The organism is Selenomonas sp. oral taxon 920, from assembly GCF_001717585.1.
GTDB lineage: Bacteria > Bacillota > Negativicutes > Selenomonadales > Selenomonadaceae > Centipeda.
Genome location: NZ_CP017042.1, coordinates 2,219,083 through 2,265,000, shown reverse-complemented (window position 1 = coordinate 2,265,000; position 45,918 = coordinate 2,219,083). Strand labels below are relative to the sequence as shown.

The window sequence follows — 45,918 nt, the reverse complement described above, 5'->3', positions numbered from 1 at the left end:
CTGAGCGCGCGAATGGAAGAGCGCGTCGAAGGCGGTAGGCTTGTATGGAGGCAAATCCCCATACTACAAGGCCGAGAACCGATAGATAGGAAAGACTACGGTCAATCTGAATTCAGCTGCACTACACTGCCAAGAAAAGCTTCTAACGAGAAGACGTCCGCCCGTACCAAAACCGACACAGGTAGGCGGGGAGAGAATCCTAAGGTGCGCGGGAAAACCCTCGTTAAGGAACTCGGCAAAATGCATCCGTAACTTCGGGAAAAGGATGGCCGTTGATGGTGAAGGTGTTTACCACCGGAGCTGTTGACGGCGGCAGAAAAGAGGCCCAAGCGACTGTTTACCACAAACACAGGTGCCTGCGAAAGCGCAAGCTGAAGTATAGGTGCTGACGCCTGCCCGGTGCAGGAAGGTTAAGGAGAGTTGTTAGCCCTTGAGGTGAAGCAGCGAACTGAAGCCCCTGTAAACGGCGGCCGTAACTATAACGGTCCTAAGGTAGCGAAATTCCTTGTCGGGTAAGTTCCGACCCGCACGAAAGGCGTAACGATTTGGGCACTGTCTCAACGAGGGACCCGGTGAAATTGAAATACCTGTGAAGATGCAGGTTACCCGCGACTGGACAGAAAGACCCCATGGAGCTTTACTGCAGCTTGGCATTGGTCTTTGGCATATGACGTACAGGATAGCCGGGAGACTGGGAGACCTACTCGCTAGAGTAGGAGGAGTCACCGTTGGGATACCGGCCTTCATATGCTAAGGATCTAACCGGAACATTAACAGTGTTCGGGACAGTACCAGGCGGGCAGTTTGACTGGGGCGGTCGCCTCCGAAAGAGCAACGGAGGCGTCCAAAGGTTCCCTCAGCGCGGACAGAAATCGCGCGAAGAGCATAAAGGCAGAAGGGAGCTTGACTGCGAGACTGACGGGTCGAGCAGGTACGAAAGTAGGGCTTAGTGATCCGGTGGAAAGAGAGTGGAATTGCCATCGCTCAACGGATAAAAGCTACCCTGGGGATAACAGGCTAATCTCTCCCAAGAGTCCATATCGACGGGGAGGTTTGGCACCTCGATGTCGGCTCATCACATCCTGGGGCTGAAGCAGGTCCCAAGGGTTGGGCTGTTCGCCCATTAAAGTGGTACGTGAGCTGGGTTCAGAACGTCGTGAGACAGTTCGGTCCATATCCATCGCGGGCGTAAGATACATGAGGGAGGCTGCTCCTAGTACGAGAGGACCGGAGTGGACGGACCAACGGTGTACCGGTTGTCCTGCCAAGGGCACGGCCGGGTAGCTGCGTCCGGAAGGGATAAACGCTGAAAGCATCTAAGCGTGAAGCCCGTCCCGAGATGAAGTATCTCATTCCTATAAGGAAGTAAGACCCCTTGAAGAAGACAAGGTAGATAGGCTGGATGTGGAAGCACAGCAATGTGTGCAGCTGACCAGCACTAATCGGTCGAGGGCTTGACTTAAGTAGAGAGCCAAGATTGTCGGAGCATAGCGACAGACAATCTTGTGCGAATCACTTAGTCGACGTTTGCGAAGCAAATGTCGACAGTATCAAGTGAGCAAGTATTTCGCTTTAATTTGCAAGGAAGTTTCTTCTGTGAAGTTTTGAGTGAACGACAGTTTACTCTATAGAGCGCAGGTAGTGTCAGCCAATCGTCTGTGTCCTTACGGACTTGACTCTTGGGACACTTATGCGTACGACTTGTTGAGCCAATCGCATACGCCCTGATGGGCTTTGCTCTTGGAACAAGTCAGTAATGCGGTGATGATGCCTGAACGGTTCCACCTGTTCCCATTCCGAACACAGTAGTTAAGCGTTCAAAGGCCGAGGGTACTTCGTTGGAGACGACGTGGGAGAGTAGGTAGTTGCCGCAATCACTCCTCGATAGCTCAGTCGGTAGAGCGTCTGACTGTTAATCAGAATGTCACTGGTTCGAGTCCAGTTCGAGGAGCCATTTTGTATTATAGGAAGCACTGATAAATTCAGCCGCGCCATCTTGACGCATCTTTTTTGCCCGAACTGTGTCGGCAAATCCTCTACATAGCTTTGGCTATGCGTCCGGTTTGCCTCCTTGTTCGGACGAAAAAATCTACGCCAATCTGACGGACTTCATTTTATCAGCGATTCCTTTGGCGGCCTTGCCGCTTTGGATAGTTGGGGTATCGCCAAGTCGGTTAAGGCACGGGACTTTGACTCCCGCATCCGTTGGTTCGAATCCAACTACCCCAGCCAAAATATACCCTTTTTTAGCGGGTAACGTGGCGCTGATAAAGGTTCACTAGCTCAGTTGGTAGAGCATCTGACTTTTAATCAGAGGGTCCCGGGTTCGAGTCCCGGGTGAGCCACCACTTATTTCCTTTGTTATCATGACTCACTAGCTCAACTGGCAGAGCAACTGACTCTTAATCAGTAGGTTCACGGTTCGATTCCGTGGTGGGTCACCATTTTATGGGCGATTAGCTCAGCTGGGAGAGCGCTTGCCTTACAAGCAAGATGTCGGCAGTTCGATCCTGTCATCGCCCACCATAGGTACTTATCCTAATATACGGCCCGGTAGTTTAGTTGGTTAGAATGCCGCCCTGTCACGGCGGAGGTCAGGGGTTCAAGTCCCCTTCGGGTCGCCATTTTTATGCCTCGGTAGCTCAGTTGGTAGAGCAGGGGACTGAAAATCCCCGTGTCAGTGGTTCGATTCCGCTCTGAGGCACCACTTCGTATACTACAGCGTCTGCGGCGCATGCCGCTTGTGCAATGCTGCTGGCGTAGCTCAATCGGTAGAGCAGCTGACTTGTAATCAGCAGGTTGGGGGTTCAAGTCCTCTCGCCAGCTCCATGCGGGTGTAGCTCAATGGTAGAGCCCCAGCCTTCCAAGCTGGTCACGTGGGTTCGATTCCCATCACCCGCTCCATTTTGCATTTCGCCGGGGTGGCGGAACAGGCAGACGCAGGGGACTTAAAATCCCCCGATCGAAAGATCGTACCGGTTCGATTCCGGTCCTCGGCACCATAAGTAGCGAAACAAGAATGTCGGAGCGTGAGCGAACGGCAGTCTTGATTGAGTCACTTAGTCAATGATGGCGCAGCCATTGTTGACATCCACCTAATTTTATATGTCACGCGGTCGTGGCGGAATTGGCAGACGCGCTACTTTGAGGGGGTAGTGTTCACAAGACGTGTGGGTTCAAGTCCCACCGACCGCACCATCTGTTATCTCGGGCTTTGCCCACATCCTATATAGTGTCACGCGGTCGTGGCGGAATGGCAGACGCGCTAGCTTCAGGCGCTAGTGATGGCAACATCGTGGAGGTTCAAGTCCTCTCGACCGCACCATTTAACTTCATATCATGCGGTTGTGGCGGAATTGGCAGACGCGCTACTTTGAGGGGGTAGTGTTCACAAGACGTATGGGTTCAAGTCCCATCAACCGCACCATTTGAAACACTGTCGCTGCAGGAAACTACAGCGATTTTTTTGTGTTCGCTTTATGGATTTCATAGGGAAATATAGCTATAATAGGGAAGGATATTTTTGTGAAGGAGGAGTGATGATGACGCTGCTGCGGCTGCTCGTGTTTCTTGTATTGCTCTTGCTGCCTGTGCGCACGTTTGCCGCACCGCGTGATCTGCCGTCGCTCTACTTCGTGTGTGCGGCGGCATCGGAGGCAGCGTATGCGGGAGAGCTGCCGGAGCTGCTCCGTGCACGGCTCGTCGCTGCGGGCTGGCAGATCGAGTCGTATGAGACAGAGGGACATCGAGGAACGGTCGGCCGTTTCTTTCATATGGTGCGGACGGATGAGGATGGAGCTGAGACGCATCTTGTTGCGTTCCCTGGGACGGAGCGCGGGAGCGATGTGTGGACAGATCTGAGGCTTGGGCGCGTGCCGTTCGGCGGCAGTTCGCCCGCAGAGTTTTTAGCGCTGCGCGATGCGCCGGTGACGGAGCGCAGCGAGACGCCGCTCGTGCATCGCGGCTTCCTTGACTACACGCAGGCGGCTCTCTTTACGGATGTGCTGCCCGCGTACGGGAACCGTACGGCGGGCGAGGTGCTGGCGGCGGAGCTGCGTGCACATCCCTCGATGCGGGTCTATCTGACGGGGCACAGTCTCGGCGGGGCAGCGGCGGTACTTACGGCGGCGCGGCTTGCGGATATGGGCGTTTCGCCCACACAGCTTGTGGTGACGACGTTCGGCGCCCCTGCAGTTGGGAATGCGGCGTTTGCGCGCCGCTATGAGGGGCGGTTTAATCTGCACCGTGTGGTGATGCGCGGCGATCCGATGAAGGATGTGCTTGCCGCGCCGCTCGGCTTTCGGCACTTCGGGGAGCGGGTGGCATGGTCGCCCGCGTGGTCTGCGGCGAAGTTTCCGCACGCGATGATTGTCTACGTGGATGCGGCGATTCGTCAGCTCTACGATGCGTACGGCGGGGACAATGCTTTTCTCTTTTTGATGGGTCAGCCGAAGCGTACGGAGGGGCGGACGCTCTACGTCACGCCGATTGAGACGGAGCTTGACGATACGCTCACGGAGGATGCGCCCTATATGATGGCGGTGCTGCGTGATGCGCTCCATGTGCAGAATGCGGCTGCGGTGTTTGCGGCAGGGGAAGGAGGGCTCTCGGCTGAGGGGCTTCTCAGCGGTCTGGACGGTCATCTCTCGGCAGCGCGTGAGGTCGGTGCAGAGGAGATGGTTGCCTATCGGATTACGGGGGTACGGGAGCGCACGGCGCGTGAGACGTACCGCCTGACATTGGAGCGTGCGATCTATGATATGGACGGGAATCTGATTGCGGCAACATCCCGTTCGGCACGTACAGGCACGCTGACGCCGATTGAGACGGTGTTGTATCTGTTCGCGCAGGACTAAGGGAAGGACGAAACTATGATCGCAGAGGATCTGTGGCGGCTGTTCGATATCATCGGGACGCTCGCCTTTGCCGTATCGGGAGCGCTTGTGGGTCTGTCGCGGCGCATGGATATCTTCGGCATTTCGGTGCTTGCGCTCGCGACGGCGGTGGGCGGCGGTATGGTGCGTGACCTCCTCGTGGGACTGACGCCGCCGATGGCACTGCGCGATACGACCAATTTCCTGCTCTCGGTGGGCGTGGCGCTCGCGACCTCCTTCCTCTATCAGTGGACGGCGCTCCATCGGATGCGGCGGCAGCGTCTGCTCACGATGTTCAACATCTCGGATACGATCGGGCTTGCCGCCTTTACGATCACAGGCGCGCTCACGGGGGTGCGGTTTGGCGGGGAGGACAGCTACGTCCTGCCGATCCTGCTCGCGGCGACGACGGCAGTCGGGGGGGGTATGATCCGTGATGTGCTCGCGCAGCGGATGCCTGTCGTGCTCTATGCCGAGGTCTATGCGGCGGCATCGCTCGTCGGTGCGTTCGTGTTCTGTACGCTGCGCTTTACACTCGGTGTGGAGGCGGACTCATGGCTCGCGTTCGCGCTCGTGCTCGTGATCCGCTTCGCCGCGATTCACTGGAACTGGAGCCTCTATCACCCACGGCCGCCGCGGCGGTATCGGGATGGGAGGACGGAGGAATAACAGGGCGCCTTTGCGGCGCTCTTTTTGCTCTGCTGAATTTTCCTACTTTTGTCCTGATTGTATTTTTTTAGTCTGACTAGTATACTACATACAACTGGAGGATGGCAAACGTGCTGAAAAAAGTATCCTACAAGGATCAGGTGTATCAGTATCTGAAGGCTGCACTCATCAAAGGCGAGCTGCGGACGGGGGAGATCTACTCTGAGCAGCAGCTCGCAGACCAGCTGAATGTGTCGCGTACCCCCGTGCGTGAGGCGGTGATGCAGCTGATGCACGAAGGGATGCTTGAGGTGCGTGCAAACCGCGGCTGGACGGTGCGCCCCGTGTCCGAGGATGATCTGCGTGAGATTGTTGCGGCGCGCATCGCTGTTGAGGGCTATAGTATCCGCTGGCTGACGGCAGAGGCACCCGAGTCCGTGCGGCAGCGAACACTCGCGCTGCTGGGCGCAGTGCAGGAGAGAAGCCGTACATACATTGCGGACGATCATATGCATTACGAGTTCATGCGGCTGGATACGGAGTTTCACACGCTGCTGGTCTCGGCGACGGAGAACAGCTACCTCATCCGCATTCATGAACAGATGCGGACAAAGCTGGAGCAGGCGGTGTTTACGTCGCTGCACCACACACGTCGGCACGCACAGGCGTGGGAGGAGCACGCGGCGATTCTCTCCGCGGTCGGGCGGCGCGATGAGGCGGATGCAATGCGTACGTTCATGGTACATATGCGGGCAACGGCGCGCGTGTTTGGAGTAACACAGTAAGGTATGCCGATACGATGCACCCGCAAACGCCTCGTTACGCAAGCGGTCGTGTGCGGTTCAATCAGGAGTTCGGGCAGTGCCCGATTCTTTTATAAATTAAGTAGTATGCTACATACTGCTGGGTGGGTTCGTTATTGAACGGGAGGAATCAGCCATGAAAAATGTCGGATTTATCGGACTCGGTATTATGGGGAAACCCATGGTGCGCAATTTGCTGAAGGCGGGCTTTGCGGTCACTGCCTTTGACGTGGCGACGGACGCGGTGCAGGCGATGGCGGCGGAGGGCGCGAAGGCGGCATCGTCGGCAAAGGAGGCGGCGACGGGCGCGGACATGGTGATCACGATGGTGCCGAGCGGCCCGATCGTGCGCACGATCCTCAGCGGCGCGGACGGTGTGTTTGCGGGCGCGGCGAAGGGCACGATCATCGCGGACATGAGTTCGGTGACGCCGGTCGAATCGAAGGAGTTTGCGGCGATGGCGGCGGAACACGGCTGTTCGTTCCTCGATGCGCCGGTCAGCGGCGGTGAGCCGGGCGCCGTGGACGGCTCGCTCGCGATCATGGTCGGCGGCGACGCGGCGGTGCTCCAAGAGGCGCGTCCCGTCTTTGCGGCGATGGGCAAGACGATCACGCTCGTCGGCCCCAGCGGCAGCGGCTCGGTGACGAAGCTGGCGAATCAGGTCATCGTGAATCTCAACATCGCGGCGGTGTCGGAGGCGCTGATCCTCGCGACGAAGGCGGGCGCCGACCCGAAGAAGGTCTACGAGGCGATCCGCGGCGGCCTCGCGGGCAGCACGGTGCTCGATGCAAAGGCGCCGATGATGTACTCCCGCAACTTTAAGCCGGGCGGCCCGATCGCGATCAACCTCAAGGACATCACGAACGTCATGGATACGGCGAAGGGCATGGAGCTGCCGCTCATCCTCACAGGTGTCCTGCAGCAGATCATGCACAGCCTGAAGGCGACGGGACATCTGATGGATGATCACAGCGGCATCGTTCAGTTCTATGAGAATATCTCCGGCGTCGTCGTCAAATCCAACGAGGTGTGAGGAGAGCAGCTATGAAGGTATCGAAGGACGAACTGTTTGCAAAAATTCCCGCAGTTGACGAGGCGAAGGTCGACGCCGCGCTCAACGAGGAACGCAGGGGCTTTGACCGCAAGATCATCGTGCTCGACGATGATCCGACGGGCGTGCAGACAGTGAACGGCATCCATGTCTACACGGACTGGTCGCCTGAGAGTATCGCAGAGGGCTTTGCCGAGGGAAACGCGATGTTCTTCATCCTCACGAACTCACGCGCGTTCCAGGCGGCCGAGACGGAGGCGGAGCACCGCACGATCGCGGCGCGCGTGGCGGCGGAGTCAAAGCGGACGGGCAAGCAGTTCATGCTCATCAGCCGCAGCGACTCGACGCTGCGCGGGCACTATCCGCTTGAGACGGAGACGCTTGCTCACGCCCTTGAGGAGTCGGGCGAGCGCATCGACGGCGAGGTGCTCATGCCGTTCTTCAAGGAGGGCGGGCGGTTTACGATCGGCGACGTGCACTATGTGCAGGAGGGCGCCGATCTGACACCGGCGGGTGAGACGGAGTTCGCACGGGACAAGACGTTCGGCTACACGGCGTCGAACATGAAGGCGTACATCGAGGAGAAGACGAAGGGCGCGTTCCGTGCGGCGGATGTGGTCAGCATCTCGCTCGACGACCTGCGTGCCGTGCGCGTAGACGAGATCACGGCGCAGCTGACGGCGGTGCGGGATTTCCGCAAGGTCGTTGTGAACGCCGTGGATTATGTGGATGTGAAGGTGTTTGCGATCGCGATGATGCGCGCGATGAAGGCGGGCAAGAATTTCCTGTTCCGCACGGCAGCGGCGTGGACAAAGGTCATCGGCGGCGTTGCGGATAAACCGCTCCTCGGGCGCGATGAGCTCGTTGTAAAGGGCAACACGAACGGCGGGCTCATCATCATCGGCTCGCATGTGAAGAAGACGACGGAGCAGTTCGAGAAGCTGCGGGAACTGAGCGCGGTGAAGTTCATCGAGTTCAACCACATGTTCGTGCTCGACCCGCCAAAGCTCGCCGAGGAGCTGCGGCGCGTCATTGCGGAGGCGGAGAATGCCATCCGCAGCGGCGTGACGGTCGCGGTCTATACGGGCCGCAAGCGCTTCGATGCGGGCTCCGAGGAGGAGTCACTGCGTGTCTCCGTGCAGATCTCGGACGCGATCACGAGCATTGTGCGTCGTCTCAGCGTTCAGCCCGCGTTCCTCATCGCCAAGGGCGGCATCACCTCGAGCGATGTCGGTACGAAGGGGCTCTCCGTCCGCCGCGCACTCGTCCTCGGACAGGTCGCGCCCGGCATCCCCGTGTGGCAGACAGGCGCAGAGAGCAAATTCCCGGGCATGAGCTACATCATCTTCCCGGGCAACGTCGGCGCGGCAACGACGCTGCGCGATGTGACCGCAATGCTAGGGAACCACTGATAAATTCAGCACCATCATCTTGGCGCATCTTTTTTGCCCGCTTTTCGTTGGCAAATCCTCCACAGAGCACCACTCTGCGTCCGGTTTGCCTCCTCAATCGGACGAAAAAATCTACGCCAATCTGACAGACTTCATTTTATCAGTGGTTCCCTAGGCAAAAGCTCTGTATGTTAAGCTTGTATAAGGAGGGCTTACTGTGGAACACTTTCAGCAGTATCTTGGCGAGTTTGTAGGAACCGCCTTTTTCATGATATTGGGACTTGGAACGATTGCCAATATTTCGCTGAAGAAGTCGGGGATGTATGGCGCGGGCGGACTGATGGCGGCGTGCGGCTGGGGGCTCGGGATGGTCGCGGTAGCGGCAATCTTTGCTCCGCTCACGGGTGCGCATGTCAATCCTGCGGTGACGATCGGCTTCCTGATCGGCGGGGATTTCCCGCTCGAGATGGTGCCCGGCTACTTCATCGCGCAATTCCTAGGCGCCTATGTGGGCGCGGTCATTGTCTGGTTCGTCTGGAAGGATCACCTCGATGAGGAACCCGAGGCGGGGGCGAAGCTCGGCGTGTTTGCCACGGCACCATCGATTCGGAATCCGCTGCGCAACTGTCTCGCCGAGGCGACTGCGACGTTCAGTCTGATGTTCATCATCCTGTCGCTCTCGCATCTGCAGCCCGCGGGAGGCGTGGCGCTGTTCTTCGTGTTTGCCGGCGTGGCGGGCGGCGTCATGGCGTTCGCCGGGCTCACGGGATACGCGATCAATCCCGCGCGCGACCTTGCCCCCCGCATTGTGCACGCGATGCTGCCCATTCGCGGAAAGGGTAATTCGGATTGGAGTTATGCGTGGGTTCTGCACTAGTCAACAAAAACTGGACACAAAAACCTAAAAATTAGTCATTAGAATTGAGATACTGTACATATTCATCGAAGATGTGATACACAGAATATCCATGACCTCCATTCAAAGGACACGTATCAAGGAGCCGCACCTTCGTGCTTTGGCGCGAACTGCTCCCGATACTGCTTCGGCGTAAGGTATCCAAGGGCATATGCAGGGCGCTCCGCGTTGAAGAAGCGAATGTAGTCGGATACCTGAGCGGGGACATTCTCCGGCGAAGTAATATGGAAATCTGTAAAGAGTTCGGCCTTGATCCAACCATTAATCGCCTCCATCGCGGCATTGTCTGTCGGTGTGCCGGCTCTGGACATTGACCTGACAATGTTGTACATGGGCAGGAGTTCGTTGTAGCTCTTGGATGCGTAAACAGAGCCTTGATCGCTGTGCAGGATGAGCTTCTGATTCGGATACTGCTTCTTGAACGCAAGCACGTCCTGCAAGCCGTCGAGGTAGGTCATGCGATCGCCGCGCTTGGATGAGAGCGCGTGGGCAATGAGCTCGTCATTCCACAAATCCATATATAGTGTGAGCTCGTAGTATGTGCGCTCCACATAAAAAGCGGTCATATCACTCACCACACATTCCATGGGGCCGGTGATGTTGATTCCTGCAAGCAACAAGTTCGGATAGGTTCTGGACGGATCGCCCTCCTTCTTGTAGCTGTAATGTTTGCAAAGGCTCTTGATCCCTGCGATCTTACAGCATTTATGGGCATAGGGATCGGAAAATACGATTCCTTTGTCCAATCGGATCTTGGCATTCAGCCAGCGGTAGCCATGGGAGGGAAAGCGCCCATGGTATTCCTGAAACAATCCGATGCTCTGCACAAGCCGTTTCTTCTGTTCGGGTGGATGTTCCACGCTCTTCTTCCAGTTGTAGAAGCTGCTGCGTGGGATTCCGGTCTTTGTACAGAGCAGCCGGATGGGGAACTGTCCGGAAAGCTCCATGACTACTTGGTATTCTTCCTGCCGATAGGAATGAACGTCTTTTCCGCACCAACTCCTTCCACCAGATAACCTTTTTTTAAGCGTGCCTCTGTGATCCTTGCCATAACGAGGGCGTCGATGAGTTCTTCTTTCGTCATGGACTGGAGATCTTCCAGGCCGGTGGGAACTGGTATGGATTTGGTCTTGGCAAGACCCAAGCAGCTGCGCACACCCCTTTTCGGCGGGAGCTGGTTGGCATCCCGGTAGTGGCGCATGTAATCCCGTGCGGTCTGCTCGCTGATCCCATATTCTTCTGCTGCTTCATATCTCGTAAGCTCGCCGTCGTAGATCCGACGGCCTATGTCCAAACGTTGCTCCTTGGTGTACTTCACGTGGCAACCTCCTGTCTGCATCGGGAGATAGGCTGTCCGCTGCCTGTCATCCTGTGTACAGGATACTGCAAACAGTGTCCATTTTCTACCCCCTCTGTGTCCAGTTTTAGTTTACCACTTCAGTTCCCGTCGTCGGCCCCATGCTCGGCGGCGCAGCTGCCGGGATTCTCTATAATGTGCTGTTTCGATGGCAGATGTAAGGACGATACGTTTCTTTGGTCAGATATGAAAAGGAGGCACCCCTATGTTTATGTTTCTCTCTCATCCGCTCGATCCGAAGGATCTCGCATGGCCGGGCGAGCCTGTCGTGAAGACGAAGCAGTGCACCGATGTCTGTGAGAAGACGCCGTTTGCGAGCTTCATCACGGAGCTGCCAAATCACTGCGGTACGCATATGGATGCGCCGCGCCACTTTGTCAAGGACGGGCTGAGCATCAATCAGCTGGACATCGACTACTTCTGTCATGAGGAGGTGGCTGTGCTCGACATTCCAAAGGGACTTGCAGAGGGTGTCACGAAGGAGGATTTGGAGCCGTTTGCCGATGTCCTCAGGCACGTTTCTGCCGCGCTGATTCGCACCGGACTCGAACGGTATCGGACGGAGGAGCCGACGGTGTATCAGCACGAGGGCTCCTATATCGCGCCGAGCGCCGGGGACTACCTGACGGAGACGTTCCCGAATCTGCGCGTGATCGGGATGGACTTCCTCGCGGTCGGCTCCCCGTCGACCAAGGTGCCGGAGAGTGAGTCGCCCGTACACTGCCATCAGCATCTGCTCGGGTACCACACCGGGAAGTTCTGCACGGCAATCGAGGATATGCACCTGTCCGAGGTGCCGAAGGGGAAGAAGATCAAGCGATTCTTCAACGCGCCGCTTCGCATCGTAGGTCTTGACTCCAGTCAGGTGGTCTGCATCGCGGAAATCGAGGACTGAGACGGGACATATCAGGGGATAAGAGAGCCTCTCCTGCACAGTGGGGGAGGCTCATATAAAGGAGGCGAAATTATGCTTGGTGTACTCTTGGCAATCTTCTTTGCGGCACTGGTTTTCGTGCTGGTATCCATCATCAAATTCAAGCTGCATCCGTTCCTCGCGCTGCTGCTCGGCGGTCTGCTCATGGGCATCCTCGCGGGAATGCCGCTCGATAAGACAGCGGCGGCGATGGCGGCGGGCTTCGGCGGGACGATGCAGGGCATTGGCATCATCATCGTACTCGGCGTTGCGCTCGGTACACTGCTCCACGTGTCGGGCTGCACGAGCCAGATCGCAGCGCTGCTGCTGCGCGTGACGGGGACGCAGAACACGCCGATGGCGATCGCGCTCACGGGTTACATCGTGTCGATCCCCGTGTTTTTCGATGCGGCGTTCGTCATCCTCGTCAACCTCGTCAAGACGCTGTCGCGGCAGGGGCGTGTCCCGTTCGCGACACTCGTCACGGCGCTCGCGGTCGGCCTGATCACGACGCACGCGATGGTCATTCCGACGCCCGGCCCGATTGCTGTGGCGGCAACGATGGGCGTTAACATCGGATGGTTCCTGTTCTATGCGATCATCGCCAGTCTTGCGGGTGTTCTGGTCGGCGGCGTGATCTATGGAAAATATCTCGGGACGCGTGAGGAATACAAGAACGATTTTGCAAATGCGTTTGACGATGAACTGAGCGAGGAGGAGGAGCGCGAGAAGTCCGTCGAGACAAAGAAGCTGCCGTCCGGTGAGCTTGGCATCTTCCTGATTTTCTTCCCAATCGTCATCATTCTGACGGGCACGGTGGCAGGGATGTTCCTCGAGAAAGGGACGGCTGCGCATATGTTCTTTACCTTTATCGGCGACAAGAACATTGCGCTGCTTCTCGGACTCTTTATGGGATTCTTCTGCCTGCGCGACTACCTGACGGACTCGTTCAATGATCTCGTCAACGAGGCGTGTACACAGTCCGGCATCATTCTCGCGATTACGGGTGCGGGCGGCGCGTTCGGCAAGATCATCAACGAGACGGGCATCGGCAAGCAGCTTGTCGAGGGCATGACGGGGCTGACGGACGGCACGGGAGCGCTGATTCTCGTCGCGGCGTTCATCATCAGTCAGGTGCTCCGCGCCGCACAGGGCTCAACCACGGTCGCACTTGTGACGACGGCAGCGATTTTCGCTCCGGTGGTCACCGGGCTCGAAGGAGTGTCGCCGCTGCTTGCTGCACTCGCAATCTGCGCGGGCGGCATCGGTCTCTCGCTGCCGAACGACTCCGGGTTCTGGGTCGTCAACCGTTTCGGCAAGTTCGACGTGCCGGGTACCATGCGTGTGTGGACGGTGGGCGGAACGATCTCCGGCGTGACGGCTCTCATCGTCGTTCTGATTCTCAGCATGTTCACCACCTCGCTGCCAGGGCTGCTCTGAGGAAAGATCATTTACGAGTAAGGAGGTATTCGGATGAGGTCACTTGTACGGAAAATATTTTTACTCGTGTCAGTATTCCTGCTGAGTGCGTCGACTGTGCTTGCGGCAGAGGTGGAATACTACATGCAGAAAACGGATGTGTGGACGGCGAAGGACTTCACGTTCCACACGGGTGAGGTCTTCCCCAAGCTCCACATCGGCTACACGACGCTCGGTGATCCGAAGAATGAGGCTGTGCTCATCCTGCATGGGACGACGGGCTCGGGAGCAAGGATGCTCGGCAAGGATTTCGGCGGGGAACTGTTCCTCGACGGACAGCCGCTGGATGCACGCAACTACTACATCATCCTGCCCGATGCAATCGGGACAGGCGCGTCGAGCAAGCCGTCCGACGGCCTGCGGGCACGTTTTCCGCGCTACAACTATGATGATATGGTGTCTGCGCAGTATCGACTCGTGACAGAAGGGCTTGGCGTAAAGCACCTGCGCGTCATCATCGGCAACTCAATGGGTGGCATGCAGACGTGGCTCTGGGGCATTCACTATCCGGAGTTCATGGATGCTCTCGTACCGATGGCGTCGATGCCGATCGAGATGTCAGGGCGCAACTGGATGATGCGCAAGTTCATCAGCGAGAGCATCCGCAGAGATCCTGCGTGGCAGGACGGGAACTACACGGAGCAGCCCGCGATTACGCAGTTTACTTCCGTGTTCTACGGGCTCGGGACGAATGGCGGAAGCATGGCACTGCAGAAGCTGGCACCGACCAGCGATGCAGCGGATGAAGTCATTGCAAAGCGGCTGAGTGCTCCGTTTACCATGGATACGAACGACTTCCTGTATCAGTGGGAGTCGTCGAAAGACTACAATCCGAAAGAGCTCGAAAATATCCGTGCATACGTCCTTGCAATCAACTCCGCAGACGATGAGCGGAATCCGCCCTCGCTCGGCGTGATGGAGCGGGAACTGCCGCGCATCCAGCACGCATCGCTCTACCTTATCCCGGAAAGTGAAGAGACCGTGGGGCACGGTACGACTGCTCGGGCAAAGTGGTGGAAAGCGGCGTTTGCAGAGTTCCTGCAGACGGTTCCGGCACAGGGAGTTTCTGCTGAAAAGTGATTTTGTGTAGGATTGCGCAGAGAAAAGGAGTCGTATTGGAATGCTGGTAAATCTAAAGGAAATTCTTGCGCCCGCCTATGAAAAGCACTATGCTGTCGGCTCCTTTAACTGCTACAGCTATGAGACGTTCCGCGGCTGCATCGCGGCGGGTGAGGAGACGGGAAAGCCCGTGATCGCGGCGTTCGGGGCGGCGTATCTCAAGAATATGTCGCTTGAGACGGCGCACGCGATCGTGGCTTCACTCGCACGGGAGGTGCGCGTGCCCGTCTGCCTGCATCTCGATCACTGCAGCGACATGGATATTATCTATCGCGCGATCCAGGCGGGTTTCGGCTCGGTTATGTACGACGGCTCGATGCTCCCGTTTGCGGAGAATGTCGCAAATACGCATGCGGTCTGTCATGTCGCACACGCGTGCGGCGTCTCCGTGGAGGCGGAGCTCGGCAGTCTCGCAGTGGGCGCAGACTCGCACGAGGGGCGCACGGAGGATGTGGAGCAGTATACCGACCCTGCGGCGGCGCGGGAGTTCGTCGCGGCGACAGAGGTGGATGCGCTCGCTGTTTCGATCGGGACGGTGCACGGGCTCTACAAGGGGACACCGCACATCCGCACGGATATTCTCGCGGACATTCACCGCGCGGTGGATGTGCCGCTCGTCCTGCATGGAGGCTCCGGTACGCCGGAGGAGGATCTGCGTGCGTGCATTGCGCGCGGCATCGCCAAAATCAATGTCAATACGGAGATCTCGAGCGCGGTCGTCGCGCAGACGGCGGACCTGCTCACACGCGAGAAGCCGCACTACTCTGTCCTGTCGCTGCGGCAGGTGGACTACGTGAAGGCGGCGGTCAAGAAGTATATCGGGATGTTTGGATAGGGGGATGCCCCTTTCACCATGCTTGCATGGCCCCCTTCCCCACTCCCAACGAAAAATCCCCGCATACCGAATATTTTCGGTGTGCGGGGATTTTATACTGCGCGCGGCGGTTCTTAGTTGTGGTGGTGATCGACGCCGACCATGACGGACGTTGCCTTGATGACCGCGTACGCATCCTTGCCGACCTCAAGACCGAGCTCTTTGATGGAGTTCAGGCTGATTGTTGCGGTGACGACGTCGCCGCCCTTCAGCTCGATGCCGACGATGCCGTTGACGGCACCCTTCTCGATGGAGACAACCTTGCCCTTGAGCTGATTGCGTGCACTGAGTTTCATATGTTTCCCTCCCTTATTTTGTAGTATCTTGTATAGTATAACACAAAAACCCTGAAAAATTCGTGATAAATCTCACAAATTTCCCAGGGCTTTTCAGGAGGCTGTTCTCAGCGCAGGAATACCACGTTCGTCGCGTCGAGGAAGCCGCTCGCACTGTTCTCGAGGAGGAGGCGGTTCGCATCGTTCGCGGAGAGGACGGGGTTCGCATTGCCGTCGACGCTGACGGCACGCAGACGCAGCGGATTTGTGCCCGCGCGTGCGGCATCCGCCTCACTGCGAGCATAGGATGCCATACCGTTCTGGATGATCTTGTCACTGTCGAGGTTCTTGTAGCCGTAGATCGGACGGCCGTTCTCTGCCTTGATGACAGGGCTCATGACGGGGCGCAGACCGAGTCCCGTGCAGTCGATGATGACACCTGTGTAGCCGCCGACTGCCTGACCCGTGGGAATGATCTCGGCAGGCTGTGCTGCAGGAGCGATCGGTGTCTGTGCTGCGGGCGCAGGAGCGGCGGGCGTTTGCACTGCAGGTGCGGGAACGGAGGGCATCGTCGAGGTCTGCGGTGCCGGATGCGACGGACGAAGCGGCGCGGGCTCCGTCGGTGCAGCGGGTGCCGTCACTGCGGGTGCATCCGGACGGAGTGGATTCGGGATGACCGCAGGTGTTGTCGGGTGGAGCGGCGTAGGTGCTGTCGCTGTGCCTGCCGTATTGCCCCACGTCTGCGTGCGGTCATACGTGCCGTAGCCCGTGGTGTCGTAGGTGGTCTGCGGCGTGTAGGGGGTGTAAACGCTCGTGGGCGGTGTCCATGCCTCAGGTACCTTGTTCGGAGCAAAGATTGTGCTCGCAAGCGAGGCAGCACCGTAGACGGGCAGGTCGATGGTCACCGTGTAGGAGCCGTCACGCTGCTGTGCTTCTTCGACGATGGCGGCACCCTTGATGAGTGCACTCACATGGGTGCGGACGGTCGTGTTCACGAGCATCAGATTCTCGACGGTCGTCATGGCGTCGACGTTCACGCCGTTCACCTGTTCGGCGAGCTGGCGGTAGGCATCGCTGACCGCAGCGCGTCGGGCAAGTGCCTCTGCCTGCGGCCCACTCGTGCCGATGGGCGCGATGCCGAGGCCGACAACGCGGATGCTGCCGCCGTCCCACTTGGCCGCCGCCTCACTCGTGCCAACCGTGCAGACGGCAAGCGCGAGCATGATCACGGCGAGAGCGATGGATTTTACAACGTGCATAGATATTCCTCCTTCAGCATAGTCCCAATTCGAATATCTCAAATGAAGGATAAAACAGGATGAGAAATTCATTAGTATTTGCTAAGAAAAGTGAAAAGAGCAAAAGAATTTTGCGTTATTGCAAACGGGAATTAGTTATACTATAATGATATCAATGGTGGGATTGCTCCCGCACACATCTTGTTTTCCGATAGGAGGATATTCGATGAAGAAAAAACTTTTGGCAGCAGCACTCGGCGCGGCAATGGGGCTTGGAATGTATGCAGTGCCGGCAGATGCACACGGCGTGTTCTATGCGAACCGTCTGGATCAGAAGGCGCTCGTCCTCGGTGAGGGGCCGCTTGATAATGCCTACAGCCCCGACTGCGTGCAGCGCATTGATGCCTATGACGTGAATTTCCAGCCGACGACAGTCGAGCGCGTGGACACGGACAAGAACGTACTCATCGTGCCGAGCGATAATCTCGGCGTGACGGCGACGTTCTTTGACTACGGCTATTTTGCAAAGACGACGGACGGCAAGGTGATCCCGACGCGTGATTTCTCGGACATCGAGAATCTCAAGGCAGTGACCTATGCCTACAAGTACAATGTGCACTACTGGAACGAGGCCGTGAAGCCGGCGGGCATCTACAATGTGCCGATCCAGATTGTGCCCGAGGTGAATCCGCTGACGCTGCGCCGCGGCGATACGCTCCGTCTGCGCATCTATAAGGATGGTCAGCCGTATGCGAATGCGCCCGTGATCGCGGATGTGCTTGGCGACCTCACCAATGAGATGCAGGCAGATGCGAACGGCGAAATCTCTGTGCGCATTGCAAACAACGGGCTCAATGTCATCGGCGTTGAGGTCGGATTCCCGACGGACAATCCGATCGTGACGAAGAAGATCTTCAGCTCCCTCTCGTTCATCATCCCGGCAGAGTAAAGGCAACGTTGAAAAATAGGAAAGCGCAGCTGCGTGTGTGGCTGCGCTTTTTATTATACAATATGATACTTCTTCCACGGGATCTGGTTCAGCCGAATGCTGCTTAAAAAGTCCACGATATCCTTGCGTCCGTAGTATTGGGGCTTGCCGTCGTTTGTGAGGCTCATGAGGATGATCGGCATGCCGGGGAAGAAGCGCATGAGGGCGCGGCGGGTCTGCGTCGACTTGATGGTGTAGCGCGTGACTTCGGGGGCGACGTGGATGATGGCGAAGGTCACGCCCTTCTCAATGATGACGGCTCCCTCGATGGTCATGTGCGCACCTCCTCTCTGCGATTTGCCCATTTTAACAGAGCCGATCGCGCAATACAATATTAAATTGAAAAGACCTATTAAAATGAGGTTGCGAAAAAGGCGGGAAGCCCGTATAATATGCGATAAGGGGTATGAATCGCACAAGGGTGGATTCATAGCCATGCCTTATGATATTGACGGAAAATTCAAAACCCATTTCTCTGAATGTATACAGTTGTGGAAGGAATTTTGCTTTTTGCGTCGAATGTCGTAAAGGTACTGATATTCAACGAAGGCGGTACGCGATGTACGGCTCTGCAGTCCAAACGGAATGTGGGGGCGATTTTCTTATGTCTTTTCGGGATTGCATTGCGGGGCTGTCAGAGGAGGAATATGAGGCAGGTTTTATCGGCGTATCGGAGGCAGATTGTCCTCTCATTTGCGGCGGCAGCGCTCCTCGGGATGGGCGCGCTTCTCCTTGTGGGGGAGCTGCAGCTCGTGGGTGCTCTGCTTGCAGGTGCGGGAGCGGCGGCACTCTACTTTGCACAGATGGCGCAGCGCGTGATGCGTGCGGCGCGGCTGGGTGCGGCGGGAACGTCGCAGGTGCAGGTGGGGCTGGTGCTGATGCTAGTGCTGATTGGTGCCGTTCTATGGGCGGCGACGACAGCGGGCATGCACGAGTTCTTCGCGGCGGTGGGAGGATTCCTCCTGATGCACGCGATCATGATGGTGCAGCTGATCGTGCGGACGATACGCGCCGATAGACGGAATCGCTGAAAGGCGGTTTCGATAGGTAACTGGGGGAGACCCCCCGAGGGAGGTAGAGGTTATGCACGAAATCGGTGTTCGCGAGGCAGTGCAGATCGCCGGATTTACCTTCAATTCGCAGACCCTGGTGATGACGTGGATTTCGATGGTCGTCGTCCTCTTCATCGGCTGGCTCGCGACGCGCAACCTCAGGGTTGTGCCGACATCGAACTGGCAGATGATGATGGAGACGGTGATCGAAGCACTGCATGACCAGGTCGAGGAGAATATGGGCCCGCGCGGGCGTGGATTCCTGTCCACGTTCATCGTGTCGCTGTTCCTGTTCCTCCTCGTGTCGAATTGGATCGGTCTGATTCCGACGATGGCATCGCCGACAAACGATCTGAACACCACATTGGGACTGGCTCTGCTGGTCATTGTCATGATGCATGTGCTGGGGCTCGCGGTGAAGGGGATGCACTATGTGGCGCATTTCTTCCAGCCGGTCGCACCGTTCATCATCATCAACATTGTCGAGGAGGTCGCGAAACCGATCACGCTGTCGTTTCGTCTATTCGGCAACATTCTGGCAGGTGAAATTCTCATTCACATCCTGCTGCAGCTTCTCGGGAATGGCTCCACCATCCCCTCGGTGATCTGGCTGGCGTTCAGTGTGTTCGTCGGCATTGTGCAGGCGCTGGTCTTTACGATGCTCTCGACGGCGTACATCGGCGCTGCCATTAAGACTGATGACGGTCACTGATTTTTAAGGTTTTACGTGCGGCAAACGCACACCATCCAAGCTTTTGTTCAATTGTTTAAGGAGGATCTTTTCATGGAAAACGCAATCATGGTCGCAGGCGCTCTTATCGGTGCGGGTCTCTGCTTTGGTCTTGCCGCGATCGGCGCGGGCATCGGTGACGGTCTTGTCACGGGCCGCTTCATCGAGGGTCTGGCACGTCAGCCGGAGGCGGGCGGCGTTCTCTTTACGCGTACGCTGATCTCGGTCGGTCTGATCGAGGCGCTTGCCATCATCGGCGTCGTTTTCGGCATTATCATGCTCTATGCAAATCCGCTGATTCACTAAGAAGAATGGATACGGATTTTGCAAAGGGGGCATAGGAATTGAGCGAAATTACGCAAGGGCTGATTGATCTCAACGGGACGCTGCCTGTCCAAATCATCAACTTCCTGATTCTCGTTGCACTCCTGCGCGCAGTGGCGTATAAGCCGATCGTCCGCATGATGGATGAGCGCAGAGCCAAGATCGCCGAGAGCATCGAAAAGGCGGACGCAGATGCGGCTGCTGCCGAGGCGACGCTGAACGAGTACAAGGCACAGCTTGCCGCCGCGCGCACAAAGGCACAGGAGATTGTTGATCTCGCCGAGAAGCGCGCCAGCGAGGATCGTGAGGCGAAACTGCAGGCGACGAAGCATGAGATCGAGCAGATGAAGAAGGCTGCAGAGCTGCAGATGGAGCGCGAGCGCGCCCATGCGGTTGAGCAGCTGAAGGCTGAGGTTGTCGCCCTGTCGCTCGCTGCGGCGGGCAAGATCATCCAGAAGAATCTGGAGGCGAAGGACAACGATGCCATCATTGGCGAGTTTATCGCAAAACTCGACGCAAACAAGATTGGTGATGCGCCATGCTGAACATGGAACTTGCACGCAAGTACGCACGCGCGATCTTTGAACTTGCCTGCGAGGACAATGCACTGCAGGAATACGGCGCGGATCTCGCGAAGGTGCAGCAGCTCTATCACGACTGCCCGGAGCTGAAGGCGTATCTCTGCAACCCGAACATCCAGCCGGAGGACAAGAAGTCCCTCCTGAAGGAGGTGTTCGAGGGCGGTGTGCGCGAGACGGTGCTGAACTTCCTCCTGCTGCTCATCGACAAGCGGCGCATGATGGTGTTCGACGCGATCAGCGCGATTTTCGGACAGCTCTCGAACGAGAAGCTTGGCATCGCCGTGGCGGATGTCACGACGGTGGAGCCTCTCGCACCCGCACAGCTGCAGGAGCTGACGGCAAAGCTCGAGAGCGTCACGGGCAAGCAGGTAACTCTACGCGAGCACCGCGATCCCTCGCTCATCGGCGGCGTGGTGGTGCGCATCGGCGACCGCCGCATCGACGGCAGCATCAAGGGACGTCTCGCAGCAATGACGGCAGAGTTAATGGCGAACTAGCGGGGTGACAGCGAAATATGAAAATGAATCCGGAAGAGATTACTTCCATTATCAAGGAACGAATCAAGAACTATGATGTCGATCTGAATGTGAACGATGTCGGTACGGTTCTTGAGGTCGGCGACGGTATTGCCCATATCTACGGGCTCGACAAGGCGATGGCAGGCGAGCTGCTGGACTTCGGCAACGAGGTCTACGGGCTCGTGCTGAACCTCGAGCAGGAGAGCGTCGGCGCGGTTCTGCTCGGCGGCGATACGGTCATCAAGGAAGGCGACACGGTCAAGCGCACGGGCCGCATCATGCAGGTGCCCGTGGGTGAGGCGATGATCGGCCGCGTTGTGGACGCGCTCGGTCGTCCGATCGACGGCAAGGGCCCCATCGACACGAAGGAGTTCCGTCCGGTCGAGTCGCCGGCACCCGGCATCGCGGACCGCAAGAGCGTTCATGAGCCGCTGCAGACGGGTCTGAAGGCAATCGACGCGCTTGTTCCGATTGGACGCGGACAGCGCGAGCTCATCATCGGCGACCGCGGCACGGGCAAGACGGCAATCGCTGTCGATACGATTCTGAACCAGAAGGGGCAGAACTGTATCTGCGTCTACGTCGCCATCGGTCAGAAGGCATCGACGGTCGCGCGCGTCGTCAAGACGCTCGAGGACGGCGGTGCGATGGAGTACACCATCGTCGTTGCCGCAACGGCTGCGGACAGCGCACCGCTGCAGTACCTCGCACCCTATGCGGGCGTTGCGATGGCGGAGTACTTCATGTACAAGGGCGGTCATGCGCTCTGCGTCTATGACGACCTCTCCAAGCACGCGGCTGCGTACCGCGCAATGTCGCTGCTGCTCCGCCGTCCGCCCGGACGCGAGGCATACCCCGGCGACGTGTTCTACTTACACTCCCGCCTCCTCGAGCGCGCGGCGAAGCTCTCCGACGCACTCGGTGCAGGCTCCATCACGGCACTGCCGATCATCGAGACGCTCGCGGGCGATCTCTCGGCGTACATTCCGACAAACGTTATCTCGATCACCGACGGTCAGATCATGCTGGACACCGACTCGTTCTACTCGGGTATCCGCCCGGCGATCAGCGTCGGTCTCTCGGTCTCCCGTGTCGGCGGCTCCGCACAGATCAAGGCGATGAAGCAGGTCGCAGGCACGATGCGTCTCGATCTGGCGCAGTACCGCGAGCTCGCGGCATTCGCGCAGTTTGGCTCGGATCTCGACAAGGCGACGAAGGCGCAGCTCGACCGCGGCGCACGCATGGTCGAGACGCTGAAGCAGGCGCAGTACAGCCCGCTCTCCGTTGCCGAGCAGGTGCTTGTCATCTTCACGGCGGTGCGCGGACACCTCACGGACATCCCCGTGAACAAGGTCGTCACGTTCCACACGGACTTCCTCAAGTTTATGCGTTCCTCGCATCCCGAGATCGCGTCGGCGATCACGTCGCAGCAGAAGCTCGACGATGCGCTTGAGGCGGACATCACGAAGGCGATTGCGGAGTTCAAGGACACCATCTCCTACAAAGAAGCGTAAAGGAGAGGTGACTGTATATGGCAAATTTACAGGACATCCGTCGGCGCATCCGCAGCGTCAAGAGCATCCAGCAGATCACAAACGCCATGGACATGGTCGCGACCTCGCGTCTGCGCCGTGCAAAGGAAGCCGCGAACAACAACCGTCCCTACGCCGAAAAGACCGCTGCGGTCATTCGGAGCGTGGCGGCGGCGGCAAGCGGTGTCTCGCATCCGCTGCTCGAAAAGCACAGTGAGGGCAAGCGTCTGATCCTCGTGATGGCGGCGGACAAAGGTCTCGCGGGTGCGTATTCCAGCAATGCTCTCAAGACGGCGATGACGCTCGTCGAGGACAAGGCGAACACGCAGATTGTCGCAGTCGGACGCAAGTCACGCGATTTCTTCAAGAACCGCGGCTTTGATATCGTGCACCAGCATGTCGGCATCAGTGAGCGCCCGAAGGCGCGCAATGCGCAGAAGCTGGCACGGGTTCTCATCAGCGCGTTTGAAGAGGGCGGCGTGAAAGAAGTCTACATGGTCTACACACGCTTTGTGTCGGCGATCACCTGCGTGCCTGAGATCGTAAAGCTCCTCCCCTTTGAGGCAGAGAGCGAAAACGCGGCGCACGCGCAGGCACAGTACATCTATGAACCGAATGCCGAGGAGGTGCTCGGGGCACTGCTGCCGCAGTACCTGTTCACCACCATCTATGCGGCGCTCCTCCAGTCGGCGGCGAGCGAACTGAGTTCACGCATGAACGCAATGAGCAACGCGACCGACAACGCAGGCGAACTCATCGGGAAGCTCGACCTCTTCTACAACAAGGTACGTCAGGCGGGCATCACGAACGAGATCAACGAGATTGTCGGCGGCGCCGAGGCACTCAAGTGACATCCATGCACAATGGGTACATGGAGGTAAGGAGGTTTTCCATTGGCAAAAGGTAAAGTCGTACAGGTCATTGGACCTGTCGTAGATATTGAGTTTCCGGCGGGCGAACTGCCGGAGATTCTGAACGCCATCAAGGTCACGGGCAAGGCGGCCGACCAGGAGATCAATCTCACGGTCGAGGTCATGCAGCATCTCGGCGACAGCGTCACGCGCTGCATCGCCATGAGCTCCACCGACGGCCTGATGCGCGGCATGGAGGCCGACGATACGGGCGCACCAATCAAGGTGCCCGTCGGCGAGGCAACCCTCGGACGCGTCTTCAACGTCCTCGGCGAGCCGGTTGACCACAACCCCGAGCCCGTCGGCAACAAGGAGAGCTGGCCGATCCACCGTCCCGCACCGAAGTTCGACGATCAGGAGACATCGACCCAGATCCTCGAGACGGGCATCAAGGTCGTCGATCTGATCGCTCCGTACTCGCGCGGCGGAAAAATCGGTCTCTTCGGCGGCGCAGGCGTCGGCAAGACCGTTCTCATCATGGAGCTCATCCACAACATCGCGACCGAGCACGGCGGCTACTCCGTCTTTGCGGGTGTCGGCGAGCGTACGCGTGAGGGCAATGACCTCTGGTCGGAGATGACCGAGTCGGGCGTTATCGACAAGACCGCGCTCGTCTACGGTCAGATGAACGAGCCGCCCGGAGCGCGTATGCGCGTGGCACTGACGGGTCTGACGATGGCGGAGTACTTCCGCGACGTGCAGGGGCAGGACGTGCTGCTCTTCGTTGACAACATCTTCCGCTTCATCCAGGCAGGTTCCGAGGTCTCGGCTCTGCTCGGACGTATGCCGTCCGCCGTTGGCTACCAGCCGACGCTGACGACCGACGTCGGCGCACTGCAGGAGCGTATCACCACGACGAAGAAGGGCTCGATCACGTCCGTGCAGGCGGTCTATGTCCCTGCGGACGACCTGACCGACCCCGCACCGGCTGCGACGTTCACCCATCTGGATGCAACCACGGTTCTCTCGCGTCAGATCGCCGAGCTCGGCATCTACCCCGCCGTCGATCCGCTCGACTCCACCTCGCGTATCCTCGACCCGCATGTCATCGGGCAGGAGCACTACGAGGTTGCGCGCGGTGTACAGGCGGTGCTCCAGAAGTACAAGGAGCTGCAGGACATCATCGCCATCCTCGGCATGGAGGAACTCTCCGACGAGGATAAGCTGACCGTCTCGCGTGCGCGCAAGATCCAGCGCTTCCTCTCGCAGCCGTTCGCGGTTGCAGAGGTCTTTACGGGATCGCCCGGCAAGTACGTTGCACTGAAGGACACGATCCGCGGCTTCCGCGAGATCCTCGACGGCAAGTACGACGAACTTCCCGAGGCTGCCTTCTACATGGTCGGCGGCATCGAAGAGGCGATCGAAAAGGCGAAGAAGCTCAAAGAGGAGGAGTAACGGATGGCGACCATCAAGCTGGAGATTGTATCTCCCGACCGCATGGTCTACGCCGCCGATATCGACATGCTCATCGCCCGCTCCACGGGCGGCGAGATCGGCATCCTGCCGAAGCACATCCCCCTCGTCACGGGACTTCAGCCGCATGCCATGAAGATTCATGTCGACGCCAAGGAACAGCTCATTGCTGTGGCGGGCGGCTTCATGGAGGTCACACCCGAGAAGATCACCGTTCTCGCAACCGCTGCGGAGGAGCCGATCGACATCGACATCAACCGCGCACAGCGTGCCTACGAGCGCGCACAGGAACGCCTGCGTCTCCTGCGCGAGAGCCCTGAGACCGAGGGAAGCATCATCGACGAACAGCGTGCCTCCCTTGCTCTTAAGCGCGCCGCAGCGCGTCTGCAGACCGCAAAGGCACAGACGCCCGGAGCGTAAGACTTGGAATGGAAACGCCCCAACCGCATTGGTTGGGGCGTTTTTGTGCGTTGCTGTCGAATGATTGCAATTTCATCCATGTTCTGATGCTCAAAAACTATGAGCTTGCTCCTTGCTGCAGGGGATCTTCGCCGTATTGATTTTTTCCCGCAGTACCTTTCTTTACCGCACAGTAGAACCAAAAACCGGACTGTACATACGACAAAATCCGAAGGACATGCTCATCATCAATCGGGAGAGATATGATACCAACAATTAAAATGAGGCGTGCCGCACCCGGGCCATGCCCCATGTCTTCCAAACGGCGGGCAGCGATACAATAATTCGCGATCTGGAAAACAAATGCGGTTACCATTGACAGAACTTCAAATGGCTTCGTGTCATCGAGCACGGCAAAAAGCAAGAAAAAGCAAGGGAACGCCAGACCCGCTAACGCAAATGATCTCTTGATAAATCTCTTTCGATTCAAACGCCCATGAAGCTTGAAAAAATTCTCTATAATGCCCTCGTCCGGTTTGCGCGGAGTGCCGCTCATTTGTGTGTGCACCTCAGGTGTGGCAATCGCTGAGCCGCACGCCCGACAATACTTTGCGCCGTCCTCAACAGGATTTCCGCAATCTTTGCAGAACATTTTCCATCGACTCCTTCATGCCTCAATTGTATATCTATTAGGAATCACCGATAAACTGTTATTCCGTACAAATTCGGTCAGCTTCGCACACTCGTCCTCGGTGAAGCCTCTGTACTTCGTGCAGACGATGCGGAAGCAGGAACTCCGCCGTGTCAAAGCCGTGTTCCTGCGCGCGCTCCATGTGTACGAGAATGCTCTCACCTTTTGCGGCAGAGCAGTGAATATCCGAAAACGTCGTGACAATGCCGTCAATGGTGCTGTAGTAGTGTTTCATAATGACGCCTTCTTATAGAAAGTATACGTCAGACCGTGTTTTCGGTCAATAGACTCCATGAGACAGAAGTATTATAGACGGAGCACACCGAATATGCTATGATGAACCCCATACCGCCCACAGAAAGGAGGCACCTATGAATCTTGCCAACTACCGCACGTCCATCATCCTTGCCGTGACCTTTACCCTCCTGCTCTCGACGTTCTGGTTCTATCAGGACTTTGCATTCATCATCTTTCTCTCGCTGCTCCTGCAGCTCCTTCTAAAACCCGTCGTGGACTTCATGGAGGCGCGGCGGATGCCGCGCTCGGTTGCATCGGCAATCGCCATCATCGCCTTCATCCTCGTGCTGCTCGCATTGGTGAGCATCATCTCGCGCTCCGTCCTTCCGTCCTTTCAGCGATTCGTTGCGGAGCTGCCGACCATCGGTCAAAGTCTGCAGCAGCTTCCCTTTCTTTCGGATACCGACTTCATCCAAGATGAGTTTGTGAACATCCTCGACCGTCTGCGCAGCGTCGGTGCGGACCTGCTGCGCGCCTCACTCTCCTTTATCCTCATCGCATTCGGGAAGGTCATCGACTTTGTCATCATTATTTTCGTATCGTTCTACCTCCTGAAGGATGGCCTCACAATCAAACTCTGGCTCGCGGATCTTTTTCCGCACACGGCGCGGCGGCGCGTCCTCCGTCTCTTTGATGCACTGCTCATCGCACTGCGCGCCTACATCTGCAGTCAGATCGTCATGTGCGTCATCACGGGGCTTGTCGTCTTTACCTATTTCAAATTGATGGGGCTGCCATATGCCTCGGTCTTTGCCCTGCTCTCCGGCATCAGCGAGTTTATCCCCGTGCTTGGCCCCACCGTCGCCTCGACCCTTGGCACACTTATGACCGCCGCAGCGATGCGGGAGCTCACGGTGCAGACGGCGCTCTTCTACGTCGCACTCACGCAGGTGAATCACAACGTCGTCTACCCTGCACTCGTCGGCAAGAGCCTCCACCTCCACCCCGTCGCCGTCATTCTCGGCGTCGTCTTCGGCGGTGAGCTGCTCGGTGCGGCGGGGATGTTTCTCGCCGTTCCATTCATCGTCATCATCAAGATCGTCATCATGGACATCTATCGCGACCGCAGGGAGATGCAGAGTGCGGAGGAGGAGTGACCCGCTGCGGGAAAGCCGCCGGCTTTGCAATAACAATTCATACAGAAAGAAGCAGATGCAATGAAAAAGAAATTCTCTGAGATTCCGAAGATCGTGTGGTTTCAACTGTTCCTGCTGGCACTCGGCTACGCCTTTTATTCGGCGAACCGTCTGTCGTTCGGTGTCGGGCTCAAGGCGGTTGCGGCGAGCATTTCGCTGACCGCTGTTCAGCTCGGTACGATCAGCACGATCTTTACGCTTGGGCAGGCACTCATTGACATTCCCGCAGGCTATCTGGCAGACCGCTTCGGACGCAAGCGGCTGCTTGTCATGAGCATGGTCGGCCTCGGCTGCATGACGGCGCTCGTGACGACCTCATCGAACTTCATCAGCGCGGCGTTTTGGCGCTTTATGTTCGGTGTCACAGAGGGCTGCTGGAACATTGTCATGTACTCGGTGGCCGGCTCGATCTTCCCCGCAGCGCGTGCGATGCTCAACGGCCTTATGATGACGTTTTACTCGATCGGCGCATATGTCGGCCCTGCCTACTACGGGTGGAGCCTTGAGACTACGGGCGAGTGGAGCATCGGGCTTCAGAACATGGGGGCTGTGACGGTTGTTTTCGGCCTCCTGCTCATCGTGGGGTTCAAGGCAAAGTACACGGACACGTCCAAGGATGTCAAGCAGCTTCATCTGGTCGAGGCGGTGCGCACCGTCGGCTTCAATAAAGTTGTCTGGCTTGCGGTGTTGATTCAGATTTTGAACATCATCCCGTATTGGGGATTTGCGTCGATGGGGCCGTATCTCTTCATGACGTACAAGGGGTTCAGTGCGACGGAGGCGGGGCAGTTCTTCGGCGCGATCTACGGCATCGGGGGACTCAGCGGTGTTCTCCTGGGTTTCTTCGCCGATCGCTTCGGACGGAGGCCAACGGTGCTCTTCCTCGCTGCGCTCAATGCACTCTGTGCGCTGCTCATCTTCCACGTCATGCCGCAAAACTCGCCGCTCCTCTACGTCGTCGGCGCAGTCATGGGCATCGGACTCCATGCGATCTACGTGCTCGGCTATACAATTGCACAGGACGGCGTGAGCCGGCAGCAAATCGGTCTCGCAACGGGCATTGTCGGCGCATCAAGCTACTTCCTCTCGTTCTTCTCGGGCCCCTTGATGGGCTTCCTGACGAGTACACTCGGCCATGCGGCGGCACTCGATATCATCGTCGTCGCCTTCGAAGCCGTGCTTGTCGTCGTTGCGTTCTTTATGAAGGAGACGCAGCACAGGGCAGAATCGAAATGACAGCGGCTGCATCCAAGTAAAAATGGGGTTGTTGTACGAACATCAACGTACAACAACCCCATTTTCGTTTCCGTTAGTTCTCCGAGAGCAGTGCCTCGGTCAGTGCGTCCATGATCTCCTCCTCCCAGATATAGTTGCCGCTGAACTGTCCCGCGCTGCGCGGATCATCGTCCTCGGCAACAGCCTCGCCGTTCATGATGTAGACGAAGCCGTCCTTTGTCCCCGGGCGGAAGAATACGCCGGAGAGGAGGCCGAACGCCTCGCCGTTATGGCCGACGAGATCGATCTCGTGTGTGCGGTTGACGCGCGATGTGCTGCCGCCCGCGATCTGTACCTCGCCAAGACCATAGGAGAGCAGCGTGCCGCCTGCCGTACTCCCGTTTTTCAGCGTCGGATCGTACTGCCACTGGGGGCGCAGCATCTCGGCGATGGAGGCGGGGGACAGGATCTGCTGCCCGCGGTAGCTGCCGCCGTTCATCAGCATCTCGAGGCAGTGCGTCAGTTCCTCGTAGGAGATGCGCAGACCGCCCTGCGGGGAGAGCATTGTCGCGTTCGTGCCGGGAACATAGCCTCGGAGGGAAAACCAGCCTTGAATGTCCTCGGCGTACGGGTTTTGCAGGTAGATGGACTCCTTCTTCGGCTGCTTGCCGCCGTAGTCGTCCGCCTTTCCGTACCAAGGACCGTGCTCGTCCCAGCTGCCGTTCTCGTCTTTCTTTTGATAGATCGTGCCGAGCTTCGCAAAGTCCTTTTTGGCGAGGTTTCCGGGCACGTAGTCCGCCTTCGTGTTCAGCTGCTTCAGGATATGTTCCTTCTGGTAGAGATCAAAGCGCTCGCCTGTGACCTTCTCGATGATTGTGCCAAGGAGACCATAGTTGATGTTCGCGTAGCAGAAGTAGCTGCCGGGTGCTTCCTCCGCAGGAGCGAAGTGATCGCCGTTTTCGTAGTAGCGTCCCTCGGGTGTGAAAAACTCGCGCACGCTGACCGAGGGCGGGATGCTGTAGACCTTGCCGTCGCGCAGCGAGGATGTGTGGCTTGCAAGCATCCGCACTGTAATCGGTGTGTTGGGGTGTGCGGGATTGCGCAGGGGAAAGCCCAGGTAATCGCTCACATCCGCATCGAGGCTGAGTTTGCCCGCCTCGACGAGCTGCATCAGTGTGAAGATGGTGAACTGTTTCGATACGGAGGCGATGCGGAAGCGCGTGTCGCGTGTAATTGGCTCCGCCGCTGCGGGATTCTGTGTGAGGAAGCGGCGGCTGCCCGCAAAGTGACTGTAGACTTCCTGCCCATTTCGATAGAGCACAACGCCGAGTCCCGGAACCTTCGTCCCCGTGTCGCCGAGCATCGCATCCAGACGCTTCGTCAGCTGTGCCTCTGCTGCGGGGGAGAGGGCGGCGCTGCCCACGGTCATGGGGGATGCCTGCATCTTATGTGACGCGGGCAGCGGCACGGGTGCGTCGGGGGCATTGTTCGAGGCGGCAAAGGCTGCGGGCGCACTCAAGAGTATCGTCGCTCCGATGATGAGGGGCAGACGGCGCAGAGAAACTGCTCTTTTTCGCATAGAGAGCTCCTTTCGTACAAACGGAATCAATACGGCAAATCTCTTTTGTCAAAGAATTGTAGTATTTATTATAGGACAAAAGCGATTGACTCGGCAATGGACTTCCTTCCTAAAATATGTTGATTTCGTAAAGAATTCTGTATACCGAAGGAGGAGCATACAAAAACCGCCGCGCATTTGCACGGCGGTTTTTGTATGTATAGGAAGAAATGGATTATGCGAGCATGGAGCGGAGGAACCAGATCTGCTTTGCGTAGTTCGTGATGTGATCCTCCATGAGGTTCGCGACACCGAAGCAGTCATGCGCATCGGCAGCCTTGCGGATCTCGAGTGCCTGATTCTGGAGGAGTTCGAGGTCGGCGAGTACGATCTCAAGCACCTTCTTCTGGTCAATCTTCTCGTCCGGGAGCTCCTTGATCGTTGCGATTTCAAGGTAGCCCTTGAGGCTTGCGACCGGCTGTGCATCTGCCATCTTGAGGAGCTCTGCCGTCTCGTCAAGTACATCCGCGAAGGAATCATAGAGAGACTCGAGATACTCGTGTACCGCCTTGAACTGCGAGCCAACCACGTTCCAGTGGAGGTTGTGCAGCTTGATGTAGCCGACGCCGATGTTGGCGATGTAGCCGTTGATTGCATTTGTGAGTTCAGACATATTCGTGTGTTTCATAGTAGTGAATCCCCTTTCGTTTTGTTGTTCCGCAGATGTCGTGGCATCTGTTTTATATCTCATTACGTGTGCAATTATAGCGCAGATATCGCTACTTGTCAATAGTAATTATTAAATAATGCAAGAGCTGAATCTCAATAAAAGTTTTCCTTGACAAATCCGATGTTTTGTATATAATTCATAGCTATAAACTATGTGTTTTCGAAAATGGAAAAGGGGACTTACCATGAGCGAGAAAAAATACCATTTTGAAACCCTGCAGGTGCGCGTTGGACAGGAGCAGGCGGATCCTGTGACGGATGCGCGTGCGGTGCCGATCTACCAGACGACATCGTACGTGTTCCACAATGCACAGCATGCCGCCGATCGTTTCGCACTCAAAGACCCTGGCAATATCTACGGGCGGCTCATGAATCCGACGCAGGACGTGTTCGAGAAGCGCATCGCAGCACTCGAGGGGGGCGCGGCGGCACTCGCGTTTTCCTCTGGAGCGGCAGCGATCACGGCGACGTTCCAGGCTCTGGCTCATGTGGGTGACCACATCGTCGCGCAGCAGACCATCTACGGCGGCTCGTACAACCTGCTCGCTCACACGGTGAAGGAGTGGGGCATCGACGTGACCTTCGTCGATCCGAAGGCGGGGGCACAGGGCTTTGCAGATGCGATTCGCCCGAATACGAAGTGCGTCTTTATCGAGACCGTCGGCAACCCGAACGCCGACCTTATTGACATCGAGGCAGTCGCACAGGCGGCACACGCGCATGGCGTGCCCGTCGTCATTGACAATACCTTTGCCACACCGTACCTCCTGCGCCCCATCGAGCACGGTGCAGACATCGTTGTGCACTCGGCGACGAAGTTCCTCGGCGGACACGGAGCGAGTCTCGGCGGCGTGATCGTCGACGGCGGAAAATTCGACTGGAAAGCGTCGGGGCGCTTCCCGCACCTCACCGACCCGAATCCAAGCTATCACGGTGTGAGCTTTGTCGATGCGCTCGGCTCCGTCGCATTTGTTGTCTATATTCGTGCACTCATCCTGCGCGACACGGGCGCGGCAATCGCACCGCAGAGCGCGTTCTACTTCATTCACGGGCTTGAGACACTGTCGCTGCGCGTCGAGCGTCACGTCGAGAACGCGCTGAAGATCGTGAATTTCCTCGCAAAGCACCCGAAGGTCGCGAAGGTCAACCATCCCTCCCTGCCCAACCATCCCGATCACGAAATCTACAAGCGGTACTTCCCACACGGCGGCATCTCCATCTTTACCTTTGATATCAAGGGCGGACGCGAGGCGGCGTTCCGCTTCATCGATAAGCTGACACTGTTCTCGCTGCTCGCGAACGTCGCGGACGTGAAGTCGCTCGTCATCCATCCCGCGACGACCACGCATTCGCAGATGAACGCCGAGGAGCTTGCCGCCTCCGGCATTGGCGAGGGGACGGTGCGCCTCTCGATCGGCATCGAGCACGTCGATGATCTGATTGCTGATCTTGAGGAGGCGCTTGCGGCGGTGTGACGGATTGCCGTTTGCCCCGCGCCGCAGTATCCTGAAAAAATCCTTGCCAATGCGCCCCTCACTGTGCTATAATGCGTCATGTCGCGTGAGCGCATGGAGAGGTGTCCGAGTGGTCGAAGGTGCTTGACTCGAAATCAAGTGTGGTGATGAGCCACCGTGGGTTCGAATCCCACCCTCTCTGCCATTGAAAAATAAGGCTTCGTGGAGATTTTCACGAAGCCTTTTCTGTGTCCATTTTGGGGTGAAAAACATGATTTTGGGCACATTTTGGGCACACGAGATTTTGAACGTGGATTTTGGCATGCATGAAACGATGGTTACGACATAGAAAAACGAGGATGCCGTGCAGCATCCTCGCTTTCCTTTGTGCATCACTTTTGAGGTCTTTGCGGGAGGTCTGTGATCTCCTCCTCAGCGGACGAAATAGATAGCTTTGTCCCTTGTCCTGTGTCATTTTTGCAGAATATCCATGCCTACGGGGCTATCCATATCATGTTATTTGCATGGACAGGCCGGACAAGGGGACAATGCCCTAGCGGACAGTGCATCAATTTTTGAAGAAGCATACGAGAAAAGTGATGCAGACTTCTCCTTAGAGGAGCGCCAGATACTTCGGTTGATCGGCCTTGGCAATCTTCAGCGCATCCATTGCAGCTTCGGCGGTGATGCCTAGGCTTGAAATGAGGTTCTTGATGCTTTTTATACGTTCTGTTTCTGCACCGCGAATTTCACCACGAACCTCGCCGCGAACTTCGCCAATAGCAATACCGTCGTTGTAGATTTCTTCCATTACCTTGCACATAGCGGCAACCCCCTTTTCATCTTCTTTGAAAAAGCGTACGCGCTCGGCGAGCACGTCGCTGTACATATCGTTCGGATCACTGCAAAAGAAGTCGTGCATGAGACGCCCAAGCGGGCTTTCGCTCCGGCATTCCCCGTTGACGTAGAGAATATGCGTGCCGTCGTTAAATACCTCCTCGGTATCCTCGAATGTTCGCCGCACCTTGTAGAGCGGTTTTCCTCGCTTCCATATGTCATGCTCGGTGATAAAGATGACGTAGGTCTCCGGCAGGTCCGGGAAGAGCGTTCCCTTGCTGACCTCGCGAGAATCAATCATGCTGCTGTTGAATCTCGCACGACGGGGAATTGCACCCTCGTCGCTGCGCTGAATCTCGACATCGTAGATGTTCTCGCCATCAGTCGCGAGTGCATCGAATCGTACGGAACGACCGTAGAGATTTGGCACACTCTGCTGCGTGATGACCTCCATCACGTGCAGACGATCATTTTCCATGACGGCACGGAGTACGACCTCCATGCAGGGGATATTCCCATCAAAGCAGCTGTTAAAGAACGTGTCATCCATCAACCGAAGCTGTTTGATCTTTTCAAGGTATCGACTTTTCTTTTGTTCGAGCTCGATGATAATCACCTCAAATCAAATGATCTACCTATATTTTATAGGGATTTTTTCTTTTTTGCAAGATTGTCATTTCTCTTGCGTGCCAAAAACGTAATCGCCGATTTTCCCGGCAGCTTCCTCCTTTGTCTTTTGCATAACGTGGGTGTAAAGATCGGCTGTAATGGCAATCGAGCTGTGTCCAAGGATTTCGGAAGCTGTTTTCATGGCAACGCCGGATTGCAGCATTAACGAAGCGCATGAATGGCGTAAATCGTGAAAACGGATGGTACGCATATTGTGGCGTGCCAAGAAATCCTTGAATGCTTTTGTGAAATTGCCGGGGCGGATCGGCGATCCATTCCCACGGCATAGAACAAGATCATGTTCGTCGTATGCATTGCCGAGCCATTCCTTATGTTGGTCTAGCTCCTCCTTTCGCCGCTTCAATATGGCGAAAACCTCAGCGGGGGCGTGAATGGTGCGAATGCTTTCAGTACTCTTAGGCGTGGAGAAATGTATTTTGTGATGAATCTCTATCACCTGCTCATCAATGGTAATGGATTGGCTGTCGAAGTCAATTTTCGACCATTTGAGACCAAGGCATTCACTGCGCCGCAGACCTCATATTGCAGCGAGTGCGATTGCCGCTTGCCAAAAACTGTTTTCAGCAACTGCTGCCTCCAACAAAGAACGAATCTCCTCCGCGCTGTATGCGGATGCCTTGAACTTTTTTGCCTTTGGGATATTTGTTACACTGAGCAATGGATTCTTGACCAGCAAGCCTTTCTGTACGGCATGTCCAAGAGCTCCGTTCAAAACACGGTGGATGTAGAGTACGGATTTTGCTGAGAGACCGCCTTTGCCGTCTGCGCGTCCCTGCTGCAACAATGTTGCATAAAATTCGTCAATCTGCATCGGGGTGATCGCCTTGATGTCACAGGCACCAGCCCAAGGAATGAGGCGTTTCTTCACGATTGCTTCATATTGGGCATATGCTTGCATGGAAACAGAAGATCGATGATTTCTTTGCGGTAAAGCTAGCATTGCGTAATAATGTTATGATGCGTAGTCCGCTGGTCTTTGATTTAATTGGTGCGGACAGCAATCTGGACATTGCGATTGACAGCAACATTCTGCAAAGACTTGTCGATAAGCACCATTTTACACAGAAGGATTTACTCCAACTGCCGAAAAAATAGCCGATCCCCTTTTTGTGTTACGGGCAATCGACAGCAGAACGGGCATTGAGAATCCGCAGAAGAGAATTGTTATTGTCGATATGGAGACCAATGGTGCAACAGTCATGATTCCGTTCGTCCTCAATACGAGCAAAAGAGCTCAATAAGATTGCAAGTGCCTATGGTCGTGAAAAAAACTTTGGATTGCCAAATGATCTATGGTACATTAACCAACTAAATCAGAAGAATCTTCTTCATATCAATAAAAATAGGACTGCACGCTGGGTCGCGGCCCGAACGGGCGCGGCCGGGAGTCATAATGCTCCACTAACGAAACAGTCCTTTAGCAAACTCAGTATACCAGACGAGATGGATTTAAGCAAGAAAAAGGAGAATCCAGGGTTCTATCAATCTGTGGTTGATGTTCCTTAATGCACATAAAAAAAGAGCCTTGGACTGGGTGAAAGCTATCCAACGGCACAAAGTGCCGGGACGATTCACCCTGCAAGACTCATTTTTTAACAGTATACCAACGAATACAGACCTTGTAAAGGCGCGTGCGTACAATGAAGGGGTCTATCAATCCGCATGGCACGGTACGCCGCATGACTTCGACGGCTTTGACCTCGGTGCAATCGGCACGGGCGAGGGCGCACAGGTGCACGGATGGGGGCTGTATTTTGCGCAGAATCGGGGGGGTCTGAGGAGTATAAGAGATGGTTGATTGAACCACAGTCAATAGTATAGATCCAATTTTGGGCACACGAGATTTTGAAAGTGGATTTTATGGTGCTCGAAATGAGGGGAGCAGACAAATAACACGAGGATGCCGTGCAGCATCCTTGTGTTATTTGTGCATTGCTTTTTGAAGAAGCATACATTGAAAGGGACGTGTTTTTATCTTTTACGTTCCCGATGCTTTTCGAAATAAGACTTTTGATATTTGCTGTACTGACGGACGGCGAATACAACGCCAACCGAGCCGATTAGAACAAAAACGAGTAGCGGCGGCGACGAAAGAACGGCCATCAGTATGTCCAACACGTTCGTGACAAGAGAAAACACAACGCAGAAGAGAAGAAGCAGTGCCATGGAGATCCAACGAAAGAAGGAGTTCAATGCGTCGAACATGGTACGCACCTCCACAACCAATCATTTGTGTCTTTCGGGCTTGCCTATTATTGGACAGGGCGGCAACGGGGGCTAATATACAATAAGTTTAGTGTTTCTTGCGGAACTCTGCCATAAACGCCGCGAGTTTTTCCACGCCTGCGAGGGGCATGGCGTTGTAGATGGAGGCGCGCATGCCGCCGACGCTGCGGTGTCCCTTGACACCCGCAAGACCCTGCTCTTTGGCAGCGGCGACGAAATCCTTTTCGAGGGATTCGCTCGGCAGGCGGAAGGTGACGTTCATGCGCGAGCGGCTGCCCTTCTCTGCGTGCCCGCGATAGAATCCGTCGGAGCTGTCGATGGCGTCGTAGAGGAGGGCGGCTTTCTTCGCGTTCGCCTCGCCCATGGCGGCAAGACCGCCGTGCTCCTTGATCCAGCGGACGGTTTTGCCGACCATGTAGATGGCGAAGACGGGCGGGGTGTTGTAGAGGGAGTCGTTCTTTTGGAAGGTGCTGTAGCGCAGCATGGTCGGGAGTTCTGCGGGGGTGTTTTCGAGCAGCGTTTTCTTTGCGACGTTCAGGACGACGCCCGCAGGACCGAGATTTTTCTGTACGCCCGCATAGATGAAGTCATAGGAGGAAAAGTCCCACGGGCGCGAGAGGATGTCGGAGGACATATCGGCAAAGAGCGGGGTGCCGTTCGTCTCGGGGGTGTAGTGGTACTCGGTGCCGTAGATGGTGTTGTTGAGGCAGAGGTGGAGATAGGCGGCGTCGGGGGCGATGCGGATTTCGTCTTGACGCGGGACGCGCACGTAGTTCGCCTCCTTCGTCGAGGCGGCGACGGTGCCGACACCGAGCCTTACTGCCTCCTCGTATGACTTTTCGGAGAAACTGCCCGAGAGCAGGTAGCTGCCGGGGCGTGCCTCGGTGGCAAAGTTCAGCGGGATGAGAGCGAAGGTCTGGCTTGCGCCGCCGGCAGTAAAGACGACATCGTAGTCGTCGCCGAGCCCCATGAGCTCCTTGATGTCCGCCTTTGCCTGCTGATGTACCTCGTCGTAGGCGGGCGCTCGGTGGCTGATCTCGAGGATGGACATGCCTGTGCCGTTAAAGTTCAGGAGCTCCGCCTGTACCTCTCTCAGAACATCTTCGGGCAGGACGGCGGGGCCGGGGTTGAAGTTGTAGATGCGGTCATTCATGGTATTTCTCCCTCTGTGTCTTTTCTTATTCTTCGGGGGGTGCTTCCGTTCGCGTCATGCGGATCTGGGCGACGCGTGCGCGATCCATGCGCAGCACCTCGAAGGTGTACGCGCCCCATGTGCAGGTCTCGCCGACCTTTGGGATACGGCCGATCTGCGCAGTGACAAAGCCGCCGAGGGTGTGGAAGTGGTCGTGATCCTCGTCGGGCAGTTCGTCAATGCCGAACTCCTCCTTGAACTCGTCGATGGGGAAGAGCCCGTCAAAGACCCAGTTCGCCGTCTCCTCCGCGCCGGTACGCGTACCGGTGGGCGCGTCATCGTCCGCGCTGCCGATGATCTCCTCCATGATGTCGCCCATGGTGATGAAGCCGACGACACCGCCGTACTCGTCGAGGACGACGGCCTCGTGAATCGCGCCCGTGCGGAATTTCTCGAGGACGCGAAGCCCCTCCATTGTACGCGGAACGAAGAGGGGACTCCGTATGTAGTCTGCGAGGTTGAGCTCTGCGCCGTCCAAGACTGCATCGAGGAGCTCTTTTGCGTAGACGACCCCGCGAAAATCGTCGAGGTTCTCGTACGCGACGGGGAACACCTCGTGCTCTGCTGCACGGATGACGCGCAGCTGCTCGGTGCGTGTCTCGGCGAGGTCGATCCACGCGATCTGTGTGCGCGGGGTCATGAGAGCGGAGGCGGTCTGGTCGCTCATGTGAAAGATGCGGTCGACCATGTCCTGCTCTGCCTTTTCAAAGGTACCGTCCTCGGTGCCCTGCTCCATGAGATCCTTGACGGCATCCTCCGTGACAGAGGCGCGGTTCTCGGGATTGATGCCGACGAGGAGGAGCAGTCCGCGCGAGACGGAGACGAGTGCCGCGCTCGGCAGCGCCGTGAGGCGTGTGAGCAGACGGATCGAGCGGTGGCTGCGCATGAGGATGCCCTCGGGGTTCTGCAGGGCGATCTGCTTTGGCAGGAAGTCACCGAAGAGCAGGGTCAGCGCGGTCATGACGAGGATGCTGAGGACGAGTGCAGCGGCAAAGACCTCCATGCCGGGCAGGAGTTTTGCGAGAAATCTGCCGAAGGTGGGCGCGACCAAGAGCCCAATGCCAAGCCCCATGAGGAGGCTGGTGCAGGTAACACCCGCCTGCGCCATGGCAAGCGGCGGCACGGGATGTTCGAGGAGGGCGAGTGCCGACGCTGCGTCCCTGTCGCCGTCATCGGCGAGGCGTTCGAGCCGCCCGCGATGGGATGCGGTGAGTGCGGTTTCGACCTGCGCGAAGTAGGCGTTCGCCGAGAGGCAGACGATGAGCAGGATGAGTGCAAAAAGGTCGGATAGGGAACTGTCCAAGGATGTATGCAGCTCCTTTCAAAATATAGAGATTCCGTTTGTATTGTAGCACAGACACGGTAAAATGTCATTTCCCGTCCACAACAACATCGGTCAGCCCGAAGTACTCCATCGCGCCCTCCTTCGTGACGCTGTTGTCCCAGTCCTCGTAGTAGACGTGGCGCAGCGCACGGTTCGTGCGCTCGATACGCGGGAAGCGGACGACGGTCTCGCCGCGTGCACGTGTCTCCTCGATCTGTGCGATGCGCGCCGCGTCCGCTGCGTGCATCTCCTGCGTGATGAAGAGCGCCGCCGTGCCTGTGTAGGCAAAGAGGAGGCACGCGCCCGCGCACAGTACACTGCCCGCCCGCGGGAGAAGTGCGCTGCGGATGGGCTCATCGCTGAGCAGTGCGAGTGCCGCCGTGACGAACATCGCAGCCGAGCTGAAGGTCGCGCGTCCCGGAAAGGTCGGCGCGGCGAGCATGACGAGGTTGTTGCAGATGCCAAGAGCCATCAGGAACGCCGCATAGCGTGCGGCGGGATGGCGGCGCAGTACATCGCGTGCGGGCACGCATTCTGCCGCCGCTCGTACGGCAGCGGCGGTCAGGCCGAGCTTCTGTTTGATGCGTACGTAGAAGAGGAGAATCGCGAGCCAGTAGATCGCCATCTCCTCGAAGCCGTTCATGAGATTTGTAAAGAGATGGATCGTCTTTGGTTTCGTGAAACCCAGCGGTGTAAGCACACTGCCGATGATGGCATCGCGGATGCCGCCCGCGACCCACCCGCCCGTGAAATAGGAGAGGGTGAGCAGGCTGATGAGTGCGACGAGCGTTACGGTACCGATACTGATGCCGTCTGTGCTAAACCCCACCACATATTTTTTCCCGGCATAGAGGAGGAGCGAGCCGTGCCGCTCCGTCGGCTGCCCCGCCGACAGTTGCCGATAGAGCCGCCATGCCGTCAGGATGAGCAGAAGAACGGGCAGGAGGTAGAGCAGCATCTCGCCCTGCCCCGCGAACTGATTGCCGATGTGCACGAGGATGCCCTTGCCCGCCCCCTGCACATCGTAGCGCACATAGTTGCCGGGGGCGGCGACAAGCCCTGCAAGTCCAGTGAGTGCGCCGAGCGCGCCGGTGATCATCCATGCGGGGGAGGTGCCGTAACGTCGCCGCACATACAGAGATGCACCAAATGCCGTGACAACGACCGTCACGGCGAGATTTTCGATCGACCAGCCCGCGAGAATGCCGAGCAGGAACATCGGGAGAACGGCCCACATTCGCCGCACCCGCCGCCCCTCCGAGAGCGCCCGCAGAGCGAGATTGTACGGCAGGAGAAAGAGGAAGGCGGGCACTGCCGACCAGAGGTAGACCGTCGAGCCGCTCTTCCAGACAGCGACCTCGCCGAAGTGCGGCAGTGAGAGCCAGAGCAGAAGCGCTGCCGCCGCAAGGAGGCGCGGATGCTTCCAGAAATCGAGTGCACGCCGTGCATGCATCGTTGCCAAAACGACGAGCGCGAGGAACATCAGCGCGTTTGCGATGTCGAACGCCGTCTTACCGAGCCAGAGGAAGAGCTGCAGGCAGAAGACCGTGACCGTTCGCCCGCCGTGGAGCAGATAGTGCTGTACGCCGGAGACGCATACGTCGGAGAATGATGCGAGGTGTACACCCGTTTTCCAGACCATCGAATAGTCGTAGTCGTCGCGGTGGACGGGCATAAAGTGATTCAGTGCAAACAGAAATGCAAAGACGGCCCCCGCGACCAGTCCCGTGCGAAGCATATCCGTGCGCACTACTTCACCTCCCCGCGCCCTGCGGCGTAGTCAAATTTCTCCCCGTCCAGCTCGTCGATCAGATAGCACGGACGCTGCTTGCTCTCGGTAAAGACGCGCCCGAGGTACTCGCCGATGATGCCGAGCGAGAGCAGCTGCACGCCGCCGAGGAAGAGCAGCACCGTCATGAGCGTCGGATAGCCTGCGACGGGGTCGCCGTAGACGAGCGCATCCACGAGGACGACAATCATATAGCAGAGGGCGAGCGCCGAGACTGCGAGACCGAGTACCGTCGTCAGGCGCAGCGGTGCCGTTGTAAACGAGGTAATGCCCTCGATCGCCAGAGACAGCAGCGCGAGGTAGCTCCACGTCGTCTTGCCCGCCGCACGCGGATGTACGTGGAAAGGGATCTCCTTCTTCTTGAAGCCGACCCATGTGAAGAGGCCCTTCGTAAAGCGCTGATTCTCGCGCAGGAGACGCAGCGCTGCCACGCAGCGATGGTCGAGCAGACGAAAATCGCCCACGTCGCGCTGCAGTGTAAAGCGGCTGACCGCCTGCATCGAGCGGTAGAAGAGATTCGCCATCGTGCGCTTCAAGAGTGTTTCGTCTGCGCGATCCGTGCGTTTTCCGCAGACATCATCGAAGCCTGCACGCCAATGCATGACCATCTCAGGAATCAGCGAGGGCGGATGTTGAAGATCCGCATCCATCAGGATCACCGCGTCGCCGTCTGCGTAGTCGAGCCCTGCCATCATTGCAGGCTCCTTGCCGAAATTGCGTGTGAAACGGATATAGTGCACGTTCTCGTGTGCGTCGGCGAGCGTACGAATCGCCGCGAGCGTATGATCGCGGCTGCCGTCGTCGATAAAGAGATAGGAAAAGGCGCAGTCCGCAATGCCTGCCGTTGCTGTCTCCACCTCGCTGTAGAAACGCTCCACCACCTCTGCCTCGTTGTAGCAGGGAACGATAATCGTGATCTTGTCCATAGTTCTCCTCTAGCGTGAGAGGGCGCGGAAACTGACAGCTTCCGCGCCCGCCGCAGCAAGTGCTTCCCGTACGGCGGGGGCAGAGACCGCGGCAAGCTCCGCCTCGAAATCGTGATTCCAGCGGCAGTCGCGGACGAGCACAGCGTTGTCCGTGCCGGGATGGAGCATGACCTCTGTCGTGCCGCTCTTGAGGCTTGCTGCAACCTGCGTGAGAGCTTCTGTATCCACCGCCTCACCCGCGACGATGCCGGCGAAGTGATCGGGCACGCAGATGCCGCGCCGCCGTGCTTTCGCTGCTGCACGCCGTGCAAGTACGGCGAGTCCCATGCGTCCGACGAGCTGTCCGACGCCGCCGAAGCTGCCTGCAAAGATGGGGGCACGCGGTGCACGCATGGCGGGAATCTGCGCCGCTGCACAGAGGTCAAGTGCGACATCAATGATGCCCGGCAGGACGTGCATATGCTGATGGCTGTCCGCGTGCGTCGGGGAAATCCCGGCTGCCTCCACGCGCCGCAGCTGCGCCGCAAGCTCCGCGCGCACCTCATCGAGGCTCACCCTGCCGCGCAGGAGACGTACGGTCAGCGCCGTGTGATCGTCCACAAAGACACCCGCCTCCGTCACGAGTGACGGGATCTCCGCAGGCGGCAGGACGGGATTGCCGTTGACGAGCGTCAGATGGATGCCGACCCCGAGTGCAGGCGTGCGTGCAGCAAGTGCCGCCGCATCGTCAAAGGCGGCACCGCCCGGCATAATCGTCGCCGAGCGCAGGAGCCCACCGCACACGCCTCTCTCGACGGCACGGTTGATGAGTGTGTGCCGCCCGAAGTCGTCGGCGTTTACAATGATTTGTTTCAAATGCATTTCCTCGGTGTTTTTCGGATTGAGTGCTGCAATTCTATACATAATAATATCCTGCCGTAATATTTTCGACAAAAAACATGAAATTACCTTTTCTACATAGGCCTTTTGTAGTAAAATAATCTAGAAATCCTATTGACTGAAAAGAGGCATCTCAATGGTTGTTGAAATCATCAGCGTGGGCACGGAACTGCTCATGGGCAGCATTGTGAACACGAATGCGCAGCACATCGCGAAGAAACTCGCGCATATGGGGCTGGACGCATACTATCAGACCGTCGTTGGGGACAACCCCGAGCGCCTGCGTGCCGCACTCGACATCGCGTATACACGCGCGGACTGTGTAATCACGACGGGCGGACTGGGGCCGACGAAGGACGATCTGACGAAAGAAATGCTCATCTCCTATTTCGGCTGCACGCCCGTCGAGGACGCGGAGGCGCTGCGCCGTCTGGAGGAACGTGCGGAAAAGCGCGGCGTACCGCTCTCCGAGAGCATGCGCAAGCAGGCGACCGTGCCCTCGGGTGCGACCGTTCTGCAGAACGATCACGGCACGGCACCCGGCGTTATCATCGAGAAGGACGGGCGCGCGTGCGTTATGCTGCCCGGTCCGCCGAAAGAGATGGTGCCGATGTTCGAGGCTGCGTGCACGAAATTCCTGCGCAAGAGGAGTGACAAGGTGTTTGTCTCCATGAACATCAAACTGTATTCGATGGCGGAGAAGGGACTGCCGGTCGGGGAGTCACCCGTCGCCGATCGGCTCGGGAGCCTCGTGGACGGGGAGAATCCCTCCGTTGCGACCTATGCGAAGGAGGACGGCTGCCTCGTGCGCGTCACGGCAGCGGCACCGACCCAGGCGGAGGCGCACGCATTGCTGGCACCGACGCTTGCGGCGGCGCGGAAAGCGATTGGGGAAGAATACATTCGATCGGTGGAAGAGGACTAAATGCAGCTTGGAATGCTTGGGCGGGGCGCAGGAATGCTCCTTGCCGTCTGTGTGATACTGACGGCTGTGCCGGCAGGGGCAGCGGTGCAGCCTGTACCGCGCCATGCATCACAGCAGGCTGGCTGGGAGGCGGAGCGCGTGATGCAGGACATAACGGCGCAGGCCACCGCACTGCGGGAGCGTGGGGCGGAGAGGACGCTTCACGCAGGAACGGCGCAGCAGCCATCCTCAGTCCTCCTGCGCTGGCCGGCGTATCCGGGCGCAGTGCGGTATGCCGTGCGCATCCTGCGCGCAGGTGCGGGGGAGAAGATGACCGTACGCGAGACGATGGAGCGCGTCTATACGACGGGCGTGCACCTGCCGCTTGCCGCGTACGGCGGGGAGAAGGACCTCTGCTGGACCGTGCAGCCGCTGAATTACGACGGAACGCCGCTCGCCGGGGAATCGGATCCGCGTCCCGTCGGCGGAGAGACCGCCGATCCCGCAGCGCCCGTGCTGACGACGGAGTACGGAGCGATGGCATACGCACCGCTCTACCCCGTCTATTCGTGGATTCCACTCGCAGGTCAGATGGTGCACGAGGTTGAGGTCTACCGCCGCGAGGGGGGACATGATCGCTATCTTCATACGCTGCGCGCGGGTGAGTACGATGTCTATGACGACATGCCGTTTACCGTACCGGGGCATTATTTCTACCGTGTGCGTGGGATCACGGAGGCGGGCACGCCCATCTCGAACTGGTCGAACTACGGGACATTCACCGTCACTGACCGCACGCCGATCGCGGCGCTCGGGGACAGCATCACGCACGGCGGCGGCGCGATCACGGTGCCGCCCTCCTACACACTCTACGACTGGGAGACGTACTGCTCCGTTCCCGTAAAGAACCTCGGACACAGCGGCGACACGACGGAGGAGATGCTCGCGCGGTTTGAGCGCGACGTGCTGCCGTTTTCCCCGCGCGTCCTCCTCATCATGGGCGGAGTGAACGACTACCGCAGCGGTATCTACGGTGCGGAGAGCGTGCGCAACCTCGCCGCACTGCGCGATAAGTGCAAAGCGCATGGGATCACGCCGATCTTCCTGACGGCGACACCGATTCGCCCTGCGCTCATGGCCGCACGCATGACGATCACGCGCCCCCCATCGAACTGGTGGGAGCACCGCGACTATATCAACAAGTGGATCATGCAGCAGGAATTTGCCGTCGATGTGGCAACCGTCCTCTCGGATGCGGGCGGGGAGCTCGAGGCGACGTACACGACCGACGGGCTGCACCCCGACCTCATGGGGAAAAAATACATCGGTGAGACTGTGGATGCCTACCTGCGCACGCACTTCGCCTACGCTGCGGGTGAGGCCGCGCGGCGCGCGCAGATGCTGAAACAAATGGGACAATAAACAGGAGGGCTTTCGTATGAGAGGAAATCTGCGCCTTGCCGCGATCGTACTTCTCGCCCTCGCGCTCATCGGCGGTGCGTACACGGGCTACTGCTGGCAGCGCGACCGCACACCGGAGGCGGCGCTCCGCCAGATCGCACACGCCGTCGTCACGGAGGATCGGAAACTCTTTGACGAATACGTCGATGCAGATGCCGTACTTGCTGCTCTGCACGAGGATGCGGGAGCCCTTCTCTCCGACAACATCGCGGCACTCCGTGAGAGGCATCCTTCCGACTGGTTCTTCCGTCACGACAGCGCGTTCATGCGAACCTATATGGCGGAGCACCGCGCAGAGTACATCGGCTTTGCCCGCAGCCTCTTGGACTTCTACTTTGACGCGTCACGTGTGCCCGTGACGAAGGCGGACGGCAATGCGCGCTGGGGTTCGGATGAGATGCGCGCTTTTGCCGCGCACTATACGGCAGGCGCAGAGCCCGCCGCAATCGAGGGGGACCGTGCACACGTCGTCTGTCTCGTGCGCGGTGACAATACCAACTATGGACGGCTGCTGCCCGAGGGCTCTGTCACGATGGAGCTCGCACGGCAGTCGGACGGTCGCTGGAAACTCGTACGCGTGACCACTGATACCGCACGTGAAAACGGCTTCTACGCCTTTGTCGATGCGGCAGAGAGATACTGGGAGCTCCAAGGCTGGGACTGAACAAAAGCAAAAGGAGGACGGCGCATGAAATATGAACTCACGAAAGACTATCTGACGGGCATCGATGAGATCGACAAGGAGCACGCGAAACTCTTTGAACTGACAAACGAATGCTATGAACTTGTGATGGACGACGCGGCGATTGACCGCTTTGACCGCATCGTGGAGCTGCTGGACGAACTGCGCAGTTATGCGGCGACGCATTTTGCCCACGAGGAAGAGTACATGGAGCGCATCCAGTACGAGCGGCGCTTCAGCGAGCGCTATCAGCATCTGCGCTTCATTCAGAAGCTCAGCGAGATCGACCTCGACGACATCGACGAGAACCAGCAGGAGCATCTGCTGCAGATCCTCGACTTCCTCGCGCGCTGGCTCTACGGCCATATCAAGGTCATGGACTGCCGCATTCCGAAGGAGTAGGACAAGCCGCAGGGCAACAAGGGAAAACTTTTCTCATAGAGAGAGCGGGCGGAAGAAAGAGGGATGCACCATGAAGTATGAGTTTACCGATGATTATTTGACGGGAATCGCATCTGTGGACGAGCAGCACAGCAAGCTGT

At 57.7% G+C, this 45,918-nt stretch carries 46 protein-coding genes, 14 tRNA genes, 2 rRNA genes and 1 pseudogene (2 of these 63 cut by a window edge); 45 read left to right on the top strand and 18 right to left on the bottom strand.

What is annotated here, in order from left to right; all coding sequences use genetic code 11:
• The 21 genes from BCS37_RS10865 to BCS37_RS10765 all read left to right on the top strand — a co-directional run.
• Window positions 1–1,462 (top strand): 23S ribosomal RNA (locus BCS37_RS10865); it begins 1,469 nt to the left of the window's first position.
• 295 nt (window positions 1,463–1,757) lie between these two features.
• Window positions 1,758–1,874 (top strand): 5S ribosomal RNA (rrf, locus tag BCS37_RS10860).
• A 4-nt stretch (window positions 1,875–1,878) separates the two neighbouring features.
• A tRNA-Asn gene (locus tag BCS37_RS10855) sits at window positions 1,879–1,954 on the top strand.
• Between the two features lie 201 nt (window positions 1,955–2,155).
• Window positions 2,156–2,232: transfer RNA gene (locus BCS37_RS10850), tRNA-Gln, on the top strand.
• Between the two features lie 40 nt (window positions 2,233–2,272).
• Window positions 2,273–2,348, top strand: a tRNA-Lys gene (locus tag BCS37_RS10845).
• Between the two features lie 20 nt (window positions 2,349–2,368).
• Window positions 2,369–2,444 (top strand) — tRNA-Lys (locus BCS37_RS10840).
• Between the two features lie 6 nt (window positions 2,445–2,450).
• Window positions 2,451–2,526: transfer RNA gene (locus BCS37_RS10835), tRNA-Val, on the top strand.
• Window positions 2,527–2,547: 21 nt separating this feature from the next.
• Window positions 2,548–2,624, top strand: a tRNA-Asp gene (locus BCS37_RS10830).
• 7 nt (window positions 2,625–2,631) lie between these two features.
• Window positions 2,632–2,707: transfer RNA gene (locus BCS37_RS10825), tRNA-Phe, on the top strand.
• A 46-nt stretch (window positions 2,708–2,753) separates the two neighbouring features.
• Window positions 2,754–2,829 (top strand) — tRNA-Thr (locus BCS37_RS10820).
• A 1-nt stretch (window position 2,830) separates the two neighbouring features.
• Window positions 2,831–2,904, top strand: a tRNA-Gly gene (locus BCS37_RS10815).
• A gap of 11 nt (window positions 2,905–2,915) precedes the next feature.
• Window positions 2,916–3,002: transfer RNA gene (locus BCS37_RS10810), tRNA-Leu, on the top strand.
• A gap of 110 nt (window positions 3,003–3,112) precedes the next feature.
• A tRNA-Leu gene (locus BCS37_RS10805) sits at window positions 3,113–3,198 on the top strand.
• A 41-nt stretch (window positions 3,199–3,239) separates the two neighbouring features.
• A tRNA-Leu gene (locus BCS37_RS10800) sits at window positions 3,240–3,325 on the top strand.
• Window positions 3,326–3,341: 16 nt separating this feature from the next.
• Window positions 3,342–3,427, top strand: a tRNA-Leu gene (locus BCS37_RS10795).
• A gap of 115 nt (window positions 3,428–3,542) precedes the next feature.
• On the top strand, window positions 3,543–4,856 hold the full coding sequence (locus BCS37_RS10790) for a lipase family protein (RefSeq protein ID WP_069181421.1): 1,314 nt from the start codon (window positions 3,543–3,545) through the stop codon (window positions 4,854–4,856).
• Between the two features lie 15 nt (window positions 4,857–4,871).
• Window positions 4,872–5,543, top strand: a complete 672-nt coding sequence (locus BCS37_RS10785; RefSeq protein ID WP_069181420.1) for a trimeric intracellular cation channel family protein — start codon at window positions 4,872–4,874, stop codon at window positions 5,541–5,543.
• A gap of 101 nt (window positions 5,544–5,644) precedes the next feature.
• A complete protein-coding gene (locus tag BCS37_RS10780) occupies window positions 5,645–6,307 on the top strand; it encodes a GntR family transcriptional regulator (RefSeq protein ID WP_069181419.1) in 663 nt (220 codons plus the stop codon).
• 154 nt (window positions 6,308–6,461) lie between these two features.
• Window positions 6,462–7,358, top strand: coding sequence for a 2-hydroxy-3-oxopropionate reductase (gene garR / locus BCS37_RS10775; protein ID WP_069181418.1), 897 nt, complete (start codon window positions 6,462–6,464; stop codon window positions 7,356–7,358).
• A gap of 11 nt (window positions 7,359–7,369) precedes the next feature.
• Window positions 7,370–8,788 (top strand): four-carbon acid sugar kinase family protein, encoded by a 1,419-nt coding sequence (locus BCS37_RS10770; protein WP_069181417.1) that lies wholly within the window; start codon window positions 7,370–7,372, stop codon window positions 8,786–8,788.
• 196 nt (window positions 8,789–8,984) lie between these two features.
• Window positions 8,985–9,644, top strand: coding sequence for an MIP/aquaporin family protein (locus BCS37_RS10765; protein WP_083205797.1), 660 nt, complete (start codon window positions 8,985–8,987; stop codon window positions 9,642–9,644).
• A gap of 116 nt (window positions 9,645–9,760) precedes the next feature.
• On the opposite strand, the pseudogene BCS37_RS10760 reads toward BCS37_RS10765, so the two are convergent.
• Window positions 9,761–10,669: pseudogene (locus tag BCS37_RS10760) on the bottom strand (IS3 family transposase); the annotation flags it as partial.
• Window positions 10,633–11,001, bottom strand: coding sequence for a hypothetical protein (locus BCS37_RS10755; protein ID WP_006696607.1), 369 nt, complete (start codon window positions 10,999–11,001; stop codon window positions 10,633–10,635). The gene BCS37_RS10755 and the pseudogene BCS37_RS10760, both read right to left, overlap by 37 nt.
• 244 nt (window positions 11,002–11,245) lie before the next feature.
• Here BCS37_RS10755 and BCS37_RS10750 point away from each other — a divergent pair, with 244 nt between their 5' ends.
• The 4 genes from BCS37_RS10750 to BCS37_RS10735 all read left to right on the top strand — a co-directional run bounded on the left by BCS37_RS10750 (window position 11,246) and on the right by BCS37_RS10735 (window position 15,386).
• A complete protein-coding gene (locus BCS37_RS10750) occupies window positions 11,246–11,935 on the top strand; it encodes a cyclase family protein (RefSeq protein WP_069181416.1) in 690 nt (229 codons plus the stop codon).
• Window positions 11,936–12,007: 72 nt separating this feature from the next.
• Window positions 12,008–13,393 (top strand): GntP family permease, encoded by a 1,386-nt coding sequence (locus BCS37_RS10745; RefSeq protein ID WP_069181415.1) that lies wholly within the window; start codon window positions 12,008–12,010, stop codon window positions 13,391–13,393.
• 33 nt (window positions 13,394–13,426) lie between these two features.
• Entirely contained in the window at window positions 13,427–14,512 is a 1,086-nt protein-coding gene (locus BCS37_RS10740; RefSeq protein ID WP_069181414.1) for an alpha/beta fold hydrolase, read from the top strand.
• Window positions 14,513–14,552: 40 nt separating this feature from the next.
• Entirely contained in the window at window positions 14,553–15,386 is an 834-nt protein-coding gene (locus BCS37_RS10735; protein ID WP_069181413.1) for a class II fructose-bisphosphate aldolase, read from the top strand.
• Between the two features lie 113 nt (window positions 15,387–15,499).
• Here BCS37_RS10735 and BCS37_RS10730 read toward each other — a convergent pair whose 3' ends face one another.
• Entirely contained in the window at window positions 15,500–15,721 is a 222-nt protein-coding gene (locus tag BCS37_RS10730; protein WP_069181412.1) for a TOBE domain-containing protein, read from the bottom strand.
• Between the two features lie 107 nt (window positions 15,722–15,828).
• Entirely contained in the window at window positions 15,829–16,959 is a 1,131-nt protein-coding gene (locus BCS37_RS10725; RefSeq protein ID WP_069181411.1) for an LPP20 family lipoprotein, read from the bottom strand.
• 205 nt (window positions 16,960–17,164) lie between these two features.
• Between BCS37_RS10725 and BCS37_RS10720 the strand changes: the two genes are divergently transcribed.
• Entirely contained in the window at window positions 17,165–17,887 is a 723-nt protein-coding gene (locus BCS37_RS10720) for a DUF4198 domain-containing protein (RefSeq protein WP_069181410.1), read from the top strand.
• Window positions 17,888–17,940: 53 nt separating this feature from the next.
• Here the strand turns inward: BCS37_RS10720 and BCS37_RS10715 are convergent, their stop codons facing one another.
• Window positions 17,941–18,201 (bottom strand): hypothetical protein, encoded by a 261-nt coding sequence (locus BCS37_RS10715; RefSeq protein WP_006692479.1) that lies wholly within the window; start codon window positions 18,199–18,201, stop codon window positions 17,941–17,943.
• A 372-nt stretch (window positions 18,202–18,573) separates the two neighbouring features.
• Between BCS37_RS10715 and BCS37_RS10710 the strand changes: the two genes are divergently transcribed.
• The 9 genes from BCS37_RS10710 (at window position 18,574) to BCS37_RS10670 (ending at window position 25,407) form a co-directional block, all read left to right on the top strand.
• The gene (locus tag BCS37_RS10710) at window positions 18,574–18,957 is read left to right on the top strand and encodes a hypothetical protein (protein ID WP_069181409.1); all 384 of its coding nucleotides are present in this window, start codon (window positions 18,574–18,576) and stop codon (window positions 18,955–18,957) included.
• A gap of 52 nt (window positions 18,958–19,009) precedes the next feature.
• Window positions 19,010–19,690 carry a F0F1 ATP synthase subunit A gene (gene atpB / locus BCS37_RS10705; protein WP_009440532.1) on the top strand — a complete coding sequence of 227 codons (681 nt, stop codon included), beginning with the start codon at window positions 19,010–19,012 and terminating at the stop codon, window positions 19,688–19,690.
• Between the two features lie 72 nt (window positions 19,691–19,762).
• Window positions 19,763–20,014 carry a F0F1 ATP synthase subunit C gene (gene atpE / locus BCS37_RS10700; protein ID WP_006690454.1) on the top strand — a complete coding sequence of 84 codons (252 nt, stop codon included), beginning with the start codon at window positions 19,763–19,765 and terminating at the stop codon, window positions 20,012–20,014.
• 38 nt (window positions 20,015–20,052) lie between these two features.
• On the top strand, window positions 20,053–20,577 hold the full coding sequence (gene atpF, locus BCS37_RS10695) for a F0F1 ATP synthase subunit B (protein WP_069181408.1): 525 nt from the start codon (window positions 20,053–20,055) through the stop codon (window positions 20,575–20,577).
• Window positions 20,571–21,110, top strand: coding sequence for a F0F1 ATP synthase subunit delta (locus BCS37_RS10690; protein WP_009440528.1), 540 nt, complete (start codon window positions 20,571–20,573; stop codon window positions 21,108–21,110). The genes atpF and BCS37_RS10690 overlap by 7 nt, the downstream gene beginning before the upstream one ends.
• Before the next feature lie 17 nt (window positions 21,111–21,127).
• On the top strand, window positions 21,128–22,645 hold the full coding sequence (gene atpA, locus BCS37_RS10685; RefSeq protein WP_009440527.1) for a F0F1 ATP synthase subunit alpha: 1,518 nt from the start codon (window positions 21,128–21,130) through the stop codon (window positions 22,643–22,645).
• A 17-nt stretch (window positions 22,646–22,662) separates the two neighbouring features.
• Window positions 22,663–23,514 carry an ATP synthase F1 subunit gamma gene (gene atpG, locus BCS37_RS10680; protein WP_009440526.1) on the top strand — a complete coding sequence of 284 codons (852 nt, stop codon included), beginning with the start codon at window positions 22,663–22,665 and terminating at the stop codon, window positions 23,512–23,514.
• A gap of 42 nt (window positions 23,515–23,556) precedes the next feature.
• On the top strand, window positions 23,557–24,969 hold the full coding sequence (gene atpD / locus BCS37_RS10675) for a F0F1 ATP synthase subunit beta (RefSeq protein WP_009440525.1): 1,413 nt from the start codon (window positions 23,557–23,559) through the stop codon (window positions 24,967–24,969).
• 3 nt (window positions 24,970–24,972) lie between these two features.
• A complete protein-coding gene (locus tag BCS37_RS10670; RefSeq protein ID WP_009440524.1) occupies window positions 24,973–25,407 on the top strand; it encodes a F0F1 ATP synthase subunit epsilon in 435 nt (144 codons plus the stop codon).
• Window positions 25,408–25,504: 97 nt separating this feature from the next.
• Here the strand turns inward: BCS37_RS10670 and BCS37_RS10665 are convergent, their stop codons facing one another.
• Both BCS37_RS10665 and BCS37_RS10660 read right to left on the bottom strand, forming a co-directional pair.
• Window positions 25,505–26,038: a DUF805 domain-containing protein gene (locus BCS37_RS10665; protein WP_037346088.1), complete on the bottom strand. Its 534-nt coding sequence runs from the start codon at window positions 26,036–26,038 to the stop codon at window positions 25,505–25,507.
• A 58-nt stretch (window positions 26,039–26,096) separates the two neighbouring features.
• The gene (locus BCS37_RS10660; RefSeq protein WP_237142710.1) at window positions 26,097–26,312 is read right to left on the bottom strand and encodes a hypothetical protein; all 216 of its coding nucleotides are present in this window, start codon (window positions 26,310–26,312) and stop codon (window positions 26,097–26,099) included.
• A 136-nt stretch (window positions 26,313–26,448) separates the two neighbouring features.
• On the opposite strand from BCS37_RS10660, the gene BCS37_RS10655 reads away from it, so the two are divergent.
• A complete protein-coding gene (locus tag BCS37_RS10655) occupies window positions 26,449–27,471 on the top strand; it encodes an AI-2E family transporter (protein ID WP_069181407.1) in 1,023 nt (340 codons plus the stop codon).
• Window positions 27,472–27,531: 60 nt separating this feature from the next.
• The gene (locus tag BCS37_RS10650; RefSeq protein WP_069181406.1) at window positions 27,532–28,746 is read left to right on the top strand and encodes an MFS transporter; all 1,215 of its coding nucleotides are present in this window, start codon (window positions 27,532–27,534) and stop codon (window positions 28,744–28,746) included.
• 73 nt (window positions 28,747–28,819) lie between these two features.
• Here the strand turns inward: BCS37_RS10650 and BCS37_RS10645 are convergent, their stop codons facing one another.
• On the bottom strand, window positions 28,820–30,304 hold the full coding sequence (locus tag BCS37_RS10645) for a serine hydrolase domain-containing protein (RefSeq protein ID WP_083205795.1): 1,485 nt from the start codon (window positions 30,302–30,304) through the stop codon (window positions 28,820–28,822).
• Window positions 30,305–30,518: 214 nt separating this feature from the next.
• Window positions 30,519–30,971, bottom strand: a complete 453-nt coding sequence (locus BCS37_RS10640; RefSeq protein WP_069181405.1) for a Dps family protein — start codon at window positions 30,969–30,971, stop codon at window positions 30,519–30,521.
• Window positions 30,972–31,197: 226 nt separating this feature from the next.
• Between BCS37_RS10640 and BCS37_RS10635 the strand changes: the two genes are divergently transcribed.
• Together BCS37_RS10635 and BCS37_RS10630 are read left to right on the top strand one after the other, a co-directional pair.
• Window positions 31,198–32,487 (top strand): O-acetylhomoserine aminocarboxypropyltransferase/cysteine synthase family protein, encoded by a 1,290-nt coding sequence (locus tag BCS37_RS10635; protein ID WP_069181404.1) that lies wholly within the window; start codon window positions 31,198–31,200, stop codon window positions 32,485–32,487.
• Between the two features lie 95 nt (window positions 32,488–32,582).
• Window positions 32,583–32,671, top strand: a tRNA-Ser gene (locus BCS37_RS10630).
• A 408-nt stretch (window positions 32,672–33,079) separates the two neighbouring features.
• On the opposite strand, the gene BCS37_RS10625 is transcribed toward BCS37_RS10630, so the two are convergent.
• From BCS37_RS10625 to BCS37_RS10615, 3 genes are all read right to left on the bottom strand, one after another.
• Window positions 33,080–33,805 (bottom strand): Rpn family recombination-promoting nuclease/putative transposase, encoded by a 726-nt coding sequence (locus BCS37_RS10625; RefSeq protein ID WP_237142709.1) that lies wholly within the window; start codon window positions 33,803–33,805, stop codon window positions 33,080–33,082.
• A gap of 171 nt (window positions 33,806–33,976) precedes the next feature.
• Window positions 33,977–34,468 carry a site-specific integrase gene (locus BCS37_RS10620; protein WP_335678812.1) on the bottom strand — a complete coding sequence of 164 codons (492 nt, stop codon included), beginning with the start codon at window positions 34,466–34,468 and terminating at the stop codon, window positions 33,977–33,979.
• Window positions 34,469–34,510: 42 nt separating this feature from the next.
• Window positions 34,511–34,933 (bottom strand): hypothetical protein, encoded by a 423-nt coding sequence (locus BCS37_RS10615; protein ID WP_107528591.1) that lies wholly within the window; start codon window positions 34,931–34,933, stop codon window positions 34,511–34,513.
• A 594-nt stretch (window positions 34,934–35,527) separates the two neighbouring features.
• Here BCS37_RS10615 and BCS37_RS10605 point away from each other — a divergent pair.
• Window positions 35,528–35,791: a hypothetical protein gene (locus BCS37_RS10605; RefSeq protein WP_159057719.1), complete on the top strand. Its 264-nt coding sequence runs from the start codon at window positions 35,528–35,530 to the stop codon at window positions 35,789–35,791.
• Between the two features lie 173 nt (window positions 35,792–35,964).
• On the opposite strand, the gene BCS37_RS10600 is transcribed toward BCS37_RS10605, so the two are convergent.
• The 6 genes from BCS37_RS10600 to BCS37_RS10575 all read right to left on the bottom strand — a co-directional run bounded on the left by BCS37_RS10600 (window position 35,965) and on the right by BCS37_RS10575 (window position 42,305).
• Entirely contained in the window at window positions 35,965–36,198 is a 234-nt protein-coding gene (locus BCS37_RS10600) for a hypothetical protein (RefSeq protein ID WP_069181398.1), read from the bottom strand.
• A gap of 88 nt (window positions 36,199–36,286) precedes the next feature.
• Window positions 36,287–37,372, bottom strand: a complete 1,086-nt coding sequence (serC, locus tag BCS37_RS10595; RefSeq protein WP_069181397.1) for a 3-phosphoserine/phosphohydroxythreonine transaminase — start codon at window positions 37,370–37,372, stop codon at window positions 36,287–36,289.
• Between the two features lie 25 nt (window positions 37,373–37,397).
• Window positions 37,398–38,714: a hemolysin family protein gene (locus BCS37_RS10590; RefSeq protein WP_069181396.1), complete on the bottom strand. Its 1,317-nt coding sequence runs from the start codon at window positions 38,712–38,714 to the stop codon at window positions 37,398–37,400.
• Window positions 38,715–38,781: 67 nt separating this feature from the next.
• Entirely contained in the window at window positions 38,782–40,473 is a 1,692-nt protein-coding gene (locus BCS37_RS10585; protein WP_069181599.1) for a DUF3329 domain-containing protein, read from the bottom strand.
• A gap of 11 nt (window positions 40,474–40,484) precedes the next feature.
• The gene (locus BCS37_RS10580; RefSeq protein ID WP_069181395.1) at window positions 40,485–41,450 is read right to left on the bottom strand and encodes a glycosyltransferase family 2 protein; all 966 of its coding nucleotides are present in this window, start codon (window positions 41,448–41,450) and stop codon (window positions 40,485–40,487) included.
• Window positions 41,451–41,459: 9 nt separating this feature from the next.
• Window positions 41,460–42,305 carry a ChbG/HpnK family deacetylase gene (locus tag BCS37_RS10575; protein ID WP_069181598.1) on the bottom strand — a complete coding sequence of 282 codons (846 nt, stop codon included), beginning with the start codon at window positions 42,303–42,305 and terminating at the stop codon, window positions 41,460–41,462.
• Between the two features lie 160 nt (window positions 42,306–42,465).
• On the opposite strand from BCS37_RS10575, the gene BCS37_RS10570 reads away from it, so the two are divergent.
• From BCS37_RS10570 to BCS37_RS10550, 5 genes are all read left to right on the top strand, one after another.
• On the top strand, window positions 42,466–43,254 hold the full coding sequence (locus BCS37_RS10570; protein WP_069181394.1) for a molybdopterin-binding protein: 789 nt from the start codon (window positions 42,466–42,468) through the stop codon (window positions 43,252–43,254).
• On the top strand, window positions 43,255–44,655 hold the full coding sequence (locus BCS37_RS10565) for an SGNH/GDSL hydrolase family protein (RefSeq protein ID WP_069181393.1): 1,401 nt from the start codon (window positions 43,255–43,257) through the stop codon (window positions 44,653–44,655).
• A gap of 16 nt (window positions 44,656–44,671) precedes the next feature.
• Window positions 44,672–45,358 carry a hypothetical protein gene (locus BCS37_RS10560; RefSeq protein WP_069181392.1) on the top strand — a complete coding sequence of 229 codons (687 nt, stop codon included), beginning with the start codon at window positions 44,672–44,674 and terminating at the stop codon, window positions 45,356–45,358.
• A gap of 24 nt (window positions 45,359–45,382) precedes the next feature.
• Window positions 45,383–45,778: a bacteriohemerythrin gene (locus BCS37_RS10555; RefSeq protein WP_069181391.1), complete on the top strand. Its 396-nt coding sequence runs from the start codon at window positions 45,383–45,385 to the stop codon at window positions 45,776–45,778.
• Window positions 45,779–45,848: 70 nt separating this feature from the next.
• Window positions 45,849–45,918 carry the 5' portion of a bacteriohemerythrin gene (locus tag BCS37_RS10550; RefSeq protein ID WP_069181390.1) on the top strand. 338 nt of this gene lie beyond the right edge of the window, so only the first 70 of its 408 coding nucleotides appear in the window; it begins with the start codon at window positions 45,849–45,851; its stop codon lies beyond the right edge, outside the window.

Bases quoted from the DNA above. Each gene is read 5' to 3' on its own strand.
- BCS37_RS10780 (WP_069181419.1), top strand. From the start codon at position 5,645: ATGGCAAACGTGCTGAAAAAAGTATCCTACAAGGATCAGGTGTATCAG.
- BCS37_RS10745 (WP_069181415.1), top strand. From the start codon at position 12,008: ATGCTTGGTGTACTCTTGGCAATCTTCTTTGCGGCACTGGTTTTCGTG.
- BCS37_RS10785 (WP_069181420.1), top strand. From the start codon at position 4,872: ATGATCGCAGAGGATCTGTGGCGGCTGTTCGATATCATCGGGACGCTC.
- BCS37_RS10790 (WP_069181421.1), top strand. From the start codon at position 3,543: ATGACGCTGCTGCGGCTGCTCGTGTTTCTTGTATTGCTCTTGCTGCCT.
- BCS37_RS10770 (WP_069181417.1), top strand. From the start codon at position 7,370: ATGAAGGTATCGAAGGACGAACTGTTTGCAAAAATTCCCGCAGTTGAC.
- BCS37_RS10720 (WP_069181410.1), top strand. From the start codon at position 17,165: ATGAAGAAAAAACTTTTGGCAGCAGCACTCGGCGCGGCAATGGGGCTT.
- BCS37_RS10725 (WP_069181411.1), bottom strand. From the start codon at position 16,959: ATGCACGTTGTAAAATCCATCGCTCTCGCCGTGATCATGCTCGCGCTT.
- atpG (WP_009440526.1), top strand. From the start codon at position 22,663: ATGGCAAATTTACAGGACATCCGTCGGCGCATCCGCAGCGTCAAGAGC.
- BCS37_RS10655 (WP_069181407.1), top strand. From the start codon at position 26,449: ATGAATCTTGCCAACTACCGCACGTCCATCATCCTTGCCGTGACCTTT.
- BCS37_RS10730 (WP_069181412.1), bottom strand. From the start codon at position 15,721: ATGAAACTCAGTGCACGCAATCAGCTCAAGGGCAAGGTTGTCTCCATC.
- BCS37_RS10665 (WP_037346088.1), bottom strand. From the start codon at position 26,038: ATGTTCTGCAAAGATTGCGGAAATCCTGTTGAGGACGGCGCAAAGTAT.
- BCS37_RS10710 (WP_069181409.1), top strand. From the start codon at position 18,574: ATGAGGCAGGTTTTATCGGCGTATCGGAGGCAGATTGTCCTCTCATTT.
- BCS37_RS10565 (WP_069181393.1), top strand. From the start codon at position 43,255: ATGCAGCTTGGAATGCTTGGGCGGGGCGCAGGAATGCTCCTTGCCGTC.
- BCS37_RS10735 (WP_069181413.1), top strand. From the start codon at position 14,553: ATGCTGGTAAATCTAAAGGAAATTCTTGCGCCCGCCTATGAAAAGCAC.
- BCS37_RS10670 (WP_009440524.1), top strand. From the start codon at position 24,973: ATGGCGACCATCAAGCTGGAGATTGTATCTCCCGACCGCATGGTCTAC.
- BCS37_RS10690 (WP_009440528.1), top strand. From the start codon at position 20,571: ATGCTGAACATGGAACTTGCACGCAAGTACGCACGCGCGATCTTTGAA.
- atpB (WP_009440532.1), top strand. From the start codon at position 19,010: ATGCACGAAATCGGTGTTCGCGAGGCAGTGCAGATCGCCGGATTTACC.
- BCS37_RS10560 (WP_069181392.1), top strand. From the start codon at position 44,672: ATGAGAGGAAATCTGCGCCTTGCCGCGATCGTACTTCTCGCCCTCGCG.
- serC (WP_069181397.1), bottom strand. From the start codon at position 37,372: ATGAATGACCGCATCTACAACTTCAACCCCGGCCCCGCCGTCCTGCCC.
- BCS37_RS10650 (WP_069181406.1), top strand. From the start codon at position 27,532: ATGAAAAAGAAATTCTCTGAGATTCCGAAGATCGTGTGGTTTCAACTG.
- BCS37_RS10600 (WP_069181398.1), bottom strand. From the start codon at position 36,198: ATGTTCGACGCATTGAACTCCTTCTTTCGTTGGATCTCCATGGCACTG.
- BCS37_RS10640 (WP_069181405.1), bottom strand. From the start codon at position 30,971: ATGAAACACACGAATATGTCTGAACTCACAAATGCAATCAACGGCTAC.
- garR (WP_069181418.1), top strand. From the start codon at position 6,462: ATGAAAAATGTCGGATTTATCGGACTCGGTATTATGGGGAAACCCATG.
- BCS37_RS10635 (WP_069181404.1), top strand. From the start codon at position 31,198: ATGAGCGAGAAAAAATACCATTTTGAAACCCTGCAGGTGCGCGTTGGA.
- BCS37_RS10645 (WP_083205795.1), bottom strand. From the start codon at position 30,304: ATGCGAAAAAGAGCAGTTTCTCTGCGCCGTCTGCCCCTCATCATCGGA.
- atpE (WP_006690454.1), top strand. From the start codon at position 19,763: ATGGAAAACGCAATCATGGTCGCAGGCGCTCTTATCGGTGCGGGTCTC.
- BCS37_RS10715 (WP_006692479.1), bottom strand. From the start codon at position 18,201: ATGACCATCGAGGGAGCCGTCATCATTGAGAAGGGCGTGACCTTCGCC.
- BCS37_RS10555 (WP_069181391.1), top strand. From the start codon at position 45,383: ATGAAATATGAACTCACGAAAGACTATCTGACGGGCATCGATGAGATC.
- BCS37_RS10625 (WP_237142709.1), bottom strand. From the start codon at position 33,805: ATGGAGGTCGTACTCCGTGCCGTCATGGAAAATGATCGTCTGCACGTG.
- BCS37_RS10750 (WP_069181416.1), top strand. From the start codon at position 11,246: ATGTTTATGTTTCTCTCTCATCCGCTCGATCCGAAGGATCTCGCATGG.
- BCS37_RS10580 (WP_069181395.1), bottom strand. From the start codon at position 41,450: ATGGACAAGATCACGATTATCGTTCCCTGCTACAACGAGGCAGAGGTG.
- atpA (WP_009440527.1), top strand. From the start codon at position 21,128: ATGAAAATGAATCCGGAAGAGATTACTTCCATTATCAAGGAACGAATC.
- BCS37_RS10585 (WP_069181599.1), bottom strand. From the start codon at position 40,473: ATGCTTCGCACGGGACTGGTCGCGGGGGCCGTCTTTGCATTTCTGTTT.
- BCS37_RS10570 (WP_069181394.1), top strand. From the start codon at position 42,466: ATGGTTGTTGAAATCATCAGCGTGGGCACGGAACTGCTCATGGGCAGC.
- BCS37_RS10660 (WP_237142710.1), bottom strand. From the start codon at position 26,312: ATGAAACACTACTACAGCACCATTGACGGCATTGTCACGACGTTTTCG.
- BCS37_RS10740 (WP_069181414.1), top strand. From the start codon at position 13,427: ATGAGGTCACTTGTACGGAAAATATTTTTACTCGTGTCAGTATTCCTG.
- BCS37_RS10615 (WP_107528591.1), bottom strand. From the start codon at position 34,933: ATGCTAGCTTTACCGCAAAGAAATCATCGATCTTCTGTTTCCATGCAA.